This is a genomic window from Burkholderia sp. AU31652 (assembly GCF_002223155.1).
In the GTDB taxonomy this organism is placed as follows: Bacteria; Pseudomonadota; Gammaproteobacteria; order Burkholderiales; family Burkholderiaceae; genus Burkholderia.
Map to the genome: position 1 here is coordinate 1 of NZ_NKFG01000004.1, position 55873 is coordinate 55873.

At 64.8% G+C, this 55873-nt stretch carries 58 protein-coding genes and 1 tRNA gene (1 of these 59 cut by a window edge); 22 read left to right on the forward strand and 37 right to left on the reverse strand.

The genetic code is table 11. The features are described 5' to 3' along the window. Positions 1–285: 285 nt before the first annotated feature. The 4 genes from CFB40_RS12300 to CFB40_RS12315 all read left to right on the forward strand — a co-directional run bounded on the left by CFB40_RS12300 (position 286) and on the right by CFB40_RS12315 (position 4095). Complete coding sequence (locus CFB40_RS12300) at positions 286–1503, forward strand: DUF2863 family protein (RefSeq protein ID WP_089431468.1); 1218 nt, start codon at positions 286–288, stop codon at positions 1501–1503. A 212-nt stretch (positions 1504–1715) separates the two neighbouring features. Continuing rightward, positions 1716–2552 carry a response regulator transcription factor gene (locus CFB40_RS12305; RefSeq protein ID WP_089431470.1) on the forward strand — a complete coding sequence of 279 codons (837 nt, stop codon included), beginning with the start codon at positions 1716–1718 and terminating at the stop codon, positions 2550–2552. A gap of 75 nt (positions 2553–2627) precedes the next feature. Beyond that, complete coding sequence (locus tag CFB40_RS12310) at positions 2628–3302, forward strand: energy-coupling factor ABC transporter permease (protein ID WP_072440675.1); 675 nt, start codon at positions 2628–2630, stop codon at positions 3300–3302. 139 nt (positions 3303–3441) lie between these two features. Then, on the forward strand, positions 3442–4095 hold the full coding sequence (locus tag CFB40_RS12315) for a BspC domain-containing protein (RefSeq protein WP_089425964.1): 654 nt from the start codon (positions 3442–3444) through the stop codon (positions 4093–4095). Between the two features lie 81 nt (positions 4096–4176). On the opposite strand, the gene CFB40_RS12320 is transcribed toward CFB40_RS12315, so the two are convergent. Both CFB40_RS12320 and yaaA read right to left on the reverse strand, forming a co-directional pair. Continuing rightward, on the reverse strand, positions 4177–5331 hold the full coding sequence (locus CFB40_RS12320; protein ID WP_089431472.1) for a M14 family metallopeptidase: 1155 nt from the start codon (positions 5329–5331) through the stop codon (positions 4177–4179). An 88-nt stretch (positions 5332–5419) separates the two neighbouring features. After that, positions 5420–6202: a peroxide stress protein YaaA gene (yaaA, locus tag CFB40_RS12325; RefSeq protein ID WP_089425966.1), complete on the reverse strand. Its 783-nt coding sequence runs from the start codon at positions 6200–6202 to the stop codon at positions 5420–5422. A gap of 57 nt (positions 6203–6259) precedes the next feature. Between yaaA and CFB40_RS12330 the strand changes: the two genes are divergently transcribed. Next, a complete protein-coding gene (locus CFB40_RS12330; protein ID WP_089431474.1) occupies positions 6260–6757 on the forward strand; it encodes a putative toxin-antitoxin system toxin component, PIN family in 498 nt (165 codons plus the stop codon). 33 nt (positions 6758–6790) lie between these two features. Next, on the forward strand, positions 6791–7963 hold the full coding sequence (locus CFB40_RS12335) for a pyridoxal phosphate-dependent aminotransferase (RefSeq protein ID WP_089431476.1): 1173 nt from the start codon (positions 6791–6793) through the stop codon (positions 7961–7963). Between the two features lie 42 nt (positions 7964–8005). Here the strand turns inward: CFB40_RS12335 and CFB40_RS12340 are convergent, their stop codons facing one another. Next, positions 8006–8662: a glutathione S-transferase family protein gene (locus CFB40_RS12340; RefSeq protein ID WP_089431477.1), complete on the reverse strand. Its 657-nt coding sequence runs from the start codon at positions 8660–8662 to the stop codon at positions 8006–8008. A gap of 202 nt (positions 8663–8864) precedes the next feature. Between CFB40_RS12340 and CFB40_RS12345 the strand changes: the two genes are divergently transcribed. Next, on the forward strand, positions 8865–9656 hold the full coding sequence (locus CFB40_RS12345; protein ID WP_089425970.1) for an oxepin-CoA hydrolase, alternative type: 792 nt from the start codon (positions 8865–8867) through the stop codon (positions 9654–9656). A gap of 255 nt (positions 9657–9911) precedes the next feature. Further along, positions 9912–10604, forward strand: a complete 693-nt coding sequence (locus CFB40_RS12350) for a glutathione binding-like protein (RefSeq protein WP_089431872.1) — start codon at positions 9912–9914, stop codon at positions 10602–10604. Between the two features lie 47 nt (positions 10605–10651). On the opposite strand, the gene CFB40_RS12355 is transcribed toward CFB40_RS12350, so the two are convergent. From CFB40_RS12355 to CFB40_RS12495, 28 genes are all read right to left on the reverse strand, one after another. Then, positions 10652–11128 (reverse strand): MaoC family dehydratase, encoded by a 477-nt coding sequence (locus tag CFB40_RS12355; protein WP_089425971.1) that lies wholly within the window; start codon positions 11126–11128, stop codon positions 10652–10654. Further along, the gene (locus tag CFB40_RS12360; protein WP_089425972.1) at positions 11125–11586 is read right to left on the reverse strand and encodes a MaoC family dehydratase; all 462 of its coding nucleotides are present in this window, start codon (positions 11584–11586) and stop codon (positions 11125–11127) included. The genes CFB40_RS12355 and CFB40_RS12360 overlap by 4 nt, the downstream gene beginning before the upstream one ends. 37 nt (positions 11587–11623) lie before the next feature. Beyond that, on the reverse strand, positions 11624–12757 hold the full coding sequence (locus tag CFB40_RS12365; protein ID WP_089425973.1) for an acyl-CoA dehydrogenase family protein: 1134 nt from the start codon (positions 12755–12757) through the stop codon (positions 11624–11626). 19 nt (positions 12758–12776) lie between these two features. Beyond that, positions 12777–13973, reverse strand: coding sequence for an acyl-CoA dehydrogenase family protein (locus CFB40_RS12370; RefSeq protein ID WP_089431479.1), 1197 nt, complete (start codon positions 13971–13973; stop codon positions 12777–12779). Between the two features lie 104 nt (positions 13974–14077). Next, a complete protein-coding gene (locus tag CFB40_RS12375; RefSeq protein ID WP_089431481.1) occupies positions 14078–14500 on the reverse strand; it encodes a DUF1178 family protein in 423 nt (140 codons plus the stop codon). 136 nt (positions 14501–14636) lie between these two features. Beyond that, positions 14637–15227, reverse strand: coding sequence for an NUDIX domain-containing protein (locus tag CFB40_RS12380; protein ID WP_089425976.1), 591 nt, complete (start codon positions 15225–15227; stop codon positions 14637–14639). Positions 15228–15263: 36 nt separating this feature from the next. Continuing rightward, the gene (locus tag CFB40_RS12385) at positions 15264–15560 is read right to left on the reverse strand and encodes a DUF2818 family protein (RefSeq protein WP_046544751.1); all 297 of its coding nucleotides are present in this window, start codon (positions 15558–15560) and stop codon (positions 15264–15266) included. Then, positions 15560–17014, reverse strand: coding sequence for an NADH-quinone oxidoreductase subunit NuoN (gene nuoN, locus CFB40_RS12390; protein ID WP_174976206.1), 1455 nt, complete (start codon positions 17012–17014; stop codon positions 15560–15562). Before nuoN ends, CFB40_RS12385 begins: the two co-directional genes overlap by 1 nt. A 39-nt stretch (positions 17015–17053) precedes the next feature. Then, positions 17054–18544, reverse strand: a complete 1491-nt coding sequence (locus tag CFB40_RS12395) for an NADH-quinone oxidoreductase subunit M (protein WP_021162817.1) — start codon at positions 18542–18544, stop codon at positions 17054–17056. 16 nt (positions 18545–18560) lie between these two features. Continuing rightward, the gene (gene nuoL, locus CFB40_RS12400) at positions 18561–20615 is read right to left on the reverse strand and encodes an NADH-quinone oxidoreductase subunit L (protein ID WP_039370608.1); all 2055 of its coding nucleotides are present in this window, start codon (positions 20613–20615) and stop codon (positions 18561–18563) included. 17 nt (positions 20616–20632) lie between these two features. Continuing rightward, positions 20633–20938, reverse strand: a complete 306-nt coding sequence (gene nuoK / locus CFB40_RS12405) for an NADH-quinone oxidoreductase subunit NuoK (protein WP_006478272.1) — start codon at positions 20936–20938, stop codon at positions 20633–20635. 17 nt (positions 20939–20955) lie between these two features. Continuing rightward, a complete protein-coding gene (locus CFB40_RS12410; RefSeq protein ID WP_089425978.1) occupies positions 20956–21606 on the reverse strand; it encodes an NADH-quinone oxidoreductase subunit J in 651 nt (216 codons plus the stop codon). Between the two features lie 112 nt (positions 21607–21718). Then, the gene (nuoI, locus tag CFB40_RS12415) at positions 21719–22207 is read right to left on the reverse strand and encodes an NADH-quinone oxidoreductase subunit NuoI (RefSeq protein ID WP_011352695.1); all 489 of its coding nucleotides are present in this window, start codon (positions 22205–22207) and stop codon (positions 21719–21721) included. 12 nt (positions 22208–22219) lie between these two features. Continuing rightward, positions 22220–23287: an NADH-quinone oxidoreductase subunit NuoH gene (gene nuoH / locus CFB40_RS12420; protein ID WP_011352696.1), complete on the reverse strand. Its 1068-nt coding sequence runs from the start codon at positions 23285–23287 to the stop codon at positions 22220–22222. Continuing rightward, positions 23288–25618 (reverse strand): NADH-quinone oxidoreductase subunit NuoG, encoded by a 2331-nt coding sequence (gene nuoG / locus CFB40_RS12425; protein WP_089431483.1) that lies wholly within the window; start codon positions 25616–25618, stop codon positions 23288–23290. An 82-nt stretch (positions 25619–25700) separates the two neighbouring features. Beyond that, positions 25701–27011, reverse strand: a complete 1311-nt coding sequence (gene nuoF / locus CFB40_RS12430) for an NADH-quinone oxidoreductase subunit NuoF (RefSeq protein WP_006478267.1) — start codon at positions 27009–27011, stop codon at positions 25701–25703. Further along, positions 27008–27493, reverse strand: a complete 486-nt coding sequence (gene nuoE / locus CFB40_RS12435; RefSeq protein WP_006750460.1) for an NADH-quinone oxidoreductase subunit NuoE — start codon at positions 27491–27493, stop codon at positions 27008–27010. Before nuoE ends, nuoF begins: the two co-directional genes overlap by 4 nt. Positions 27494–27666: 173 nt before the next feature. Continuing rightward, complete coding sequence (locus CFB40_RS12440; protein ID WP_034184888.1) at positions 27667–28920, reverse strand: NADH-quinone oxidoreductase subunit D; 1254 nt, start codon at positions 28918–28920, stop codon at positions 27667–27669. A 9-nt stretch (positions 28921–28929) separates the two neighbouring features. After that, entirely contained in the window at positions 28930–29532 is a 603-nt protein-coding gene (locus CFB40_RS12445) for an NADH-quinone oxidoreductase subunit C (RefSeq protein WP_043188849.1), read from the reverse strand. A 21-nt stretch (positions 29533–29553) separates the two neighbouring features. Continuing rightward, on the reverse strand, positions 29554–30033 hold the full coding sequence (locus tag CFB40_RS12450; protein ID WP_006398799.1) for a NuoB/complex I 20 kDa subunit family protein: 480 nt from the start codon (positions 30031–30033) through the stop codon (positions 29554–29556). A 62-nt stretch (positions 30034–30095) separates the two neighbouring features. Further along, a complete protein-coding gene (locus tag CFB40_RS12455; RefSeq protein ID WP_006398798.1) occupies positions 30096–30455 on the reverse strand; it encodes an NADH-quinone oxidoreductase subunit A in 360 nt (119 codons plus the stop codon). A 153-nt stretch (positions 30456–30608) separates the two neighbouring features. Beyond that, a tRNA-Leu gene (locus tag CFB40_RS12460) sits at positions 30609–30693 on the reverse strand. Positions 30694–30805: 112 nt separating this feature from the next. After that, positions 30806–31183, reverse strand: coding sequence for a preprotein translocase subunit SecG (gene secG, locus CFB40_RS12465; protein ID WP_011352700.1), 378 nt, complete (start codon positions 31181–31183; stop codon positions 30806–30808). 72 nt (positions 31184–31255) lie between these two features. Beyond that, positions 31256–32011 (reverse strand): triose-phosphate isomerase, encoded by a 756-nt coding sequence (tpiA, locus tag CFB40_RS12470; RefSeq protein ID WP_034184885.1) that lies wholly within the window; start codon positions 32009–32011, stop codon positions 31256–31258. A 140-nt stretch (positions 32012–32151) separates the two neighbouring features. Beyond that, the gene (locus CFB40_RS12475; protein ID WP_089431485.1) at positions 32152–33171 is read right to left on the reverse strand and encodes an NAD(P)H-quinone oxidoreductase; all 1020 of its coding nucleotides are present in this window, start codon (positions 33169–33171) and stop codon (positions 32152–32154) included. 153 nt (positions 33172–33324) lie between these two features. Further along, a complete protein-coding gene (gene pnp / locus CFB40_RS12480; RefSeq protein ID WP_069249336.1) occupies positions 33325–35472 on the reverse strand; it encodes a polyribonucleotide nucleotidyltransferase in 2148 nt (715 codons plus the stop codon). Between the two features lie 290 nt (positions 35473–35762). Continuing rightward, positions 35763–36032: a 30S ribosomal protein S15 gene (rpsO, locus tag CFB40_RS12490; RefSeq protein ID WP_006398792.1), complete on the reverse strand. Its 270-nt coding sequence runs from the start codon at positions 36030–36032 to the stop codon at positions 35763–35765. Positions 36033–36139: 107 nt separating this feature from the next. Next, positions 36140–37399 carry a branched-chain amino acid ABC transporter substrate-binding protein gene (locus tag CFB40_RS12495; RefSeq protein ID WP_089431487.1) on the reverse strand — a complete coding sequence of 420 codons (1260 nt, stop codon included), beginning with the start codon at positions 37397–37399 and terminating at the stop codon, positions 36140–36142. 169 nt (positions 37400–37568) lie between these two features. On the opposite strand from CFB40_RS12495, the gene CFB40_RS12500 reads away from it, so the two are divergent. The 3 genes from CFB40_RS12500 to CFB40_RS12510 all read left to right on the forward strand — a co-directional run bounded on the left by CFB40_RS12500 (position 37569) and on the right by CFB40_RS12510 (position 40693). Further along, a complete protein-coding gene (locus CFB40_RS12500; RefSeq protein WP_089431489.1) occupies positions 37569–38081 on the forward strand; it encodes a hypothetical protein in 513 nt (170 codons plus the stop codon). A 382-nt stretch (positions 38082–38463) separates the two neighbouring features. Continuing rightward, complete coding sequence (locus tag CFB40_RS12505) at positions 38464–39105, forward strand: carbonic anhydrase (protein ID WP_089431491.1); 642 nt, start codon at positions 38464–38466, stop codon at positions 39103–39105. 37 nt (positions 39106–39142) lie between these two features. After that, positions 39143–40693: a SulP family inorganic anion transporter gene (locus tag CFB40_RS12510; RefSeq protein ID WP_089425983.1), complete on the forward strand. Its 1551-nt coding sequence runs from the start codon at positions 39143–39145 to the stop codon at positions 40691–40693. Between the two features lie 116 nt (positions 40694–40809). Here CFB40_RS12510 and CFB40_RS12515 read toward each other — a convergent pair whose 3' ends face one another. The 6 genes from CFB40_RS12515 to CFB40_RS12545 form a co-directional block, all read right to left on the reverse strand. Beyond that, positions 40810–42354, reverse strand: a complete 1545-nt coding sequence (locus tag CFB40_RS12515; protein WP_089431493.1) for a 2-isopropylmalate synthase — start codon at positions 42352–42354, stop codon at positions 40810–40812. A gap of 319 nt (positions 42355–42673) precedes the next feature. Continuing rightward, on the reverse strand, positions 42674–43546 hold the full coding sequence (gene pssA, locus CFB40_RS12525; protein WP_069248477.1) for a CDP-diacylglycerol--serine O-phosphatidyltransferase: 873 nt from the start codon (positions 43544–43546) through the stop codon (positions 42674–42676). 15 nt (positions 43547–43561) lie between these two features. After that, on the reverse strand, positions 43562–44206 hold the full coding sequence (locus CFB40_RS12530; RefSeq protein WP_039370565.1) for a phosphatidylserine decarboxylase: 645 nt from the start codon (positions 44204–44206) through the stop codon (positions 43562–43564). A 127-nt stretch (positions 44207–44333) separates the two neighbouring features. Further along, the gene (gene ilvC / locus CFB40_RS12535) at positions 44334–45350 is read right to left on the reverse strand and encodes a ketol-acid reductoisomerase (protein ID WP_039370562.1); all 1017 of its coding nucleotides are present in this window, start codon (positions 45348–45350) and stop codon (positions 44334–44336) included. 95 nt (positions 45351–45445) lie between these two features. Then, positions 45446–45937, reverse strand: coding sequence for an acetolactate synthase small subunit (ilvN, locus tag CFB40_RS12540; protein WP_011352712.1), 492 nt, complete (start codon positions 45935–45937; stop codon positions 45446–45448). A gap of 112 nt (positions 45938–46049) precedes the next feature. After that, a complete protein-coding gene (locus CFB40_RS12545) occupies positions 46050–47813 on the reverse strand; it encodes an acetolactate synthase 3 catalytic subunit (protein WP_046544741.1) in 1764 nt (587 codons plus the stop codon). 355 nt (positions 47814–48168) lie between these two features. Here CFB40_RS12545 and CFB40_RS12550 point away from each other — a divergent pair, with 355 nt between their 5' ends. The 11 genes from CFB40_RS12550 to CFB40_RS12600 form a co-directional block, all read left to right on the forward strand. Beyond that, on the forward strand, positions 48169–48732 hold the full coding sequence (locus CFB40_RS12550; RefSeq protein ID WP_089425985.1) for an RNA polymerase sigma factor: 564 nt from the start codon (positions 48169–48171) through the stop codon (positions 48730–48732). After that, positions 48729–49154 (forward strand): DUF3619 family protein, encoded by a 426-nt coding sequence (locus CFB40_RS12555; protein WP_089425986.1) that lies wholly within the window; start codon positions 48729–48731, stop codon positions 49152–49154. Before CFB40_RS12550 ends, CFB40_RS12555 begins: the two co-directional genes overlap by 4 nt. Positions 49155–49180: 26 nt before the next feature. After that, a complete protein-coding gene (locus tag CFB40_RS12560) occupies positions 49181–49939 on the forward strand; it encodes a DUF3106 domain-containing protein (RefSeq protein WP_089431494.1) in 759 nt (252 codons plus the stop codon). Between the two features lie 6 nt (positions 49940–49945). Then, positions 49946–50452, forward strand: coding sequence for an RDD family protein (locus CFB40_RS12565; protein WP_089426625.1), 507 nt, complete (start codon positions 49946–49948; stop codon positions 50450–50452). Positions 50453–50677: 225 nt separating this feature from the next. After that, on the forward strand, positions 50678–51616 hold the full coding sequence (locus CFB40_RS12570; RefSeq protein ID WP_069248481.1) for a UDP-2,3-diacylglucosamine diphosphatase: 939 nt from the start codon (positions 50678–50680) through the stop codon (positions 51614–51616). Positions 51617–51645: 29 nt separating this feature from the next. Continuing rightward, positions 51646–52680: a glycosyltransferase family 4 protein gene (locus CFB40_RS12575; RefSeq protein ID WP_059531147.1), complete on the forward strand. Its 1035-nt coding sequence runs from the start codon at positions 51646–51648 to the stop codon at positions 52678–52680. Continuing rightward, the gene (locus CFB40_RS12580; protein ID WP_039370536.1) at positions 52677–53213 is read left to right on the forward strand and encodes a diacylglycerol kinase; all 537 of its coding nucleotides are present in this window, start codon (positions 52677–52679) and stop codon (positions 53211–53213) included. The genes CFB40_RS12575 and CFB40_RS12580 overlap by 4 nt, the downstream gene beginning before the upstream one ends. 205 nt (positions 53214–53418) lie before the next feature. Further along, positions 53419–54177, forward strand: coding sequence for a TetR/AcrR family transcriptional regulator (locus tag CFB40_RS12585; protein WP_021161119.1), 759 nt, complete (start codon positions 53419–53421; stop codon positions 54175–54177). Continuing rightward, entirely contained in the window at positions 54174–54755 is a 582-nt protein-coding gene (locus tag CFB40_RS12590) for a TIGR00730 family Rossman fold protein (protein ID WP_048020480.1), read from the forward strand. The genes CFB40_RS12585 and CFB40_RS12590 overlap by 4 nt, the downstream gene beginning before the upstream one ends. Positions 54756–54777: 22 nt before the next feature. After that, positions 54778–55539, forward strand: a complete 762-nt coding sequence (locus CFB40_RS12595) for an SDR family oxidoreductase (RefSeq protein ID WP_089431496.1) — start codon at positions 54778–54780, stop codon at positions 55537–55539. Between the two features lie 229 nt (positions 55540–55768). Next, positions 55769–55873: the start of an ArnT family glycosyltransferase gene (locus CFB40_RS12600; RefSeq protein ID WP_089431498.1), read on the forward strand. It continues 1788 nt past the right edge of the window; 105 of the gene's 1893 nt are visible here — the first part of the coding sequence; it begins with the start codon at positions 55769–55771; its stop codon lies beyond the right edge, outside the window.

Consider the following 55873-nt stretch of genomic DNA (forward strand, 5'->3'; position numbering starts at 1 on the left):
ACACTACATCGTTGCGACTGCGGGGTTCAACTTCCAGGCCAGTGGCGCGCTCCAGACTCCAGCACACCACCCGCCTTGCTTCCCTTCTCCCGCGCCGCGTTTCCGTTAGCGCGAAAGAGGCGTGATTGTAGGTAGCTCGCGACATTCGCGCAAGGGGTTTGAAGCAACTTTTTTACAAAAGCTGCAATTCGGCCAGCCGGCCATGTGTCGGCACGAGACCGCTTATGGTGCAAAGAACGGACTAGAATGTGAGGCTCTTCGCCTCTTTCTATATACGTCTTTAATATGCGCCAGCGAATCGCCAAACGCCTCCCCCCCGATGCCGACAAACTGGTCGGCCTGTCGCTTGCGCTCTTCGCCTCGGGCAGCCGCATCGAGGACCGCTTCTGGGAAGCGAAGCTCGATGCGCTGCTCTCCAAGATTGTCCGCAACGGCAACCAGACCACGCTCGACGCAGCGCTCGACCATCTGCAGCAGAATCATCCCGACGCCTATGGCGCGCTCGCCGACATGGCCGAGACGCACAGCGAGTCGATGGTGATCGAGCACGACGGCCAACCGTTCGATGCGCTGCTGGTCGCCGTCCCGGTTCTCGCATGGACGCGCTACATGATTCCGTCGGGCCCGCTCAAGGGCGACGTTGCCGACGCACTTCGAACGCACCTGCAGGCGCACGTCCTTGCGAACGGTACCCTCGTCGGGCTTGCCCCGTTCCTCTACAGCATCGACCAGTTGCCGCGACACCACGTCGAGACCTACCGGCTCGCCCAGCAGCTCGCGCATGGGGCGATCAGCCAGCACACGCCCAAGCTCAGCTTCGGCGACCTGCCCGAAACCTCGCCGATCCTCGCCGACCCGCGCTTCCTGCTCGCCGTCGTTGCGGCCCCCGCCGGCGCACCGCTGTTCCGCTGGCAGGAAGAAGAAAACGGCAGCCGGATCGAACGCGGCCAGTGCCTCGAGCAATGGACGGCCCAAGGTGGCCCGAACCTGTCGATCGCGCTGCCCGGCTGCGAATTCGAATGCCTGCTTCCGGACGCGTACTACTCGGCCTGCCGGGATGCGGACGAACGGATACGTCCACATACGGTCCGAACGGCCATTCGTTATCTATTCGACACACTTGGTGCAGCGCCGCAAGAGCTCCGCGCGGTGGTCGCCGGCTTCGGCGAACGCCGTATCGACGAGTACCGTGTCGGCTTCACGCGGCGTGCCAGCAACGACGTAATCTACGGCGTCGTATGGCCGCTTTACGGCCGTGAAAACGGCGACATGTCGATCGACAGTGCGACGCTCGAAGGCGAAGCGCCGATCGAAGGCCCGGTCGAGGAAATCGTGAGTCTGCTGAAGGAATGCGGCGTAACCGACGTCCGGCGGCACGCGGGCCGCTTCGAACCTGAATATTGCGATGACTGCGGCGTGCCGCTCTACGCAGATCCGCTCGGCGAAATCGTCCACGCTGAAATGCCGGAAGACGCGTCACCCGCCCAGCCGCACTTCCACTAATCCGCAGCACAGCAGGCCCGACGGCCTGCCCACCTGAAGCCGCTCACGGTTCCCGCCGGAGCGGCTTTTTACTTGTCTGTCCTCCCGTCGCCCGAAATTTCATACTTTTCCTAAGCCTTTCAGCCAAGCAGACATCGTGTAAGGTCTTTGTCATTATCAGACCCAAGGCATGCCAGACGGCAGATCAATGGCTCACATTACGGAGGTTGAATATGCGGTTCCTGATGCTCAATTCAGACGCCGAGCGGCGTGACGGACTGAAGGCCCTGTTGCGACAGATCGACCGTCACGCCGGCATCAACGATGTGCCCGACAGTTTTCAGGCGCGCAGGCTGCTGCGCAACCAGCGTTTCGACCTGGTCGCGATCGACTGGCTCGACGTCGGCCGGCTCAGCGAGCTTCAGGCGCTCTGCAGCGCGTGCTCGCCGACACCCGTCGCCGTCCTGGTCGACGAAACTTCGCCCGAAGCAATCCAGCGCTTCTTCAACTACGGTGTCGCCGGCGTGATCCCGCATTCCACGCGGCCACACCTGATCGTGCGTGCGCTCGAGATCGTGCTGCTGGGCGGACACTACATTCCGCCGATCGCGCTGCGCCTGCTGCCTTCCGCTGCTGCGGCGCGCTACGATGCCCATTTCCAGACGCTCGCCGGGTCGCTTCCCCGGCGGCCGCCGAGCGGCCTCCTGTCGCCGCGGCAAGCGCAGATCATGCGCTTCGTCCACATGGGCAGCACCAACAAGATGATCGCTCGCACACTCGGCATCAGCGAAGGCACTGTCAAGATCCACCTCGCCAGCATCTTCCAGCAGCTCGGTGCCGCCAACCGGGCCGCCGCGGTCGCAATCTACAACGGCTGGCTGTCGCCCCATCTCGAGGTGCTGTTGGCGAACCGCAGTCGTGCGCGCAAGCCGCCCATCGGCGAACAGAGCCCGGTTCCGCTGCGTACGCAACGGAGTAACCGCCCGTACCCGTTGCCGGCCTCGATCGATAGCGCGCAGGACCTGCCGATCGCCGCCGAGCCGCCAGCGCGGTTCCGGCGCGAACGCTAGTTAAACAGTCTCGATATTGCGACGGTCGGTGTGTGCGGATTCCCACCTTTGATGCTCAACGAGTAATATGGACGCATGGGTTTTCTTTTCACACCGCTTCCGCTCTGGGTTGGCATCGGTGGCTGGATCGCCGCCGTGGCCCTGCTCGCGCTCGCGATCTGGAATCGTCCCTTCGTGCGCCTGCAGGACGCCACGCTCCAGCACGTGTGGCTCGCGCTCGTCACCGCCATTGCGGTCCTCTGGGCCTCGAATGCGTGGCTCGACGATGGCATCGTCATGCATCTGCTTGGCGCGACGCTGCTCGTCACGCTGTTCGACTGGACACTCGCACTGATCGCGATGGGCGCCGTCACGGCGGTCGCCGCGATCATCTTCGATGCGCCCTGGCAGGGCATTGGCCTGACCTATCTGATCTACGGCGCGCTGCCGGTCGCCGTGTCGGCATTGCTGCAGCGCGCCGCACTCGCATGGTTGCCGCACAATCTCGCGTCGTTCATTACCGGCCAGGGATTCCTGTCGCCCGCCATCGCGATCATCGCGGTTGCCGCTGCCGCTGCCGGGGTCCAGCTCGCGCTCGCGGATGGCGTTCCCGTCGTGATTCCGGCCGGCTATCTGCTGAACACCGCGCTGCTCGCACTCGGCGAAGCGTGGTTCACCGGCATGGCGACCGCACTCATCGCTGTCTATCGTCCCGCGTGGGTCACGACCTTCGACGTCCGGCGCTATCGTCTCGGCGGCCCGCGCGCCTGAATTGCCCTCCGGCGGCGGCGCCGTCATCACGCGCCGGCCTCCCCTCCCTCAGTACGGCAGAATGCGACATCTACTGCCGCACAACTTTTTTACGCTAAGATTGAACTCCGGTTCTTCATCGGGCATCTATACGTGCCCGATGTCTCATTCGCTCCTCACCAATAACCAGATGGACAGCTCTCCTGCGTCGCTCCGGATTTTCCGGGCGCTCGGCAAGCTGGCAGCCTGTATTGCGGGCCTGTCGCTTGCGCTTCCGACACCGGCATTCGCCGATCTGCTCGACCAGCGCTCCGAACTGATCAACAAATTCGTCAACGAAATGCATGCCGATCCGCTCGCCGCCGATTGTGCAGCGCACGGCAGCTTCATCGCCAGCACGTCGTCGGCCTTCGACCGCGTCGACTTCGCGCCGAACGCATTCGACAGCGGCAACGCGACGATCACGCCATGGAACGACTCGTTCGACCAGGGCAAGCAGCGCGTGAAGGTCGACAATATCGTCACGGTCGACGGCCTCGGCATCCACAGCGACGGCAGCGACGCGACGCCGCTGAAATTCCGATGCGGCTATGTCGGTCAGCAGATGCTCGCGTTCAGCTGGAACGACCCGGTTCCGCCGCTTAAGCCGCGCGTCGAGCGCTCCTCGTCCTCGACGAAGAAATTCAAGGGCAAGTCGCACCGAGGCAAGGGCAAGGCAAAGGCATCGGGCCGTACCGGCAGCAAGAAGGCCGTCGCAACGAAAAAGTCGAGCGGCCAGAAGAAGGTCGTGAAGAAGACCGCGAAGAAGTCCTGATCCGCCGAAGCGGCATCCACAGAAATAAAAAAGCCGGGGCATCCTGAGATGCCCCGGCTTTTTCATACGGCGACGCTACGCTTACGCGAACGTGTCGACGTGCACCAGGATCGCCGCCAGCATCGCTGCGCCGAGCGCCGCGCTTCGCTCGCCGTTCCAGCCGACGCGTTCGTCGGGCAGGTTCGCGTTGTCCTTGAACGGCATCTCGAGCGTCAGCGACAGACAGCCGAACTGATGGCCGATGTACTTCGACGCGAGCTTGAGCGCGTCCTCCTTGTACTTGCTCGCGGCATAGCCGTGCTCAGTCTGGAAGTCCGGGCTCGCGACCTTGAACGCTTCGATGAACGCGGTCTGCTCCTTGCCCTGCTGCTCGGTGAAGCTCGGCAGCATCTCGGACCCGGCAACGAACACATACGGCAGATCCTCGTCGCCGTGGATGTCGAAAAACATGTCGCAGCCGATCGCATGGATTGCATCGCGCACGGCCAGCACCTCGGGACTGCGCTCGGCATCGGGCGCCATCCACTCGCGGTTCAGGTTCGCGCCTGCGGCATTGGTGCGCAGGTTGCCATGCACGCTCCCGTCCGGGTTCATGTTCGGGACGATATAGAACGTCGCACGATCGTACAGCTTGCGCGCGACCGGATCGCCGGCCCAGTCGCCCCATCCGGCCAGCCGCTTGACGAGACCTTCGACGAACCATTCGGCCATCGACTCGCCGGGATGCTGGCGCGCGATGATCCACACCTTCTTCTTCGGCACGCCATCCGTTTCCGGCGTACCGAGCGTCAGCAGCGACATCGGGCGACCTTCAACCGTGCGGCCGAGTTCGACGACGCTCGCCTGCGGCAACTGCTGAACCGCGCCGAGAAACGCCGCGTGACGCTCTTCCGAGTACGGCTCGAAATACGCGTAGTAGATGCTGTCGAATTCCGGCGTATGGTCGATGGTCATCGTCTTGCCGTCGAACGTCGTCGGCACGCGGAACCAGTCGACCCGGTCATAGCTCGCCACCGCGCTGTAATTGCGCCAGCCCGACGGATACGCGCATTCGGCAGCATTCTCGAACGTCATCACGCAGCGCTCGCCGCGCACGCCTGTCAAGCGGTAGTAAAACCATTGCGCGAATTCCGAGTGGGTGTCGCCGCGCACGCGCAGCCGAATCGCATCGGGACTGTCGCACGACACGACGTCGATTGCGCCTGCGTCGAAATTGCTGGTGATCGAAAGGGCCATCTGTCTCTCCTGGGGCGACCGGAACAGGCGGTGTAGCGCTTGCCCGGCCTCATGCATGCGCCGGCCGTCTCGTGAACGGCCGGCAGGGTCACTCGCCGACTCGCCGGCGATATACGTAAGTCGAATCGTTCGACGCCGCCGCATCGAACGCATAGCCTTCCGTCGCGAAATCCTTCAGCGCCTTCGGGTCGGCAATACGGTTCTCGACGATAAAGCGCGCCATCAGACCGCGCGCACGCTTCGCATGGAAGCTGATGATCTTGTAGCGGCCGCCCTTCCAGTCCTCGAACACCGGTGTGATGACCGGTGCGGCCAGCAGTTTCGGCTTGACCGACTTGAAGTATTCGGTCGACGCGCAGTTGACCAGCACGCGCGCCGCACCGCTGCGCGTTTCGAGCTGTTCGTTCAGCGCCCGCGTGATGCGGTCGCCCCAGAACGCGTAAAGATCCTTGCCGCGCGCGTTCGCGAAGCGCGTACCCATCTCAAGCCGGTACGGCTGCAGCAGGTCGAGCGGACGCAGCAGTCCGTACAGGCCCGACAGCACGCGCACGTGCTGCTGCGCATAGTCGAGATCGGCGGACGACAGCGATTTCGCGTCGAAACCTTCATAGACGTCGCCGTTGAACGCGAGCACGGCCTGCTTCGCATTGGCGGGCGTAAAGGTCGACGACCAGTCGGCGTAGCGCTGGAAATTCAGGCGCGCGAGTGGATCGGAGATATCCATCAGCGTTGCGATGTCCTGCGGCGACAGCTTGCGCAGGCCGTCGATCAGCTCGGACGCGTCGTCGACGAATGCAGGCTTCGTGTAAGACTGGACGTGCGCGGGCGTATCGTAGTCGAGGGATTTGGCTGGAGAGAGAACGATTATCATAGAGGCTCGCTGGCACGCCGTGCCTTGCGGTCAGACGAAAACCACCGATTGTAACGAATGACCCGCTCTCTCGCCCCGCACGCCGCGCACCGCGTCGTGCTCGACTCGAACGTCTGGATCGACATCCTCGTATTCGACGACCCCGCTACGCGCCCGATCCGGGCTGCGCTGGAAAGCGGCGCGCTTGCCGCCGTGATCGACGGCCGCTGCCTGACCGAGCTCGAATACGTGCTCGACTATCCGCAGTTCCAGTCGCGCGCCATCGACAAGGCGGCCGCACTCGCGACCGTCGCCCGGCTGGCGAGCCTCGTCGAGCCGCCGCCCGTCGACGCCGGCGCGCCGCCGCTGCCGAAGTGCAAGGACCGCGACGACCAGAAGTTTCTCGAACTCGCCCGCGCCGCGCAGGCCGAGTGGCTCGTGTCGAAAGACCGCGCGCTGCTGAAGCTCGCGAAGCGCACCGCACGCGACTTCGGCTTCCGGATCGCGCAGCCCGCGCCATTTACCGAGGCCTGCTCGCTCGACGCCGCGCCGGACACGACGACCACGCCGGCCTGACCTACGCCGCACCACCCGATTTCGACCGTATCGATGAACGCTCCTTCAGACATGCCAACGACTCCCGTTTTCCCCTCGCGCCTGCCGAACGTCGGCACGACGATCTTCACGGTCATGAGCGCGCTTGCCGCAGAAAAAGGCGCGGTGAACCTCGGCCAGGGCTTTCCGGATTTCGACTGCGATCCGCGCATCGTCGATGCGGTTGCCGCCGCGATGCGCAACGGGCACAACCAGTATCCGCCGATGGCCGGTGTCGCGCCGCTGCGCGACGCGATCGCGGACAAGATCGAGCAGGTCTATGGCCGGCGTTACGATCCGGCGACCGAAATCACCGTCACGGCCGGCGCGACGCAGGCGTTGCTGACCGCGATCATGTGCACGGTGCACCCGGGTGATGAAGTGATCGTCGTCGAACCGACCTACGACAGCTACCTGCCGTCGATCGAACTCGCGGGCGGCAAGCCCGTGTTCGTCACGCTGGAAGCGCCCGACTACGCGATCCCGTTCGACCGCCTGGCGGCCGCGATCACGCCGAAAACGCGCATGATCCTGATCAACACGCCGCACAACCCAACGGGTACCGTGTGGCGCGAGTCGGACATGCGCAAGCTCGAGGAGATCGTGCGCGGCACCAACGTGCTGATCCTGTCCGACGAGGTCTACGAGCACATGGTCTATGACGGCGCGCGCCACGAGAGCGTCGCGCGCTATCCGGAACTCGCCGCGCGCAGCTTCATCGTGTCGAGCTTCGGCAAGACCTATCACGTGACGGGCTGGAAGGTCGGCTATGTCGCAGCGCCTGCCGCGCTGACCGCGGAATTCCGCAAGGTCCACCAGTTCAATGTGTTCACGGTGAACACGCCGATGCAGATCGGGCTCGCCGACTACCTGCGCGACCCGGCGCCGTACCTGACGCTTGCCGACTTCTACCAGAAGAAGCGCGACTTCTTCCGGGCCGGACTCGAGCGCACGCGCTTCAAGCTGCTGCCCTGCACGGGCACGTACTTCCAGTGCGTCGATTATTCGGCGATCAGCGACCTGCCGGAAGCGGAATTCTCGAAGTGGCTCACGTCGGAGATCGGCGTGGCCGCCATTCCGGTGTCGGCGTTCTATCACGAGCCGCACGAATCGGGCGTCGTCCGATTCTGCTTCGCGAAGCAGGAAAGCACGCTCGCGTCCGCGCTCGAACGGCTCGCCCGCCTGTAAGACCCACACGGGCGGTCGCACACCGCCCTGCGGGAACCGCGCTTACGAGCGCGCGACGCTCGTCGCGTCGATATACGCCTTGCGCTCGGCCGCCACGCGCTGCGCGGCAGGGCGCTCGCCCACCTTCTTCGCATGCGCCTTCCAGTCGATGCCTGCATCGAGCAGGAAATCGCGCCCGAATACGGCTTTCGTCGCCATGCCGATGACCGGCAGATGGACCCACGCGGCGATGTCCGCGAGACCGAACGACTCGCCGAGCACATACGGCGAAAACTGCGTCATCTGCTTGAATCCGTCGATCGCGCGCGGCAGGCGCTTCTCGACGTGCGCCTTCATCCCGTCGCTGACCTTGCCGCCGAAAAACGCTTCGGTGTAAACCTCGCGCGCCACCCATTCGAGATAAAGTTCAAGCGTCTCGATCAGTTCGCGCACCTTCGCGGCCGCGAACGGGCTCGCCGGGAAAATGCCTTTTTCGGGATAGCGCGCCGCCAGGTACTCGATGATCACCTGCGACTCGAACAGCGCCCCTTCTTCGGTCTTCAGAAAGGGAATCTTGCCGAGCGGCGAATCGGCGAGCTGCGCCGGATCGCTGACCGGCAATCCGCATACCGACTCCTCGAACGGAATGTCGTGCTCGAGCAGGACGAACTTCACCTTGTTGTAATAGTTGGACAACGGAATACCGCACAGCTGTAGCATCGGAGTCTCCTTCCTTGCTGAAGCGCGGCCGCATCGATGCCGGCCGCACCGGGATTCATCGCGCTGAAAAGCACGTTCGTGCTAGTCTAAAGCAAGTTTTGCGTCTGCCGCGACAACAATACCTCTGCTGCGACATCGTCCGCATCAGCACGCGCCATGTGTCCGCTGCCGCAGCCCTGCTATCCGATGGAGACACGCTCGCATGAGTGCTGAACTGCTGGCCTCGCGTCCGCCCGAGAGCGAATCGACGCTCGTCCTCACGCTATCCAACCCCGGCGCGCGCAATGCGCTGCATCCCGACATGTACGCGGCCGGCATCGAAGCGCTCGCCACCGCCGAACGGGATCCCGGGATTCGCGCGGTCGTACTCACCGGCGCCGATCGCTTCTTCTGCGCGGGCGGCAATTTGAACCGGCTGCTCGACAACCGCTCGAAGGATCCGTCCTACCAGGCCGACAGCATCGATCAGCTCGCCGCCTGGGTCACGGCGATCCACGCTTCGACGAAGCCGGTGATCGCAGCGGTGGAAGGCGCCGCGGCCGGCGCGGGCTTCTCGCTCGCGCTCGCGTGCGACCTGATCGTCGCCGCGCACGACGCGAAGTTCGTGATGTCATACGCGCGTGTCGGCCTGACGCCCGATGGAGGCGGTTCGTGGTTCATCGCCCGCGCGCTGCCGCGTGCGATCGCGGCCGAGATCCTGTTCGAAGGCAAGCCTGTTGCAGCCGAACGTCTGCACACGCTCGGCGTCGTCAACCGGCTCGCCGTGCCCGGCGCGGCACTGACCGATGCACTGGCATGGGCCGATGCGCTCGCCGGCATCTCGCCGAACGCACTCACGCGCATCAAGTCGCTGCTCGACGACGCGACGACGCAACCGCTCGACGCGCATCTCGCCACGGAGCGCGATCATTTCGTCGCATCGCTGCATCATGCGGACGGGCTCGAAGGCATCACCGCATTTCTCGAGAAACGCCAACCCCGCTACAAACGCTGAACCGTCGCGCCCGCTTTCGGATGGACGCGTCGCCACCGCATCGACCCGATGTTGCACGGCGACGCCCCCAATCTCGACGACTCGGAACGACAAGCGATCGCCCCCGACACCATGCAGCTCGACGCGCGCACGACTGCGCATACGCATCGGCGCGCACGGTTCCGTCGCCAGCAGCCCGCATCGATCCATGCTCTAATGACCGCCTGTCGCGGCGCTGCCGGCGCCGTTTTCGCGCATGCAACAAAGGAGTTCACGATGATCGACGTCTATAGCTGGGCGACCCCGAACGGCCACAAGGTGCACATCATGCTCGAGGAGACGGGCCTCGCTTATCGCGCCCATCCGGTCGATATCGGCGCGGGCGACCAGTTCAAGCCGGACTTCCTGAAGATCAGCCCGAACAACAAGATCCCCGCGATCGTCGATCCGGACGGCCCCGGCGGCCAGCCGATCTCGCTGTTCGAATCGGGCGCGATCCTGATCTACCTCGCCGAGAAGACCGGCAAGTTCCTGCCGACCGATCCGGCCGCACGCTATGCGACGCTCGAATGGCTGATGTTCCAGATGGGCGGTGTCGGCCCGATGCTCGGGCAGGCGCACCACTTCCGCCTGTATGCGCCGGAGAAGATCGAGTATGCGGTCAACCGCTACACGAACGAGGCGAAGCGGCTGTACAACGTGATGGACAAGCGGCTCGGCGAATCCGAATATCTCGCGGGCGACGCGTACACGATCGCGGACATTGCGACGTTCCCGTGGACGCGCTCGTGGCAGAACCAGGGCATCGTGCTCGACGAATTGCCGAACGTGAAGCGCTGGCACGACGCGATCGCCGCGCGACCGGCCGTGCAACGCGGTGTCGAAGTGCTCGCGTCGATGCGCAAGGCGCTGCAGGACGACAAGGCACGCGAGGTGCTGTTCGGTGCGACGCAATACGCGAAGCACTGACACGCATGTGACGGGCGGAGCGGCATCCGTACATGCCGCTCCCCGCTTCAGAAGTAATGCAGCGTGATGAATTCGGCCGCGCAGACGGGCAGCGGCACATCGGGACGCTCGACCTGCATCGTCACCGACCACGTTACCTGCACACCGTCCCGCGCAGCCTCGGCGGCTTCCTTTACCGCAAACAGCGCACGCACACGCGCACCGACCGGCACCGGCTTCAGGAACCGCACGCGGTTCAGTCCGTAGTTCACCCCCATCTTCTGCTCGAAACGCATCGCATCGGCCATCAACGCCGGAATCAGCGACAGCGTCAGGAACCCGTGCGCGATCGGGCCGCCGAATGGCGACTCGCGCCGCGCGCGGTCGGGATCGACGTGAATCCATTGATGATCGCCGGTCGCATCGGCAAAGCCATCGACACGACGCTGGTCGATCGCGATCCAGCCGCTCGCGAGCGGCTCCGCGCCGACTCGCGCCTGCAGCGCCTGCGCCGATGCGATCAGCGGCAAGGTCACGTCGGTCATGCCTGCGTGCCTCCCGGATGGCGCAGCCCGAAGATCACCTTGGTATGCACGGTGATCACCGTCTCGCCGGCGCCGTTCACGCCGACCCATTCCGTCGACACGATGCCGCGATCGGGCTTGCTCTCCGATACGCGTTTGTCGTGGACCTTCTGATACATCGTGATCGTGTCGCCCGCGCGCACCGGCTTGAGCCAGCGGATCGAATCGATGCCCGGCGAGCCCATGCTCGTCGAGTCCGACCCGAGCTTCTTGATGAGCAGGCTCATGAACACCGAACACGTATGCCAGCCGCTCGCGACGAGCCCGCCGAAATGCGATGCTTTTCCCGCTTCTTCGTCAAGGTGGAACGGCTGCGGGTCATAGCGTTGTGCGAACGCCTTGATGTCGTCCGGTTCGAACGTGTAGCGGCCCACTTCGGTGGTACTGCCGACCACCAGGTCTTCGTAACTGATGCCCACTCGGTGTCTCCTTGTCTGGTGCGCTCGCGCGTCGCCGTCATGCTGCGTCGGTCTGCGCGAAATCGGGCAGCGCCGCGATGCGGGCAAGATGATGATCGGTGTCGCCGAGCGTCGTCTCGATGATCGTCAGCCGCTTGAACAAGTGTGCGGCGGCGACCTCGTTGGTCACGCCCATGCCGCCGTGCAGCTGGACGGCCTGCTGGCCGACGAAGCGCGCGGCGGCGCCGACACGCGCCTTCGCGGCCGACACGGCCTTGCGCCGCGCATCGGCATCGCCGCTCGCGTAGCGTACGGCTGCCAGATAGGTCAGCGAACGCGCCTGCTCGGCATGGATCAGCATGTCGACCATCCGGTGCTGCAGCGCCTGGAAACGCGCGATCGGCACGCCGAACTGTTCGCGCGTCTTCGTGTATTCGACCGTCGCGCGATTCAGTTCGTCGAGCACGCCGACCGCTTCCGCGCACAGCAGGAACGTCGCGTAGTCGGCAACCTGCTCGAGGGCCGCAGCGTCGCGCGCACCGCCCGTCAGCAGTCGCGCCGGCGTTTCATTGAACCCGATCGTCGCGGCACGCTGGCCGTCGATCGTCCGGTAGTCGACCACCTTCACGGTCGCGGCATCCCGCTCGACGACGAAGAGGCCGATGCCGCCACCGTCGACGCGTGCGGGCACGATCCACGCATCCGACTGTGCGCCATGCTGAACGACCGACTTCGTGCCGGTCAGCCGGTACGTGCCGCCCTGCTCGCGCGCATGCGTGTCGAGTTCGAACAGGTCGTAGCGCGCATGCGGTTCGTGGAATGCGACTGCCACACGCTTTTGCCCCTGCGCGACGGCTTCCAGCAGCGCCGCATCCTCACCCGCGCCGGAACCGGCAATGCGCAAGGCCTCGACGCCCACCGCCGTTGCCCAGTACGGCTCGATCACGAGCGCACGGCCGAGTTCCTGCATCACGACCAGCATGTCGACCGGGCCGCCGCCGAAGCCACCCTGCGCGTCCGGCACGGGCAGCGCGGTCAACCCCAGTTCGGCGAACGCGCTCCATTGCGTGTCCGACACACCCGCATCGCTGCGCACGATTGCCTGGCGCGCTTCGAAGCCGTATTGCTCGCCGAGATAACGGCGCAGCGCGTCGGCAAACTGCTGCTGCTCATCGGTAAAGCTGAAATCCATGGTTGTCTCCGTTCCCTGATCACAGCCCCAGAATCATCTGCGCGATGATGTTCTTCTGGATCTCGTTCGAGCCGCCGTAGATCGACGTCTTCCGATAATTGAAGTAGTACGCGGCAAGCGGTGCCGCATCGTCGTCGCCCGCGATGCTGTGCTCGCGCTGGCCGTCGAGGAACGGTACGTCGAACGGTGCGGCGAGCGGGCCGATCGCGTCGACCATCAGCTCGGTGAGCGCCTGCTGCACTTCCGTGCCCTTGATCTTCAGCATCGACGCCTCGGGGCCGGGCCCCTTGCCGCTCGTCTCGCGGCTGACGACGCGCAGCACCGTCACCTCCAGCGCCATCAGCTCGACCTCGAGCGCAGCGACCTTCGCGGCGAACACGGGATCGGCGAGCAACGGCTTGCCGTTCTTGCGCTGGTTCGACGCCACACGCTTCAGGAACGCGAGCTCGCGCTTCGACCCGCCGACGCGCGCGATGCCGGTGCGCTCATGGCCAAGCAGGTATTTCGCGTAGGTCCAGCCGCGGTTCTCGTCGCCGACGAGATTCTCGACCGGCACCTTCACGTCCTCGAAGAACACCTCGTTGACCTCGTGGTCCTCGTCGAGCATGACGATCGGGCGCACCGTGATGCCGGGCGTCTTCATGTCGATCAGCAGGAACGAGATGCCCTCCTGCTTCTTCGCGGCCGGATCGGTACGCACGAGGCAGAACATCATGTCGGCGTACTGGCCGAGCGTCGTCCAGGTCTTCTGGCCATTGACGACGTAGTGGTCGCCCTGGCGCTCCGCGCGCGTGCGCAACGATGCGAGGTCGGACCCCGACCCCGGCTCCGAATAGCCCTGGCACCACCAGTCCGAGCCGTCGAGAATGCGCGGCAGATAATGACGTTTCTGCGCTTCGCTGCCGTATTTCATCAGCACTGGCGCGACCATCGATACGCCGAACGGCAGCACGGTCGGCGCACCGATCCGCGCGCACTCCTCGTCCCAGATGTGTCGTTGCGTCGAGTTCCAGCCCGGGCCGCCGTATTCGACGGGCCATGCGGGCGCAGACCAGCCGCGCTGACCGAGAATCCGGTGCCAGCTCGCGAAATCCTCGCGATCGAGTCGTTTGTGATCGAGTACCTTGGCGCGCAGTGCGTGAGGCAGGTTGGCCTCGAGCCAGGCGCGGACGTCGACGCGGAACGCGTCGTCCGAGGGGGAATAATCCAGATCCATGCGCAGTGTCTCCTGTCGACCGGAGTTAGCGCTTCAGCGGTTAGTCCGGTCCCATGCAAGGCTGTCCGCAGCCGTCCGGCCCGGCAAGGACCCACTGCATATGTCTATTGCAGCGGTTCTTTGAGCGCGACAGGAATCGGCAGCGGCATCACGTCGATGCCTTCTTCGGCCAAGGATTGCGCATCTTCGGGCGTCGTGACGCCACGAATGCTGCGTGCCGGCGCCTCGTTGTAATGGATGCGCCGCGCTTCCTCAGCGAAGCGCTCGCCCACATTCTCGGTTTTCTCCAGCACCTCGCGCAGCGCACGCATCACCTGCGCCTGCAGTGCACGCGAATCGACCGGCTGGGCCTGCGTCGCGCCCGACAGGTTCAGGCGCGGCGCCGACGGCAGACGGTTGACCTCGGTCGTTCCGCACACCGGACATTCGACCAGCTTGCGGGACAACTGCGCTTCGAATTCATCGGCGGAAGCGAACCAGCCTTCGAACCGATGACCGTGCGGGCACTGTAAATCGAGGACCTTCATGCTGAATCAGGGCGTGTGGCGAGTGTAGCGCAAAAAGCGGTTTTGTGAACGGTCGTGCTAAATATCGATCGCGCGACGGCGTGGCGCCGCGTCACCGGATTGTAACGCGGCGCCCCACCCGCCGCTGACCCCGCGCTCAGGGCGTCAGGACCGGCCCGAGCGGCCACGTGCCGGACAGCACCTTGTCGAGCCACATCGTGCCGATGATCGTCTTCACGTCGGAGATCTGGCCCGTGCGCACCCATTCCTGCAGGTCGGCCTGCGTCGCAATGAAGGTCTCGAGGAATTCGCCTTCATCGAGCTTGCGCTCGCCGGCCGTCAGCCCGCGCGCCAGGTACAGGTCGATGAATTCGGTCGAATAGGAAATGATCGGGTGAATCCGGGCAAGGAACACGTACTCGCGTGCGGTGTAGCCGGTTTCCTCGCGCAGTTCGCGCACCGCGCATGCAAGCGCGCCTTCGTTCGGATCGAGCTTGCCGGCCGGGAATTCGGCCATCACCTTGCCGATCGGGTAGCGATACTGGCTTTCCATCAGCACGCGGCCGTCGTCGAACAGCGGGATCACCATCACCGCGCCCGGATGCTGGACGTATTCGCGCGTGGCTTTCTTGCCATCCGGCAGACGGACGGTATCGCGCTTGAGCTTGAGGAACGCGCCTTCGAAGATCGCCTCGCTTTCGAGGCAGGTTTCGGTCAGTGCGGCGTCGTGATTGGGTAGTTCGGCCATCGGCGGCTCCAAAATTGAGCGCGACGGCCGAAGCCGTCAGCGTCGTTTGACGAGATACTGGAACGTGAAGCCGGGAAACGCGAACACGACGAAAAGACTGAACGTGATCGCGTAGAACTGCCAGCCCTGTTCGAAGCGGTTGCCGGCGCGCGACTCGAGCCAGAAGCCGAGCGCGCCAACGATGAAGTACAGCACGATCAGCTCGCCGATCCGCACCCACCCGCTCTTCTTCGCCGTGCCGAACGGCACGACGGCGAAGAGGCGTTGGTTCAGGAACGGCAGGTTGGCGCAGACGAGCGCCAACAGCACGATAAACCAGCCGGCTGCCGACATTACAGCGGCAGCGTGTGACGAATTGCCTGCAGGCAGGCCGTCAGCAGCGGGCTCGGGATCAGGCCGAGCGCGACGACCGCGAGGCCGTTCAGCACGAGGATCGTGCGCTTGCAGAAATCGCCCGAAATCGGCGTCGTATCCTGCGGTGCATCGAAGTACATCAGCTTCACGATGCGCAGGTAGTAGAACGCGCCGAACAGCGACGTGATCACGGCCAGCACGGCCAGCCACGTGAGGCCCGCGTTGACGGTTGCCTCGAGCACGGCGAGCTTCGCGTAGAAGCCGACGGTCGGCGGAATGCCTGCCAGCGAGAACATCATGACCATCATCACGAACGCGAACACCGGGCTGCGCTTGTTGAGGCCCTTGAAGTCGTCGATCGTTTCGGCTTCGAAATCGCGGCGTGCGAGCAGCATCACCACGCCGAACGAGCCGAGCGTCGTGATCAGATAGACGATCGCGTAGAACATCGCCGAGCTGTATGCGTTCGCCGGTGCCGTCGCGTCGCCCTTCACGATGCCCGCGAGCAGGCCGAGCAGCACGAAGCCCATGTTCGAGATCGCCGAGTACGCAAGCATCCGCTTGATGTTGCGCTGGACGATACCCGTGATGTTGCCGACGATCAGCGACAGTGCGGCCAGGATCACGAGCGCGGTCTGCCAGTTCTGTGCGAGCGGCAGCAGGCCCATCACCAGGAAGCGCAGGCCCCACGCGAACGCGGCAACCTTCGGGCCGCCGCCGACGAACAGCGTCATCGCGGTCGGTGCGCCCTGGTAGACGTCCGGCACCCACATGTGGAACGGCACGGCGCCGAGCTTGAACGCGATACCGGCGACGATGAAGACCACGCCGAACATCAGCACGGCCGCGTCGGTGTTGCCGCCGACCGCCTTGTACACCTCGGCCAGCTCGAGCGAGCCGGTCGCACCGTACAGCATCGAGATGCCGTACAGCACGAAGCCCGATGCGAGCGCGCCCAGCACGTAGTACTTCATCGCGGCTTCGCTCGACTGTGCGGCATCGCGGCGCAGCGCGATGACGGCGTACAGCGACAGCGACATCAATTCGAGACCGAGGTACAGCGTCAGGAAGTTGTTGCCCGACACCATGACCAGCTGACCGAGCAGCGAGAACATGCCGAGCAGGAACACGTCACCGCGGAACATGTCGCGATCTTCGAGGTACTTGCGCGAATAGACGAGCGAGACCGCGAAACCGAACGACACGACAGCCTTCATCATGCTCGCGAACGAGTCGACGACGACCATCTTCGAAAAGAAGTAGTACTGCTGCGGGTCGAGTGCCTGCACCGCGAACCACACGCCGGCCACGACCGACGAGACGACCGCGATCAGATAAGTCAGGCGGCGGCCGGAAGCACCGGTAAAGGTGTCGTTCAGCCATGCGACGACGATGGCGGCCAGCACCAGCGCGTCAGGCAACAGGACATTCATAGGGGCGTTTTGCATGATCTTGAGTTCCTCCGCTCGCGATTACTGGGCCAGCGGCAGCTTCGACTGCGCGACGTGGGAGAGGAGGTTTTCCACGGAAACGTGCATCACGTCGGTGAAAGGCTTCGGATACAGGCCCATCAGCAGCGTGAACGCGGCGAGCACGGCCAGCATCAGGAATTCGCGACGGCCGATGTCCTTCAGCTTGGCAACGTGATCGTTCGCCACCGCGCCGAAGTACACGCGCTTGTACATCCACAGCGTGTAGGCAGCACCGAGGATCAGCGTGAATGCCGCGCCGAATGCGATCCAGAAGTTGTACTGGACGGCCGCGAGAATCACCATGAACTCGCCGACGAAACCCGACGTGCCCGGCAGGCCGCAGTTGGCCATCGAGAACAGCATCGCGAAGGCCGCGAACTTCGGCATCACGTTGACGACGCCGCCGTAGTCGGCGATCTGGCGCGAGTGCACGCGGTCGTACAGTACGCCGATGCAAAGGAACATCGCGCCCGACACGAAGCCGTGCGAGATCATCTGGATGATCGCGCCTTCGACGCCGAGCTGGTTGAAGATGAAGAAACCGAGCGTGACGAAGCCCATGTGCGCGATCGACGAATACGCGACCAGCTTCTTCATGTCGGCCTGCACCATCGCGACGAGGCCGATGTAGATCACCGCGATCAGCGACAGCGTGATCACGACGGGTGCCAGGAAGTGGCTCGCGTCAGGCGTGATCGGCAGCGAGAAACGCAGGAAACCGTATGCGCCGAGTTTCAGCATGATCGCAGCCAGCACGACCGAGCCGCCCGTCGGCGCTTCCACGTGCGCGTCCGGCAGCCAGGTGTGGACCGGCCACATCGGCACCTTCACCGCGAACGCGAGGAAGAACGCAATGAACAACAGTATCTGCGGCGTCATCGCGATCTTGGCGTTCTGCCACGTCGCGAGGTCGAACGAATGCGTTTCCGTGTACAGGTAGATCAGCGCGACCAGCATCAGCAGCGAGCCGGCCAGCGTGTACAGGAAGAACTTGAATGCCGCATACACGCGGTTCGGGCCACCCCACACGCCGATGATGATGTACATCGGGATCAGGGTCGCTTCGAAGAACACGTAGAACAGCAGGCCGTCGGCCGCCGAGAATACGCCGATCATGATCCCGGACAGGATCAGGAACGCCGCGAGGTACTGCGCGACGTTCTCGGTGATCACTTCCCATGCGGCGATCACGACGATCACCGTGATCAGCGCGGTCAGCACGACGAACCACATCGAGATGCCGTCGACGCCGAGGTGATACGCGATGTCGAAGCGTTCGATCCAGGTCGACTTCTCGACGAACTGCAGCGCAGCCGTGCTCGAGTCGAAGCCCGTGATCAGCGGGATCGTAACCGCCAGGCCGAGCAGCGAACCGATCAGCGCGATCCAGCGGGCCGTCCCCGGATTTTTGTCGTTACCCACCGCAAGCACGAGGAGGCCGAAAACGATCGGCAGCCAGATCGCGGTACTGAGAATCGGAAAAGCGTGCATTAAGTTGTCCCCCGCCTTATTTGCCGCCGAGCGTTACAAACAGGGTCAGGAGCCCCAGCATGCCGATGATCATGGCGAACGCGTAGTGATAGATGTAACCGGATTGGAGGAAGCGGATCACGCCGGCGAACCAGCCGATGAACCGCGCGCTGCCGTTGACGAGGCCGTCGATCACCACGACGTCACCTTCCTTCCACAGGCCGCGGCCGATCGCCACCGAACCACGGGCGAACACCACTTCGTTGATCTTGTCCATGTAGTACTTGTTGTCCAGCAGCGTGTAGATCGGGCCGAACGCGCGGCGGATCGACGCCGGCAGTTCCGGACGCTTCAGGTACAGGAACCACGCGACAACGACACCGGCGAGCGCGAGCCAGACCGGCAGGCCCGACACCGAGTGCAGGCCCATGCCCACCCAGCCGTGGAACTCCTCGGCCATCTCGGCCAGGGCCGGATGGTTTTCGCCGATGAAGATCACCTTGTCGAATGCAACGCCGTGCTGGAAGAAGTCGCCGAACAGCATCGGGCTGATCGCGATCGCGCCGATGATGACCGACGGGATCGCCAGCAGGACCAGCGGCACCCACACGACCCACGGGGTCTCGTGCGGTTCGTGCGCGTGGTCGTCATGACCGTGGCCATGGCCGTGGTCGTCGTGGCCGTGCGCAGCCGCCATGCCCATCGGCGATTCCGGATGCTTCGGCTTGCGGAAGCGCTCTTCGCCGTGGAACACCAGGAAGTACATGCGGAACGAGTACAGCGCCGTGACGAACACGCTCGCGACGACCGCGAAGTACGCGAAACCCGAACCCGGCAGGTGCGACAGCTTCACCGCGTCGATGATCGAGTCCTTCGAGTAGAAGCCCGAGAAGAACGGCGTACCGATCAGCGCGAGCGAACCGACGAGCGACGTGATCCACGTGATCGGCATGTACTTGCGCAGGCCGCCCATGTTGCGCATGTCCTGGTCGTGGTGCATGCCCATGATCACCGAGCCGGCGCCGAGGAACAGCAGCGCCTTGAAGAACGCGTGCGTCATCAGGTGGAACACGGCGACCGGGTAAGCGGACACGCCGAGCGCGACGGTCATGTAGCCGAGCTGCGACAGCGTCGAGTACGCGACCACGCGCTTGATGTCGTTCTGGACGATGCCGAGGAAGCCCATGAAGAGCGCCGTGATCGCGCCGATCACCGTGATGAACGACAGCGCGGTATCCGACAGCTCGAACAGCGGCGACATGCGCGACACCATGAAGATGCCGGCGGTCACCATCGTCGCCGCGTGAATCAGCGCGGAGATCGGCGTCGGGCCTTCCATCGAGTCCGGCAGCCACACGTGCAGCGGGAACTGTGCCGACTTGCCCATCGCGCCGATGAACAGGCAGATACAGGCGACGGTCAGCAGGCCCCAGTCGGTGCCCGGGAAGTGCAGGCTCGCGAGTTCAGCGCGCTTCGCGAACACTTCGCCGTAGTTCATCGAGCCGGCGAATGCGAGCAGCAGGCCGATGCCGAGCAGGAAGCCGAAGTCGCCCACGCGGTTCACGAGGAACGCCTTCATGTTCGCGTAGATCGCGCTCTCACGCGTGAAGTAGAAGCCGATCAGCAGGTACGACACCAGACCCACCGCTTCCCAGCCGAAGAACAGCTGCAGGAAGTTGTTGCTCATCACGAGCATCAGCATCGAGAACGTGAACAGCGAGATGTACGAGAAGAAGCGCTGGTAGCCGTCTTCTTCCGCCATGTAGCCGATCGTGTACACGTGCACCATCAGCGAGACGAAGGTCACGACGACCATCATCATCGCGGTCAGCGAATCGACGAGGAAGCCGACTTCGAGCTTCAGCGAGCCGACGTTCATCCATTCATAGACGGTCGCGTTGAAGCTTGCGCCGCCCATCACGTCGAAGAAGACTTTCGCCGACAGGAGGAACGCGATCATTACGCCGAGGATCGTGATCCGGTGTGCGCCCTTGCGCCCGACTGCGTTCCCGAACAGCCCCGCAATCAGCGAGCCGGCCAGCGGAGCGAGCGGAATCGCCAGCAGCAGGTTTTCATTGAGTGTCGTTGACATAACAGCGTTGCCTGAAATTAACCTTTGAGCTGATCGAGATCCTCGACATTGATCGTGTCGAGCTTACGGAACAGGGTCACCAGAATCGCAAGACCGATCGCGGCTTCCGCTGCGGCGACGGTCAGCACGAAGAACACGAAGATCTGGCCGTGCACGTCGCCGAGGTAATGCGAAAACGCGACGAAGTTGGTGTTCACCGCCAGCAGCATCAGTTCGATCGACATCAGGATGATGATGACGTTGCGGCGGTTCAGGAAAATCCCGACGATCGCGATCGCAAAGAGGATCGCGCCGAGCACGAGGTAATGAGCAAGAGTCAGCATGTTTTCTTTTCCTCCGCTTAGCCGTTGGTGCCCGAACCGGCTTCGCTCTGCGCCGTTTCCGGCTGCGGCTTTTCCGCGTCCATCTTCACGAGGCGCACGCGATCGTTGCGGCGCACCTTGACCTGATCCGACACGCGCTGGCGCTTGCTGTCCTTGCCCTTGCGCTCGGTCAGCCCGATCGCGGCAATGATCGCGACCAGCAGCACGAGGCCGGCGATTTCAAACGCGAAGATGTAGTCGGTGTAGATCACCTTGCCGATCAGGCGCGTGTTCGACCAGTTGGCCATCTCGCCCGTCGCCATCGCGTGCACCGTCTGCGTGTCGCCGTAGCCGCGCCACAGGATCAGCGCGGTTTCGATCACGATGATCGCGCCGACCACGGTCGCCATCGGGACGAAGCGCTTGAAGTCGCGGCGCAGGTAGTCGATGTTGATGTCGAGCATCATCACGACGAACAGGAACAGCACCATCACCGCGCCCACGTAGACCAGCACCAGCAGGATCGCGAGGAACTCCGCTTCCAGCAGCATCCAGATCGCGGCGGCGTTGAAGAACGCCAGCACAAGGAAAAGCGCAGACGCCACCGGGTTGCGCGAAGTGATCACCTTCAGCCCTGATACCACCAGGAGCAGCGCGAAGATGTAGAACAGTACGGTCGTGAATTCCATGATTACCGGTTCATCGTTAGGCCATAGTCAGGCGCGGCTTGCGGGACGCTCTCGCGTGCCGCACCCGTCGCGGCGGCTCGGCCCTGGCTTCGGGCCGGCACTGCAAACACAATCAACGATACGGCGCGTCGGCAGCCTTCGCCGCGGCGATGTCCTTCTCGTAGCGATCGCCCACCGCGAGCAGCATTTCCTTCGTGAAATACAGGTCGCCGCGCTTTTCGCCGTGGTACTCGAGAATCTGCGTCTCGACGATCGAATCGACCGGGCAGCTCTCTTCGCAGAAACCGCAGAAGATGCACTTCGTCAGGTCGATGTCGTAGCGCGTCGTGCGGCGCGTGTTGTCCGCGCGCGTTTCCGATTCGATCGTGATCGCCATCGCGGGGCACACGGCCTCGCACAGCTTGCACGCGATGCAGCGCTCTTCGCCGTTTTCGTAGCGGCGCAGTGCGTGCAGCCCGCGGAAACGCGGCGAAATCGGCGTCTTTTCTTCCGGGAACTGCACGGTGACCTTGCGCTTGAACGTGTAACGGCCGGTCAGCGCGAGCCCCTGCAGCAGCTCGGTCAGGAAGAAGGTCTTAAAGAAGTGTTGGATTGCGCTCATGATTTCGTCCGATTACTTCACCCAGATGTTGAGCGGCGACATCATCCAGAAGCCGACCACGACCACCCAGACCACCGTGACGGGCAGGAACACCTTCCAGCCCAAGCGCATGATCTGGTCGTAACGGAAACGCGGGAACGTCGCGCGAACCCAGATGAACACCGACAGCAGCGCGAATATCTTCAGCACCAGCCAGAAGATGCCCGGAATGAACGACAGGAATTCGAACGGTGCATCCCAGCCGCCGAGGAACAGCGTCGCGGTCAGCGCCGAGATCACGATCATGTTGATGTACTCGGCGAGGAAGAACAGCGCGAACGCCATACCCGAGTAATCGATCATGTGACCGGCAACGATTTCCGACTCCCCTTCCACCACGTCGAACGGGTGGCGGTTCGTTTCGGCGATGCCCGAGATGAAGTACACGACGAACGCCGGCAGCAGCGGCAGCCAGTTCCACGACAGGAAGTTCACGCCGTGGCCCGCGAAGAAGCCGTGCTGCTGCGAACCGACGATTTCCGACAGGTTCAGGCTGCCGGCCGTCATCAGCACCAGCACCAGCGCGAAGCCCATCGAGATTTCGTACGACACCATCTGTGCCGCGGCGCGCATCGCGCCGAGGAAAGCGTACTTCGAGTTCGATGCCCAGCCGGCGAGAATCACCGCGTACACGCCGATCGACGAGATCGCCATCGCGTACAGCAGGCCCGCGTTCACGTTCGCGAGGACCGCTTCGGCCTGGAACGGGATCACGGCCCACACGGCGAACGCCGGCACGACGGTCATCACCGGTGCGATCAGGTACAGCCAGCGGCTGGCGGCGCTCGGCTGAATGACTTCCTTCAGCAGCAGCTTCAGCACGTCGGCGATCGGCTGCAGCAAGCCGCCGGGGCCGACGCGGTTCGGGCCGAGACGCACGTGCATCCAGCCGATCAGCTTGCGTTCCCACAGAATCAGGTACGCGACGCACAGCAGGATGACGACGGAGACGACGAGGATGCGCACGATTGCCCACACCGTCGGCCATGCGAAGCCGAGAAGCTGGGACCCGCCCGCGTTGATCGTATCGAACAAGCTCATTTACGCCTTCTCCACCACCAGTTCACCGGACAGGCTGCCGAGCGCTGCGCCGGCAGGCGTCGCCGCCGACACGCGAACGACGGTCTCTGCAAGATTCGCGTCGCGCACGGCCGGCAACTGCACCGCACGCTCGCCCTGGCGCACGCGCACCGCGTCGCCTTCCTTCAAGCCCAGCTTGTCGAACAGCGCGGCCGGCAGCGCCGCGGCATTCGCCGCCTTCGCGGCGGCCGTCAGGTGCAGCGCACCTGCGCGGCGCACGAGTGCGTCGGCGTGATAGATCGGCACATCGGCCAGGCGCTCGAAGCCGCCGTTCGCGGCACTCGCCGCGACGCGCACCGGCGCGACCGACGTCTGGTTCGACAGGCGGCTCGCGACGCCGGCGTCGCCAAGCGCGGCGAGACGCACTTCTTCCGCGGTCTCGTATTCGAAGTTCGGCAGGCCGAGCAGGCTGCCGAGCACGCGCAGCACCTTCCAGCCCGGACGCGTGTCGCCGAGCGGGCGCACGACGCCGTTGAAGCTCTGCACGGTGCCTTCCGCATTCACGTACGTACCGGCCGTTTCCGTGAACGGTGCAACCGGCAGCAGCACGTCGGCGTAGTCGAGGCCGTGCTTGAACGGCGACATCACGACGACCATCTCGGCCTGGTTCAGCGCGGCAAGCGCCTGCGCCGGATCGGCGGTGTCGAATTCCGGCTCGACGTTCAGCAGCACGTAACCCTTGCGCGGCTGCTCGAACGCTTCGCGCGCGTTCAGGCCGCCTTCGCCGGGCAGTGCGCCGACGACGTGCGCGCCGACCGTGTTCGCTGCTTCCGTCAGGAAGCCGAACGTGGCGCCGGTGTTGTCGGCGATCCACTTGGCAACGGCGTGCAGCTTCGCGAATTCCGGATGGCGGACCGCGACGTTGCCGAGCAGCACCGCGCGGCGTTCGCCGTTCGCGAGCGACTGGGCGACAGCCTGCGCGGCCGGCGATGCCGTGACGCCCGCGAGCGTGTCGGGCAGTGCGACGCCGCGCAGTTGCGCGACGGCCGCTGCGATGCCGGCCAGCTGGTCGAGCCATGCCGACGGTGCGGCAACGATGCGCTGCGCGGTCGGGATCAGGGCGTCGTCACCGGTCGCGTGCAGGAAATGCAGCTTCGCGCCGTTCTTCGCGGCCTGACGCAGGCGGGCGGCGAACAGCGGGTGGTCGCGGCGCAGGAACGAACCGACGACGAACGCGGCGTCCACGTTCGACAGGTCGGCGATCGGCATGCCGAGCCACGGTGCGCCCTGAACCGGCGCCGAGAAATCCTGCTGACGCAGACGGAAGTCGACGTTCGGCGTCTTCAGTTCGTTGGCGAGCTGCTTCACGAGGAACAGCTCTTCGGCCGTGCTGTGCGCGCTCGCGAGCATCGCCAGCGCGTTCGCGCCGTGATCCGCGGCGATGCCCTTCAGGCCCTTCGCGACGTATTCGAGTGCGGTCTGCCAGTCGGTCTCGATCCACTGGCCGCCCTGCTTCAGCATCGGCTTCGTCAGGCGCTCTTCGCTGTTGAGGCCTTCATACGAGAAGCGATCCTTGTCCGAGATCCAGCATTCGTTGATGGCTTCGTTCTCGAACGGCAGCACGCGCATCACGCGATTGTTCTTCACCTGCACGACGAGGTTCGCGCCGACGGAATCGTGCGGGCTCACCGACTTGCGGCGCGACAGTTCCCACGTACGGGCGCTGTAGCGGAACGGCTTGCTGGTCAGCGCGCCGACCGGGCACAGGTCGATCATGTTGCCCGACATTTCGGAATCGACCGTCTTGCCGACGAACGTCGTGATTTCCGAGTGCTCGCCGCGGCCCAGCATGCCGAACTCCATCACGCCGGCGATTTCCTGGCCGAAGCGGACGCAGCGCGTGCAGTGGATGCAACGCGACATTTCTTCCATCGAGATCAGCGGGCCCACGTTCTTGTGGAACACCACGCGCTTCTCTTCCGCGTAACGCGACGACGACTTGCCGTAACCGACCGCCAGATCCTGCAGCTGGCATTCGCCGCCCTGATCGCAGATCGGGCAGTCGAGCGGGTGGTTGATGAGGAGGAATTCCATCACCGACTGCTGCGCCTTCACGGCCTTGTCGGATTGCGTATGGACGATCATGCCGGCCGACACGGGGGTGGCGCAGGCAGGCACGGCCTTCGGCATCTTCTCGACTTCGACGAGACACATCCGGCAGTTGGCCGCAACCGACAGTTTCTTGTGATAGCAGAAGTGAGGAATGTACTTGTCCGCCTTGTGCGCAGCCTGGATCACCATGCTGCCTTCGGGCACCTCGACCTTCTTGCCGTCTATTTCAAGTTCAACCATGATGGTGAATGGTCCTTAACCTATTTCCGCCCGTTCGCGCCTTCGCCCGACCGTGCGCTCAAATTCCGCAACCGGGTTCGCTTCAGGCTGCCGCCGCGTGCGCGTGGCCGCCGACCATGCAGTGCTTGTGCTCGACGTGGTACGCGAATTCGTCCCAGTAGTGCTTGAGCATCCCGCGTACCGGCATCGCCGCCGCATCGCCGAGTGCACAGATCGTGCGGCCCATGATGTTCTCGGCCACCGAGTTCAGCAGGTCCAGATCTTCCTGGCGGCCTTCGCCGTGCTCGATACGGTTCACGACGCGATACAGCCAGCCGGTGCCTTCACGGCACGGCGTGCACTGGCCGCACGATTCCTCGTAGTAGAAGTACGACAGGCGCAGCAGCGAGCGCACCATGCAGCGCGTCTCGTCCATCACGATCACCGCGCCGGAACCGAGCATCGAGCCCGCCTTCGCGATCGAATCGTAGTCGAGATCCGTCTGCATCATGATGTCGCCCGGGATCACCGGCGCCGACGAACCGCCCGGAATCACGGCCTTGATCTTCTTGCCGCCGCGCATCCCGCCGGCGAGCTCCATCAGCGTCGCGAACGGCGTGCCGAGCGGCACTTCGTAGTTGCCCGGACGCTCGACGTCGCCCGACACCGAGAAAATCTTCGTGCCGCCGTTGTTCGGCTTGCCGATCTCGAGGTAATTCTGCGGCCCGATGGACAGCAGGAACGGCACCGCGGCGAACGTCTCGGTGTTGTTGATCGTGGTGGGCTTGCCGTACACGCCGAAGCTCGCCGGGAACGGCGGCTTGAAGCGCGGCTGGCCCTTCTTGCCTTCGAGCGACTCGAGCAGTGCCGTTTCCTCGCCGCAGATGTACGCGCCGTAACCGTGGTGCGCGTGCAGCTGGAACGAGAATTCCGAGCCCATGATGTTGTCGCCGAGGAACCCCGCGGCGCGCGCTTCATCGAGCGCGGCTTCGAAGCGTCGATACACTTCGAAGATTTCGCCGTGGATGTAGTTGTAGCCGACGGTGATGCCCATCGCGTACGCGCCGATGGCCATGCCTTCGATCAGCGCGTGCGGGTTCCAGCGCAGGATGTCGCGATCCTTGAACGTGCCCGGCTCGCCTTCGTCCGAGTTGCAGACGAGGTACTTCTGCCCCGGGAACTGGCGCGGCATGAAGCTCCACTTCAGGCCGGTCGGGAAGCCCGCACCGCCACGGCCACGCAGGCCCGACGCCTTCACGTCGGCGATCACCTGCTCGGGCGGAATCTTTTCTTCGAGAATGCGGCGCAGCTGCTTGTAGCCGCCGCGCGCGACGTAATCTTCGAGATGCCAGTTCTCGCCGTTCAGACCAGCGAGGATCAGCGGTTTGATGTGACGGTCGTGGAGGGACGTCATTTCGAGAGCTCCTCAAGCAGCTGGTCGATCTTCTCGCGGCTCATGAAGCTGCACATTCTGTGATTGTTCACCAGCAGCACCGGCGCATCGCCGCACGAGCCCATGCATTCGCCTTCCTTCAGCGTGAACTTGCCGTCGGGCGTGGTCTCGCCGAAGCCGATGCCCAGCTTCTGTTTCAGGTAGTCGGCAGTCGCTTCCGCGCCACCGTCCGGGCCGAGCTGGCACGGCAGGTTCGTGCAGAGCGTGATCTTGTGCTTGCCGACCGGGTTGAGCTCGTACATCGTGTAGAACGTCGCGACTTCCTGCACGGCAACGGCCGGCATGCCGAGATAGTCCGCGACGAACTGCATCAGTTCGGGCGACAGCCAGCCGTGCTCTTCTTGAGCCACGGCCAACGCCGACATCACGGCGGACTGTTTCTGATCGGCGGGATACTTCGTCAACGCTCGATCGATTTCCTTCAGGCCTTCAGCTGAGATCATTTTCAGACACGACTCTTTCAATTCCTACCGAACGAACAACCTGCCGCACACTGGGGTGCATGGACGGCAGACCTGGCGCTCACTCTGTTGACAGCTTGCGAAGCCGCGCCGGTTCAGCGCGCATCGCGTGTGACTTGCTGCTCGCCGCCCGCTCGCGCGGGCGGCGCTAACCATTAGCGATCGATTTCGCCGAACACGATGTCCTGCGTACCGATGATCGTGACGGCGTCGGCGATCATGTGACCGCGTGCCATTTCGTCGAGCGACGCCAGGTGCGCGAAACCCGGTGCGCGAATCTTGAGGCGATACGGCTTGTTGGCACCATCCGACACGAGGTAGATGCCGAACTCACCCTTCGGATGCTCGACCGCCGCGTACGCTTCGCCTTCCGGCACATGGAAACCTTCGGTGAAGAGCTTGAAGTGGTGAATCAAGTCTTCCATGTTGGTCTTCATGCCGACGCGCGACGGCGGTGCAACCTTGTGATTGTCCGTCATCACGGGGCCCGGATTCTTGCGGAGCCACTCAATACACTGTTTCGCGATGCGGATCGACTGGCGCATTTCTTCGACGCGCACCAGATAGCGGTCGTAGCAATCGCCGTTCACGCCGACCGGCACGTCGAAATCCATGCGATCGTACACTTCGTACGGCTGCTTCTTGCGCAGATCCCAGGCGATGCCCGAGCCGCGCAGCATCGGGCCCGTCAGGCCCATCTGCAGCGCACGCTCCGGGCTGACCACGCCGATCCCGACCAGACGCTGTTTCCAGATCCGGTTGTCGGTGAGCAGCGTTTCGTATTCGTCGACGCACTTCGGGAAGCGCGTGAAGAAATCGTCGATGAAGTCGAGCACCGAGCCGCTGCGCGCTTCGTTCATCTTCGCGAGCGCCTTCTCGTTGCGAATCTTCGACGCCTTGTATTGCGGCATTGCGTCAGGCAGATCGCGATAGACGCCGCCCGGACGATAGTACGCCGCGTGCATCCGGGCGCCGGACACCGCTTCGTACACGTCCATCAGGTCTTCCCGCTCACGGAACGCGTACAGGAACACGGCCATCGCGCCGACGTCGAGCGCGTGCGCGCCGATCCACATCAGGTGGTTCAGCACGCGCGTGATTTCGTCGAACAGCACGCGGATGTACTGCGCGCGCTCCGGCACGTCGATGCCGAGCAGCTTTTCGATCGCGAGCACGTAGCCGTGCTCGTTGACCATCATCGACACGTAGTCGAGACGGTCCATGTACGGCACGGACTGGATGAACGTCTTGGATTCCGCGAGCTTTTCCGTCGCGCGGTGCAGCAGGCCGATGTGCGGATCGGCACGCTGGATGACTTCGCCGTCGAGCTCGAGCACGAGGCGCAGCACGCCGTGCGCTGCCGGGTGCTGCGGGCCGAAGTTGAGCGTGTAGTTCTTGATTTCTGCCATGACGCCCCCTTAATGTTTCAGACCGCCATAGCGATCCTCGCGGATCACGCGCGGCGTGATTTCGCGCGGCTCGATCGTCACCGGCTGGTACACGACCCGCTTTTCTTCCGGGTCGTAACGCATTTCGACATAGCCCGACACCGGGAAGTCCTTGCGGAACGGGTGGCCGATGAAGCCGTAGTCGGTGAGGATGCGGCGCAGGTCGGGGTGGCCTTCGAACACGATGCCGTACAGGTCGAACGCTTCGCGCTCGTACCAGTTCGCGGAGGTCCAGATGTCGACCAGCGATGCCACGATCGGCAGGTCGTCGTCCGGTGCGAATGCACGCAGGCGCAGGCGCCAGTTGTTCGTGACCGACAGCAGGTGCGACACGGCCGCGAAACGCGGGCCGTCGTAGGCGCCGTCGCCGAAGGTCTGGTAGTCGACGCCGCACAGGTCGATCAGTTGCTCGAAACGGAGCTTCGGATCGTCGCGCAGCATCTTTGCGACTTCGAGGTAATCGCTCGCCTTCACGACGAGCGTCAGTTCACCGATCGCTTCGGTGAGGCTCACCACGCGCGCGCCGAGCGCGGCTTCGAGGTTTGCCTTGAGGGTCTCGATTTTGCTTGCCATATTGAGGGGACGCTCGGGGCTTTATTGACGGGCGATGGTATTGGTGCGGCGGATCTTCGCCTGAAGCTGGATCACGCCGTAGACCAGCGCCTCGGCCGTGGGCGGACAGCCCGGCACGTAGACGTCGACCGGCACGATCCGGTCGCAGCCGCGGACCACCGAGTACGAGTAGTGGTAGTAGCCACCGCCGTTCGCGCACGATCCCATCGAGATCACCCAGCGCGGCTCGGCCATCTGGTCGTACACGCGGCGCAGCGCGGGCGCCATCTTGTTGCAGAGCGTGCCGGCGACGATCATCACGTCCGACTGGCGCGGGCTCGGGCGGAACACGACGCCGAACCGGTCCAGGTCGTAACGGGCCGCGCCCGCATGCATCATTTCGACGGCGCAACACGCGAGCCCGAACGTCATCGGCCACAGCGAGCCGGTACGCGTCCAGTTGATCAGCTTGTCAGCCGTCGTGGTGACAAACCCTTCCTTCAAGACCCCTTCGATACTCATTTGCTTTCCACTCCAGACGAGCGACCGAGCGTGGCCGCCCATGCAAACCGGCGATTAACCCATCACTCCCAGTCGAGGCCGCCTTTCTTCCAGATATAGGCAAAGCCCAGCAGGAATTCGAGCAGAAAAATCATCATTGCGATGAAACCCGGCCAGCCGATATCCCGGAGCGCGACGCCCCACGGAAACAGGAATGCGGTTTCGAGATCGAAGATGATGAACAGGATGGCGACGAGGTAGTACCGGACGTCGAATTTCATCCGGGCGTCTTCAAAGGCTTCGAAGCCGCACTCGTACGGTGCGTTCTTCTCGACGTCCGGCTTGTTGGGACCAAGGAGCTTGCCGATGCTGACCAGCGCTATACCTAAACCAGTGCCCACGAGGAGGAACAACAAGACGGGGTAATAGGCTGCGAGGTTCAAGGCAATCCTCTATCGGTTGGTTCTGAGCGTCCGGAGAATACCACTTCCGGCGGAAGGAATCATTTCGGAGTGCAGGCGATCGCAAGACAACCGCAAGCACACCCCAGAAATGAAAAATGCCAGCCACTAGAAGCGGCTGGCATTGAGTAACTTTGGTGCCGACGGCGAGACTCGAACTCGCACAGCTTTCGCCACTACCCCCTCAAGATAGCGTGTCTACCAATTTCACCACGTCGGCACTGCATGCAACCGGGGTTGTAACTACTTGTTTCCCGCGAATCGCTTCAAGAATTAAATTCTAACCCGACTTCGAGATTTGTTCAACGCACAATCGCAAAAAATTTAACTTTTTATTTCGGGACGTCCTGGCCCGGCGCGCTTGCAGCCGAACCTGCTGCAGCGGACGCCGCGACGGCCGGCGCCGATGCTGCAGGCGCCGATGCAGGTGCGGTCGCGACCCCACCCAGCACGCCCGCCGACGGCGTCGACTTGTACGAACCGAGGTACGTCAGCGCGAGCGTCGCGACGAAGAAGATCGTCGCGAGAATGCCCGTCGTACGCGACAGGAAGTTCGCCGAGCCCGTTGCACCAAACAGGCTGCCCGATGCGCCGCTGCCGAACGCAGCGCCCATGTCGGCACCCTTGCCGTGCTGCAACAGCACGAGACCAATCACACCAAGTGCAGACAGCACCTGCACCACAATAATCAGCGTCTTGAATAACAGCATCACACCCACCCGAATGGATCAGGCGACCGGACCGACCGGCCGCCGTCATGGTTCAATTCGATCTCGGACCGCTCAGCGCGCGGCCCGGCAGATCGCCAGGAAATCTTCCGCCTTCAGCGACGCGCCGCCGATCAGGCCACCGTCGATGTCCGGCTGCGCAAACAGCTCTTCCGCGTTGTCCGGCTTCACGCTGCCGCCGTACAGCACGGACACGTCCGCCGCACCCTTTGCCGCGAGACGCGCACGCAGGAACGCGTGCACGTCCTGCGCCTGCGCCGACGTCGCGCTCTTGCCCGTGCCGATCGCCCAGACCGGCTCGTACGCGACGACGATGCGCGCGGCCTCGTCGGCCGTCAGCACGGCCAGCACTGCGTCGAGCTGCGCACCGACCACCTGCTCGGTCGCGCCCGACTCACGCTCGTCGAGCGTCTCGCCGACGCACACGACCGGCGTGAGCCCCGCCGCGAGCGCGCGCTGCGTCTTCGCCGCGACCGTCTCGTTGCGTTCGCCGTGATACGCGCGGCGCTCCGAGTGACCGACGATCGCATAGCGTGCGCCGAACTCCGCGACCATGGCTGCCGCCACTTCACCGGTGAACGCGCCCTGCTCGTGCGCCGACACGTCCTGCGCCCCCCAGGCGACACGGCCGCCGTCGAGCTGCGCCTGAACCTGCGCGAGATACGGGAACGGCACGCACACGCCGACCGACGTCTCGGCCGCCACCGCGCCCGCGCCCTGCACCACTTCGTTCAGCAATGCCTGGTTGCCGGCCAGCCGGCCGTGCATCTTCCAGTTGCCGATCACACGCTTAGTTCTCTGTTTCGACATCGTGTCTGTCTCGTCACCGCTTGGTCATTAACGCGCCGGAACCGGCCGTCAGGTTTGATCTGGCGAAGCAAACCGGCGATTTTACTGCGCGCGGCTTGAACCGGTCAAACCGCGCATGTCAAGCCCGGCCGCATGGGCCGTCAGGCGTTCGTACCCCAATCGAGCACGATCTTGCCGGTATGCTCGCTGCTTTCCATCAGCGCATGCGCCTGCGCGGCGTCCGCCGCCGGCAACACGCGATAGATCACCGGCTTGATGCGGCCGTCGGCAAGCAGCGGCCACACGCGCGCCTTCAATTGCGCGGCGATCTGCGCCTTGAATTCGACCGGACGCGGGCGCAGCGTCGAACCCGTGATGGTCAGCCGGCGACGCAGGATCTCGCCCAGGTTGACGTCGGCCTTCGCGCCGCCGAGCAGCGCGATCAGCACGAGGCGGCCGCCATCCGCGAGCGCGGACAGTTCGCGCGGCACGTACGAGCCCGCGACCATGTCGAGGATCACGTCGACGCCGCGATCGTGCGTCAGCGACTTCACGACCTCGACGAAGTCTTCCGTCTTGTAGTTGATCGCACGCTCCGCGCCGAGCGCCTCGCACGCACGGCACTTGTCGGCAGTACCGGCCGTCGCGAACACGCGAAAGCCGAGCGCATGCGCGATCTGGATCGCCGTCACGCCGATGCCGCTCGAGCCGCCCTGCACGAGCAGCGTTTCCTGCTCGCCGCCCTCGCCCGCGCCGAGCTGCGCGCGGTCGAACACGTTGCTCCACACCGTGAAAAACGTCTCGGGCAGCGATGCGGCCTCGATATCGGTGAGCCCGTCGGGCACCGGCAGGCATTGCAGCAGCGGCGCGACCGCATATTCCGCATAGCCGCCGCCCGCGAGCAGTGCACACACGCGATCGCCGAGCCTCAGGCCGAACGGGTTCTGAGCGGCGTCGGACAGGTCGCCGCCGACGATCTCGCCCGCGACCTCGAGGCCCGGCAGATCCGACGCACCCGGCGGCGGCGCATACGCCCCCTTGCGCTGGAACACGTCGGGCCGGTTCACGCCGGAAGCCGCCACCTTGATCAGCACTTCGCCGCGCTTCGGTTCGGGGCGCGGACGCTCCGCAAGCTTCAGCACGTCGGGGGCGCCGAACTCGGTGATTTCGATGGCTTTCATGGTGAGGGTCGCTCCAGGATCAGGATCGGAATCGGATGGCGCACCCGCACGCGGCACGGGGCGCCTTGCCGGCGCTGCTGCGCCGCACAACGATGCTACAGAAAAAACGGCCGGCACGCTTTCGCACTGCCGGCCGTTGATCCGCCTATCCGCTTACTGCTGCGGCGGCGTGTCCGACTGCGACGCTGCCGCTGCTTCGTTCAGCAGCGCCTTCGCCGACAAACGCACGCGACCCTTTTCGTCCGTCTGGATGACCTTGACCTTCACTTGCTGGCCTTCCTTCAGGTAGTCGTTGATGTCCTTCACACGCTCGTTGACGATTTCCGAGATGTGCAGCAGGCCATCCTTGCCCGGCAGCAGGTTCACGATCGCGCCGAAATCGAGCAGCTTCAGAACCGTGCCTTCGTACACCTGACCAACTTCGATCTCGGCCGTGATCTGCTCGATGCGCTTCTTCGCTTCGGCCATGCCGTCGCTGTTCGTGCTCGCGATCGTCACGACGCCGTCGTCGGAGATGTCGATGGTCGTGCCGGTTTCTTCCGTCAACGCGCGGATCACCGAACCGCCCTTGCCGATCACGTCGCGGATCTTTTCCGGGTTGATCTTGATCGTGATCATGCGCGGCGCGAATTCCGACAGTTGCGTGTTCGCACCCGAAACCGCCGACGTCATCTTGCCGAGGATGTGCATGCGGCCTTCCTTCGCCTGCGCGAGCGCGACCTGCATGATTTCCTTCGTGATGCCCTGGATCTTGATGTCCATCTGCAGCGCCGTCACGCCTTGTTCCGTGCCGGCCACCTTGAAGTCCATGTCGCCGAGGTGGTCTTCGTCGCCGAGGATGTCGGTCAGCACCGCGAACTTGTTGCCTTCGAGGATCAGGCCCATCGCGATACCCGCGACGTGTGCCTTCATCGGCACGCCGGCGTCCATCAGCGCGAGGCAGCCGCCGCACACCGACGCCATCGACGACGAACCGTTCGATTCGGTGATTTCCGACACGACGCGGATCGAGTAGCCGAATTCGTCGGCGCTCGGCAGGCACTTGACCAGTGCGCGCTTCGCGAGGCGGCCGTGGCCGATTTCGCGGCGCTTCGGCGAGCCGACGCGGCCCGTTTCGCCGGTCGCGAACGGGGGCATGTTGTAGTGGAGCATGAAGCGCTCGCGGTACTCGCCTTCGAGCGCGTCGATGATCTGCTCGTCACCCTTCGTGCCGAGCGTCGCGACGACCAGCGCCTGCGTCTCGCCGCGCGTGAACAGCGCCGAGCCGTGGGTACGCGGCAGCACACCGGTGCGGATTTCGATCGGGCGCACGGTGCGCGTGTCACGGCCGTCGATGCGCGGCTCGCCGTTCAGGATCTGCGAACGGACGATCTTCGCCTCGATGTCGAACAGCACGTTGCCGACCGTTGCCTTGTCGGCTGCGACCGTACCGGCTGCCAGCGCATCTTCCTCGAGCTTCGCCGAGGTTGCTGCGTAGACTTCCTTCAGCTTGGTCGAGCGTGCCTGCTTGTCGCGGAGCTGGTAAGCAGCGAGCAGGTCGTTCTGTGCCAGCTCGGTCACGCGAGCGATCAGCGCTTCGTTCTTCGGCGCCGGCTGCCAGTCCCACTCGGGCTTGCCGCCTTCGCGAACCAGTTCGTGGATCGCGTCGATCGCGACCTGCATTTGCTCGTGGCCGAACACCACGGCGCCCAGCATCACTTCTTCCGACAGCTGATCGGCTTCCGATTCGACCATCAGCACGGCACGCTCCGTACCTGCGACGACGAGGTCGAGGCTCGACGCCTTGATCTGGTCACGCGTCGGGTTCAGCACGTATGCGTTGTCGATGTACGCCACGCGCGCGGCACCGACCGGGCCGTTGAACGGCAGGCCCGACACGGCGAGCGCAGCCGATGCGCCGATCAGCGCGGGGATGTCCGCCGGGATTTCCGGGTTCACGGACAGCACGTGGATCACGACCTGGACTTCGTTGTAGAAGCCTTCCGGGAACAGCGGGCGCAGCGGACGGTCGATCAGGCGCGACGTCAGCGTCTCGTGCTCCGACGGACGGCCTTCGCGACGGAAGAAGCCGCCCGGGATCTTGCCGGCCGAGTAGGTCTTCTCGAGGTAGTCGACGGTCAGCGGGAAGAAATCCTGCCCCGGCTTCGCCGACTTCGCGCCGACGACGGTTGCCAGCACGACGGTGTCTTCGACGTCGACGATCACGGCGCCGCTTGCCTGGCGAGCGACTTCACCGGTTTCGAGGCGCACCTTGTGCTGGCCCCACTGGAATTCCTTCACGACCTTGTTGAACATGGACATGGTTGCTCCTTTGAATTCATGCATTTCATTCGCCGCGCCGGCCATCCCGCGCGGCGGCGTCCCGACCGAATCACCCGGAGCAAGGTGTGTTTTTTATGCCATTCCAGCGCGGCGCTCATGCAGCGACGCGCTGGAATGACACAAATCCTGCCCCGGTATCAGTCGTTGCGGCAGCCCGGCACAACCGTGCCGGACAGCCTGCGGTGCGTGTGACGCTACGCACCGCGCAAAAACAAAATGCCTGTATCAGCGGACTGACACAGGCATCTTGCTGGCGGCAATCGCCTCGATTACTTACGCAGACCCAGCTTCTCGATCAGTGCGCGGTAACGGTCGGCATCCTTGCCCTTGAGGTAGTCGAGCAGCTTGCGGCGGCGGCTCACCATGCGCAGCAGGCCGCGGCGGCTGTGGTGATCCTTCGCGTGGGTCTTGAAGTGACCCGTCAGTTCGACGATACGTGCGGTCAGCAGTGCGACCTGGACTTCGGGGCTCCCCGTGTCGTTGGTACCGCGGGCGAACTGAGCAACAACTTCCGACTTCTTGATATCTGCAACAGACATGTGATTTCCTTTCTAACTGAACAGGCGGACACGGAAGAATGGCCGTGCCGTGACTTACAACCGGCGCGCATTGTAGCACAACTCCGCGCCGTTCTTACCGCCTCCTGTCACGGGCGCGTCATCGAACAGGCGGACGGCATCTCCGTGCGCGGCGCCGGCACCGCGAGCACCGTGCGGAAGCCGTAGCCCGAACCCTCGTTGTCGAAGCGCACACCCGGCGTGCCGACCTTGTCCATCTCCATCACGTAAAGGGGCTGGATCAGCTGGTGATCCTGCGCGCGCATCTTCGACGCGTGGAAGCCGTCGTCGAACGACAAGCCTTCGAGCGCGCGTGCGACCGCGACGGGGTCGGCGGAACCCGCGCGGTTCATCGCGGCGGCCAGCATCTCGATCATCAGGCTCATCCGTCGCACCGGGTAGTCGTCCTGGGCGGCCGGAAAACGGCTCCGGAACGCGCGGTAGAACGCATCCGATTTCGCGCCGCCCGCGTTCGGATGCCAGTCCGCCACGGCCACGACCCGCCCGACACCGGCATCGCCGAGTGCCGCCGGCGCGCCGAGGCTGTTGCCGTAGAAGGTATAGAACTTCGCATTCAGCCCCTGCTCGCGCGCCGCCTTCACGAGCAGCGTGAGGTCGTTGCCCCAGTTGCCGGTCACGACGGCGTCGGCGCCGCTCGCGCGGATCTTCGCGATGTACGGCCAGAAATCCTTGATCCGGCCGATCGGGTGAAATTCGTCGCCGGCGATCGTCACGTCCGGGCGCCGCGCGACCAGCGCCTGCCGGGCGAGCGCGCTGACGTCGCGGCCGAAGCTGTAGTCCTGGTTCAGCAGGTAGACCTTGTGGAGCGCGCGGTCGCGCGCCATCACGTCCGCGAGCGCGGCCATCCGCATGCCCGCGTGCGCATCGAAGCGGAAATGCCAGAAACTGCAGCGTGCGCCGGTCAGCGCCGGATCGTCGGCCGAATAGTTGAGGAACAGCATCCGGTTGTCCGGATCGCGCGCGTTCAGCTTGTCGAGCGCCGCGACGAGCGCGGCGGCGACGGCCGAACTGTTGCCCTGCGTGACGAACCCGATATGGCGGTCCGCGGCCGCGCGCAACTGCACGAGCGCCTCCTCGGGGCTCCCTTTGCTGTCGAGCACCACGAGTTCGAGCGGATGCGTGCCATCGCGCAGCTTCACGCCGCCCGCCGCGTTGACCTGCTCGACGCCGAAGCGCAGGTTGCGCTCGACCGCCGCGCCCGCATTCGCGAACGGGCCCGACATCCCTTCGATCAGCGCGATCCGCACCGGCTCGCCGCCGGCAAACGCCGACGACACCAGCATCCATCCCGCGCTCAACGCGAGCGCACAACGCTTCCACCCCTGCATCGGCCACCTGCCCTTCAATCTGCCCGAGAAGCGCGGATCATAGGCCGGCGCCCCCGCCGCCCGCAAGCGCGACGCGCCCGGCGATCCGCACCGATTTTTTCCGCGCGATGCGCCGTCGCACGCCGTCCGTGATAAAACGAGACTTGTTTCCGTGTTCTGGAGAATCCCCATGCGCATTCGCATTTCCGCGCGCCTGCCGGTGCTGGTCGCCAGCGCCGCCGCGCTGCTGGCCGGTTGCGCGCAACCGTGGCAGCAATACCAGGCCGGCCAGGACGAGTCGGCGATCGTCGCACGCATGGGCCCGCCGCGCGAAATCTACGACCTGCCCGGCGGCGGCAAGCGCCTGATGTGGCCGACCCAGCCGATGGGCGAAATCACCATCGCGGCCGACGTTGACGCGGCCCACAAGATCGTCAACGTGCGCCAGGTCCTGCAGCCGAACGAGTTCTATCGCGCGGAGATCGGCAAGTGGACGAAGACCGACGTCCTCGTGAACTTCGGACGCCCCGTCGAGACGTCCTACTTCCCGCTGATGAAGCGCGAGGTGTGGACTTACCGGTATCTCGAGGACAACGTCTGGTACATGATGTACAGCTTCTGCTTCGATCCGCAGGGCATCCTGCGCATCACGCAGAAAACGCCCGACCCGCTGCACGACCCCGACCGCCGCAACCTGTTCTGACCGATTACGCATTTACGCGCAATATTCAGCATGGCCATTCACGAATCATTGCGTGAATGGCCATTTCCTTTTTTCCGCTTCCCGATTAATTCGGAAAATGCGACGGAAATCTTTTCCGATCGATGACATTCCGATGGCACCTCGCTGACATCCCCGTCATACGTGCCTTTGCGCGTAAACAGGCATGCGCGGTGCATGTCATGCGGCGAATTGGTGCACGCAATGCACTACGCCAAATCAATTTGAAACAAATTGTTTCATCACCCCCGAAGTGCTAGGGCATACCCCTAATATCAGTCGAAAAACAACCTTTCAATTTAGAAAGAATGCCATTGCGACATTTTTGCCGATATTCGTTTGCCTTTATCACAAAGGAGTCCTCATGAATCGCCCCAAGAGCATGCTGGTTGCCAACATCGCCTGGGCCCGCGAGACGCGTGAATACACGCCCGGCTTCTTCGACGCGCTCGCGCGCGGCCAGAATCCGCGCGTGCTGTGGATCGGCTGCGCCGACAGCCGCGTGCCGGCCGAGACCATCACGCACTGCGCGCCCGGCGAGTTGTTCGTCCATCGCAACATCGCGAACCTGTTTCATCCCGACGACGACAATTCCGCCAGCGTCCTCGAGTACGCGGTGCGCGTGCTGCAGGTCGACCACGTGATCGTGTGCGGGCACTACGGATGCGGCGGCGTACGCGCGTCGCTGCTGCCGCCGCCGTCCGACCTGCCGCACGTCGCGCGCCGCATCGCGCCGCTCTGCGCGCTCGCGCGGCGCCATCGCGACACGCTGGACGGGCTTGACGACGCGGCCGCCGCCGACCGCCTCGCCGAACTCAACGTGCTCGAACAGGTGAGGCTGCTGCGCGCGTCCCCGATCGTGCAGGGCCGCGAACGGCCGCCGCTCGTGCACGGCTGGATCTTTTCGCTCGCCGACGGCCGCCTGCAGGAACTCGATTCCGGCTACACCACGCCGTCCGCCGACGTCGAACCCGTGCAGGCCGCGACGGCCGGCGCGCTCGGCTGACCTACCCCGCCCCCAAGCCAATGAAATCGCCCCAACCATGAAACTGAACGAGCGCCTGTCCACCCTGCCGCGCGACGTTGTCGCAGGCGTCGTCGTTTTCCTCGTCGCGCTGCCGCTGTGTCTCGGCATCGCCAATGCATCCGGCGTCGAACCGTTCGCCGGGCTCGTGTCCGGGATCGTCGGCGGCATCGTCGTCGCGCTGCTGAGCGGCTCGTCGCTGTCCGTCAGCGGGCCGGCCGCCGGCCTCGTCGTGATCGTCGTCGAAGGCATCGCGCAACTCGGCAGCTTCTCCGCGTTCCTGCTCGCGGTGCTGCTGTCCGGCGTGCTGCAGTTCGGGTTCGGCATGCTGCGCGCCGGCCGCTTCGCCGCCTACGTGCCGTCGCCCGTCATCAAGGGCATGCTCGCCGCGATCGGCCTGCTGCTGATCGTTAAGCAGATTCCGTTTGCCTTCGGTATCGGCGGGTCAGCCGCGCAATCGTTTGCGAATTGGCCGGGCCTGCCGGTCGCGTGGGCCGCGACGGCCATCGCGCTCGCCTCGCTCGCGCTGCTGGTCGCGTGGGACACGCCCGCGCTGCGCCGCTTTGCGCTGGTGCGCGCGGTGCCGGCCCCGCTTGCAGTGGTCGTGCTGGGGATCGGCGCCACGCTCGTGCTGAGCGTCGTCGCGCCGTCAGTTGCGCCGGGCGCCGCCCATCGCGTGACGCTGCCCGAACTCGGATCGTTCGCGGCCTTCGCGGCGTCGCTCAAGCATGCGGAGCTCGGCCCGAACTTCGCGCAGCTCGTCAATCCTGACGTGTGGCGGGTCGCGATCACGCTTGCGGTCGTCGCGAGCCTCGAGACGCTGCTGAGCCTCGAAGCGGTCGAGCAGATCGACCCGAAGCGCCGGCCGACCCAGCCTGACCGCGAGCTCAAGGCCCAGGGCGTCGGCAATCTCGTCGCGGGCGCGGTCGGCGGGCTGCCGATCACGTCGGTGATCGTGCGCAGCTCGGTGAACGTCAATGCGGGCGCGCAAAGCCGGATGTCGGCGATCGTGCACGGGATGCTGCTGCTCGCGAGCGTGTTCGCGCTCACCGGCCTGATCAACCTGATCCCGCTCGCGAGCCTGGCCGCGATCCTGATCCACACCGGCTTCAAGCTCGCGAAACCGGCGCTGTTCCGCTCGGTGCTGAAACAGGGGCCGGCCGCATTCGTGCCGTTCGCCGCGACGATCGCCGGCGTGCTCGCGGTCGACCTGCTGTTCGGCATCGCGCTCGGCCTCGCCTGCAGCGTGCTGGCGGTCGCCGTCGCGAACCTGAAGAGTCCCGTCACGCTCGCGCAGCACGACGACCACTTCCTGCTGTCGTTCCGCAAGGACGTGTCGTTTCTCGGCAAGGTGCAGGTCAAGCATCACCTGCGGCACATTCCCGACCGCGCCGCGGTGATCATCGACGCGACGCGCGCCGACTACATCGATCACGACGTGCTCGAACTGCTCGACGCGTTCGTCGCCGATGCGCCGCGACGCGGGATCGCGGTCGAGTTCCGGCGGCGCAGCCCGGCGCCGCGCACGGCCGCGCGCCGCTGGCTGTTCCGTGCGCCGGCTGCCGAATGAGCCGTGGATGAGTGGGTACATGAAAAAACACCCCAAAGGTCGGATCAAAAATCCAACTTTTGGGGTGCAGTTCAGCGGCACAGGGCCGCACGGGGCGTTTCGGGGACGCGCTGCGCTTACGAGCGCTGCGGATTGACCTTGTCGTCCTTCGAATGCAGCTTGTTCAGTGCGGAGATGTAAGCCTTCGCGGATGCGGCGACGATGTCCGGATCGGTGCCGACGCCGTTGACGATCCGCCCGCTCTTCGACAGCCGGACGGTCACTTCGCCCTGCGCCTGCGTGCCGGTCGTGATCGCGTTCACCGAGTACAGCAGCAGTTCGGAACCGCTGCCGACTTCGCTCTCGATCGCATTGAACGTCGCGTCGACCGGGCCGTTGCCGCGCGCCTCACCGGTCACTTCCTTGCCTTCGACCGCGAACACGATTTTCGCCTGCGGTTGCTCGCCCGTCTCCGAACGCTGCGACAGCGACACGAACTTGAAGTGCTCCTGCTCGTGCGCGAGCGCCGATTCCTCGGACACGATCGCGATGATGTCTTCGTCGAAGATCTCGGCCTTGCGATCGGCCAGATCCTTGAAGCGCATGAACGCGGCATTGAGTTCGCTCTCGCTGTCGAGCGCCACGCCGAGCTCCTGCAGGCGCTGCTTGAACGCGTTGCGGCCCGACAGCTTGCCGAGCACGATCTTGTTGGCGGTCCAGCCCACGTCTTCCGCGCGCATGATCTCGTAGGTGTCGCGCGCCTTCAGCACGCCGTCCTGGTGAATGCCCGACGCATGCGCGAACGCGTTCGCGCCGACCACCGCCTTGTTCGGCTGCACGACGAAGCCGGTGATCTGCGACACGAGCTTCGACGTCGGCACGATCTGCGTCGTGTCGATGCCGACGTCGAGGCCGAAGTAGTCCTTGCGGGTCTTCACGGCCATCACGATTTCTTCGAGCGACGTGTTGCCCGCGCGCTCGCCGAGGCCGTTGATCGTGCACTCGATCTGGCGCGCACCGCCGATCTTCACGCCGGCGAGCGAGTTCGCCACCGCCATCCCGAGATCGTTGTGGCAATGCACCGAGAAGATCGCCTTGTCCGAGTTCGGAATGCGCTCCCGCAGCGTCTTCACGAGGTTGCCGTACAGCTCCGGCACGCCGTAGCCGACCGTATCGGCGATGTTGATCGTCGTCGCGCCTTCCGCGATCACGGCTTCCAGCACGCGGCACAGGAAGTCGAGATCCGAGCGGCTGCCGTCTTCCGGCGAGAATTCGACGTTGTCGGTGAACTTGCGCGCGAAGCGCACCGCGAGACGCGCCTGCTCGAACACCTGGTCCGGCGTCATCCGCAGCTTCTTCTCCATGTGCAGCGGCGACGTCGCGATGAACGTGTGGATCCGCGCGCTGTTGGCCGGCTTCAGCGCGTCGGCCGCACGCTGGATGTCCTTGTCGTTGGCGCGCGCCAGCGAGCAGATCGTGCTGTCCTTCACGAGACCGGCGATCGTGTGGATCGCGTCGAAATCGCCGTTCGAGCTGGCCGCGAAGCCGGCCTCGATCACGTCGACCTTCATCCGCTCGAGGTGCTTCGCGATGCGGATTTTCTCTTCCTTCGTCATCGACGCACCGGGCGATTGTTCGCCGTCACGCAACGTCGTATCGAAAATGATCAGCTTGTCTGTCATGGGGGGCTCCAGGGCTCTTTATACGGAAGTCAAACGTAACGAGATCGCGCCACCGCTGGCGACGCTCGACAACAGACGAAGCTTGACGGGGGGCGAGAACGGTCAGCGCGGCAGGCGCGCCGAAGCTAGCGCGCGTAGCGGCGCACCGGCTAGAAGGAGGGAGAGGCGGGAAAATGCAGTCATGCCAAAGACTATAGCGGCATTCCGTTGGGTGCGCAATCGGACGGCACCCGGGGTTTCCGGCCGCACGGGCCGATCCAGGGACAAATGAAAACGGCGACCCTGGGGCCGCCGTTTCCGGGCAAAGCATGCGCGTGCGTCAGTGATCGCGCTGCGACGAGCGCGCCGGATTCGCGCGCCCGCGGATGGCCATGTAGCCCCAGAACACGTAGCCGGACAGCCCGTACAGCACGAACAGGCAGAACAGCATCAGCGGCGGATCGGACGACACGAGCACGAACGCGACGACGACCAGCAGGATCGCCGCGAACGGCACGCGGTGCCGCACGTCGAGCGCCTTGCCGCTGTAGAACGGCGCGTTCGACACCATCGTCACGCCCGCGTAGATCGTCAGCACGAACGCAACCCACGGCAGCCAGCCGAGCTTCATCGGCACGCGGTTGTCGGTGGCGAGCCACACGAAGCCCGCGATCAGCGCGGCGGCGGCCGGGCTCGGCAGCCCCTGGAAGAAGCGCTTGTCGACGACGCCGATGTTCGTATTGAAGCGCGCGAGGCGCAGCGCGGCGCCCGAGCAGTACACGAACGCGGCGAGCCAGCCCCAGCGGCCGAGATCCTTCAGCACCCACTCGTACATCACGAGCGCGGGCGCGACGCCGAACGACACCATGTCCGACAGGCTGTCGAACTGCTCGCCGAACGCGCTCTGCGTATGCGTCATGCGTGCCACGCGCCCATCCATTCCGTCGAGCACCATCGCGACGAAAATCGCGATCGCGGCGATCTCGAAACGCACGTTCATCGCCTGCACGACCGCGAAGAAGCCGCAGAACAGCGCGGCGGTCGTGAACGCGTTCGGCAGCAGGTAGATGCCGCGCGTCTTCAGGAACCGCTGGCGCGCGGCGCGGCGGCTCTCGATGGGCACCGGATCCTGCGCCATCACCTTGTTGCGCCGGAACGGGCGTGGCGTCTGGCCGGCGCCGTTGCGCGGCCGACGCGGTTTGAATGCGGCCATCGTGCGCTCCGCCGCTTACTGTTCGAGTTCGGCGAGGATCGTCGACGACGCGTAGACCTTCTCGCCGATCGACACCTTCGCGCGGCTGCCGAGCGGCAGGTACACGTCGACGCGCGAACCGAAGCGGATGAAACCGTAGCGCTGGCCGCGCGACAGCGGTTCGCCCGCACGCACGTAGCAGAGGATCCGGCGTGCGACGAGGCCGGCGATCTGCACCGCGGTCACGGTCTTGCCGCTCGCCGTCTGGATCACGACCGCATTACGCTCGTTCTCGGTCGACGCCTTGTCGATCGCCGCGTTCAGGAACGCGCCCGGGAAGTATTCGACCTTGGAGATCGCGCCATCGACCGGCGAACGCTGCGAATGGACGTTGAAGACATTCATGAACACGCTGATCTTCAGCGCTTCGCGGTTCGCGTACGGGTCCTGCGTGGTCTCGACCGCGACGATGCGGCCGTCCGCCGGGCACAGCACCGCGTTCGGCTGCGCCGGGATCGGGCGCTGCGGGTCGCGGAAGAACTGGACGACGAAGACGAGCAGCAGCCAGAACGGCCACGCGAAGCCGAAGCCCCCGACAGCATGGATCAACAGCGCGATGACGGCTGCAATCGCGATGAACGGCCAGCCTTCGCGCGCGATGATCGGATGAGGATAGTTCATGGATTCGTTCTGTGTTCGGTGAATTGCAAAGCCCGTAGGATAGCAAAAGCCGCCCGGGGCACTGCTGCCTTCGGGCGGCTTTTTGGTACCGGCCCTCTATTCGAGGGGCCGGAACAGCACGCGGTGCTTAGTTCTTCGACTGGTCGACGAGCTTGTTCTTCGCGATCCACGGCATCATCGCGCGCAGCTTCGAGCCGACTTGCTCGATCTGGTGCTCGGCCGTCAGGCGGCGGCGCGACTGCAGCGTCGGCGCGCCTGCCTTGTTCTCGAGAATGAAGCTCTTCGCGTACTCGCCCGTCTGGATGTCGGTCAGGCACTGCTTCATCGCCTTCTTCGTCTCTTCCGTGACGATGCGCGGGCCCGTCACGTACTCGCCGTACTCGGCGTTGTTCGAGATCGAGTAGTTCATGTTCGCGATGCCGCCTTCGTAGATCAGGTCGACGATCAGCTTCAGCTCGTGCAGGCACTCGAAGTACGCCATTTCCGGCGCGTAGCCTGCTTCGACCAGCGTCTCGAAGCCGGCCTTGATCAGCTCGACCGTACCGCCGCACAGCACGGCCTGCTCGCCGAACAGGTCGGTTTCGGTCTCTTCACGGAAGTTGGTTTCGATGATGCCCGCACGGCCGCCGCCGTTCGCTGCCGCGTACGACAGCGCGATGTCGCGTGCCGCGCCCGACTTGTTCTGCGCAACCGCGATCAGGTGCGGCACGCCGCCACCTTGCGAGTACGTGCCGCGAACCGTGTGGCCCGGTGCCTTCGGCGCGATCATGATCACGTCGAGGTCGGCGCGCGGGATCACCGCGCCGTAGTGGACGTTGAAGCCGTGCGCGAATGCCAGCGCCGCGCCCTGCTTGATGTTCGCGTGGACTTCCTTCGCGTACACGTCGGCGATCTGCTCGTCCGGCAGCAGCATCATCACGACGTCGGCGCTCTTCACCGCTTCCGCGACTTCCTTGACCGACAGGCCTGCGTTTTCGGCCTTGCTCCACGACGCGCCGCCCTTGCGCAGGCCGACCGTCACGTTCACGCCGCTGTCCTTCAGGTTCAGCGCGTGTGCATGGCCTTGCGAGCCGTAGCCGATGATCGTGACTTGCTTGCCCTTGATGAGGGAGAGGTCAGCGTCTTTGTCGTAGAAAACGTTCATGATGGTTCCTTCGCTAATTCAAAAATTCAACAATTCGTTCGGATGGAGTACTGCGGGCCGGGACATGACGGCGCACCCGGCGTGCCTGTCTGGCATCACACCTTCAGGATGCGCTCGCCGCGTCCGATGCCGGAGCTGCCGGTGCGCACGGTCTCTAGGATCGCGCCCGCGTCCAGCCCCTGGATGAATGCGTCGAGCTTGTCGCTCGCGCCCGTCAATTCGATCGTGTAGGTCTTTTCGGTCACGTCGATGATGCGGCCGCGGAAAATGTCCGCCATCCGCTTCATTTCTTCGCGCTCCTTGCCCACTGCACGTACCTTGATCAGCATCAGCTCGCGTTCGATGTGTGCACCGTCGGTCAGGTCCACCACTTTCACCACCTCGATCAGGCGGTTCAGATGCTTCGTGATCTGTTCGATCACGTCGTCGGAGCCAATGGAAACGATGGTGAGCCGCGACAGCGATTGGTCTTCGGTCGGCGCCACCGTCAAGGTTTCGATGTTGTAGCCGCGTGCGGAAAACAGACCGACCACGCGCGACAGCGCGCCCGGTTCGTTCTCCAGCAGGACGGAAATGATGTGTCTCATGTTCGCTTCTTCCAGAATGTGTCCGTGTCGATTCACTCGCGCCGCGCGCTGCCGCGTGCCGCGCCGCCCTTCGTGAAGGCGGCCGCATCGGGCTCAGGCGCGCGTCGCGCCGTTACAGGTCTTCCGATCCGAGCAGCATCTCGGTGATGCCCTTGCCGGCCTGTACCATCGGCCAGACGTTTTCGGTCGGATCGGTCTGGAAGTCGAGAAACACGGTGCGGTCCTTCAGGCGCAGCGCTTCCTTCAGCGCCGGCTCCACATCCGAGGTCTTTTCGATCCGCATGCCGACATGGCCGTACGCTTCGGCGAGCTTCACGAAATCAGGCAGCGCATCCATGTACGAATGCGAATAGCGCTTGCTGTATTCGATCTGCTGCCACTGGCGAACCATGCCGAGATAGCGGTTGTTCAGCGAAATGATCTTCACGGGCGTGTCGTACTGCAGGCAGGTCGACAGTTCCTGGATGCACATCTGGATCGAGCCTTCGCCCGTGATGCACAGCACGTCGTCGTCCGGGTGCGCCATCTTGACGCCCATCGCTGCCGGCAGGCCGAAGCCCATCGTGCCGAGGCCGCCGGAGTTGATCCAGCGACGCGGCTTGTTGAAACGGTAGAACTGCGCCGCCCACATCTGGTGCTGGCCGACGTCCGAGCACACGAACGCATTGCCGTCCGTCAGCTCCCACGCCTTCTCGACCACGTACTGCGGCTTGATGATCTCGCTTTCGCGGTCGTACTTCAGGCAGTCCTTCGAGCGCCAGCCCTCGATGTCCTTCCACCATTGCGCGAGCGCCTCGGTGTCGGGGCCATGCTCGGCCGTCTGCAACTGCTCGATCAGTTCCTTCAGCACTTCCTTCACGTCGCCGACGATCGGGATGTCGACCTTCACACGCTTCGAGATCGACGACGGGTCGATGTCGATGTGGATGATCTTGCGCGGACGCGACGCGAAGTGCGCCGGGTCGCCGATCACGCGGTCGTCGAAGCGGGCACCGATCGCGATCAGCACGTCGCAGTGCTGCATCGCCATGTTCGCTTCGTAGGTGCCGTGCATGCCGAGCATGCCGAGGAATTTCTTGTCCGACGCGCGATAGCCGCCGAGGCCCATCAGCGTGTTCGTGACCGGGTAGCCGAGCAGGTCCGCGAACTGGTTCAGTTCACGCGACGCGTCGGCGAGGATGATGCCGCCCCCCGTGTAGATGTACGGGCGCTTGGCCGTCAGCAGCAGTGACACGGCCTTACGGATCTGGCCCGAATGGCCCTTCGTGACCGGATTGTACGAACGCAGCGACACGCTCTTGACGGGCTCGTATTCGCACGGCGTCTTCGAGATGTCCTTCGGGATGTCGATCAGCACCGGGCCCGGACGGCCGGTGCGGGCGATATAGAACGCCTTCTTGACGGTTTCCGCGAGGTCGCGCACATCCTTCACGAGGAAGTTGTGCTTCACGCACGGACGCGTGATGCCGACGGTGTCGCACTCCTGGAAGGCATCCTGGCCGATCGCGGCCGTGGGCACCTGGCCGCTGATCACGACCATCGGGATCGAATCCATGTACGCCGTGGCGATGCCGGTCACCGCGTTGGTGACACCGGGGCCCGACGTCACGAGACAGACGCCGACATTGCCGGTGGAACGCGCATACGCATCGGCTGCGTGCACGGCCGCCTGTTCGTGGCGCACCAGCACGTGCTGAATCTTGTCCTGCTTGTAAAGCTCGTCGTAGATGTAGAGTACCGAGCCGCCGGGGTAGCCCCAGATGAATTCGACGTTTTCATCGGCCAGTGCCTTCATGAGCACCGTACCGCCGATGGAGTCGCTATCGGGAGGGGAAAGGGGTTCCGACGTGGAGAATTCCGCGCTGGGCATGTTCATTTTGACCTTTCGAATTTTCGGCAAAAAATTGATCGGGTGCTCTCTGCCGGGCTTGTGGCTCGGGTTCAAGCGGCGCGTCCAGTTTGAAGGGCAGGCTTCTTGGGCCAGCCTCAAATGAGACCATCACTTCATGTTGCGAATCATTGACGATAGCGGGTCGCGATGGGGTCGTCAAGCAAAATATCCCGCAGCGCATCATGAGTGCCGCCCGGCACCCCGCCGCCGCGGCTCGCGCGCAACGTGCGGCGCCCAACCCGGTGCCAAGCGGCGCGAAAATTTGATAGCATCCGCGGGTTTTACGAAATTTTTCGACCTTTTACACCACGCAGCGGCCCGCAGCGCATACCTTCACGGAATGGCATCAGACAAGGAACTCGCCGACTTTCTGGCGGGCGTCGAAAGGCGCGCGTTCAAGCAGGCTGCGTACGCCGTGCGTGACGACGATGCGTCGCTCGACATCGTGCAGGACGCGATGATCAAGCTTGCGGAGAAGTACGGCGACCGGCCGGCGGCCGAGTTGCCGCTGCTTTTTCAGCGGATCCTGCAGAACGCGATCCACGACTGGTTCCGCCGGCAGAAAGTCCGCAACACGTGGGTCACGCTCTTTTCGTCGCTAAACAGCAGCGACGACGACGACTTCGACCCGCTCGAAACACTCGAATCCGCGGACGACAACGCGGGCGTCGAAAGCAGCGAGCACCGCCTCGAACGAGAGCAGGTTCTGGCCCTGATCGACGAAGAAATCCAGAAGCTTCCGGCGCGTCAACGGGAAGCGTTCCTGATGCGTTATTGGGAAGATATGGATGTCGCCGAGACTGCCGCCGCAATGGGGTGCTCCGAGGGCAGCGTGAAGACGCACTGCTCACGGGCCACCCACACGCTGGCGCACGCGCTCAAGGCCAAAGGAATCACGCTATGAGCTCCGCTCCCGCAAATCGAGAACACGAATTCGCGTTGAAGGTGCGCCGCGCGCTGGACGAGTGCGCGGCCGACCTGCCTGCCGCGACCACCGACCGTCTGGCCGTCGCCCGCCGGGCTGCGCTCGCGCGCAAGAAGCCCGAAGCCGCGACCGTGCCGGTGTTCGTGCCGGCCTTCGCCGGCGCGGCCGGTGCGTACGGCACGGCGCCCGCGAGCCGCCCGCCGGCGTCGTTCGCGCGCCGCCTGCTGCGCGCGTGGCCGCTGGCCCTGCTGCTCGCGGGGCTCGTCGGCATCGCCTACTGGGAAGACATGCAGCGCACCGCCGAACTCGCCGATATCGACGCGGCGATGCTCAGCGACGACCTGCCGCTCAACGCGTATCTCGACCACGGGTTCAACGCGTATCTGTCGCGCGCTCACTAACAGACAATAACGAGGGGATCGCACGGGTGAGTCAGAAGCGCGGCCTGGCCGTATTTTTCGGATGCGTAATCGCGATCGCCGTTTCCTACGTCGCCACTTACCCACGATTCCACCCGGCCCCCGCGACGACCACCGCCGCGGTCAGCAGCCCTGCCGCGCCCGCATCGGCCGCGACCGGGCTGAGCACCGAACTCCCCCCGCTGCCCCTGCCGCTGCCGGCCGCTACCGGCCCGTTGTCGTGGGCGCGCCTCACGCCGGCGCAGCACGCGGCGCTCGCGCCGTTCGCCGACCAGTGGGACGGCTTCAGCGATGCCCGCAAGCGCAAATGGCTGAAGATCGCGTCGCGTTTCGCGAAGTTGACGCCCGATGACCAAAAGCGCCTGCAGGACCGGATGACCGAATGGGCCAGGATGACGCCCGAGCAGCGCCGCGTCGCGCGCGAGAACTACCAGAGTGCGAAGGAGCTTTCCGCACAGGCGCGCGAGCGGGCGTGGAAGGCATACCAGCAACTCCCGGAGGAGCAGAAGGAACGGCTCGCGGCCGCCGAGCGCCGCCGCCGGCCGAGCGTCGTCAGTGCGCCGCCGACCGTCGCCGACCGGGACGTGCGCCGCCTCGTCAATTCGCACGAACACCCGGCCAGCGGCCCGGCCACCGCACCGGCGCCCGTCTCGGCCGCCGTCGCGCCGCCGGTGCCCGCATCGTCGACGGCCGGCACCGCATCCGCGCCGGCTGCCGTGGCGCCGGTGTCGCCCGCCGACGCGCCCTCGCTGTTCAAGGGCTCCTGAGTGCCCGTGGCGAACGCCCACGCACCTGAAACTCCGGCCGCCGCGCCGTCCGTGCGGCGGCGCCTCGCCGCGCTGCTCTACGAAGGCGTGCTGCTGTTCGGCGTCGTGTTCTTCGCCGGGCTCGCGTTCAGCCTCGCGACGCAGCAACGCAACGGCCTCGTCCATCACAACCTGCTCGCCGCCTGGATCGCGCTCGTGGTCGGCGCGTACTTCGTCTGGTTCTGGACCCACGGCGGGCAGACGCTGCCGATGAAGACCTGGCGGCTGCGGCTCGAATCGTCGAGCGGCCGGCCGCTGAGCGCGGGCCACGCGCTCGTCCGCTATGCGCTCGGCTGGCTGTGGTTCCTGCCGCCGCTCGCGCTGCATCCGCTCCTCGGCCTGTCGGTACCCGTCACGCTCGCGCTCACCGCCGCATGGATCGCCGCCTGGGCCGGCGCCGCGCGGCTGCATGCCGAGCGGCAGTTTCCGCACGACCGGATCGCCCGCACGCGCGTCGTCGCGATACCGCGCTGACACGCGGCATTCGCCTGACGAAAACACCTCGCCGAGGCGACTTCCGCCCGTCCCGGCAGCGCTGCCCGACAATGACCGTCCGTTCTGTACGGCACATTACGCAACGCCCCGCCATTCACTGCTAAACACCCTGCAGCGGTCGTAATAAGAACGTCTCGTGACTGTCATGGCACAGTCACGCCCGCATGGCGGAATGCCGGTAATGTCAACCGGCGCGAGTCATGCATGGGCCAGAAAACGTCCGCGACCTCCCTGTTCCGTCACCCCATCGGCGCCCGCGCCGCCACAGCGTTCCTGTCCGGTTCTGCCGCAACCGACGGGCTGGTCTCGCAAGACCCGCCTGCGGGGCACGCCACGCAGCATGACGACCCCGACTCGTCGGCCCACCGCTACCGCACCATCTGGCTGTCCGACATCCACCTCGGCTCGAGCGGCTGCCAGGCGCCGTACCTGCTCGACTTCCTGCGTCACAACGATTCGGAGTACCTGTACCTCGTCGGCGACATCATCGACGGCTGGCAGCTGAAGAAGGGCTGGTACTGGCCGCAGGCGCACAACGACGTCGTGCAGAAGATCCTGCGCAAGGCACGCAAGGGGACGCAGGTCGTCTACATCCCCGGCAACCACGACGAAGGCGCGCGGCAGTTCTGCGATCTCGCGTTCGGCGACATCCAGGTGCGCGGCGAGGCGTTCCACACGACGCTCGCAGGCAAACGTTTGTGGATCGTGCACGGCGACCTGTTCGACGGCGTGATCCAGCACGCGAAATGGCTCGCGTACCTCGGCGACACGCTCTACACGCTGATCCTCGTGCTGAACCGCTGGTTCAACCGGATCCGCAGCCGGCTCGGCTTCCAGTACTGGTCGCTGTCGCAGTACCTGAAGCACCAGGTCAAGAACGCCGTCAACTTCATCTCCCAGTTCGAGACCGTGATGACCGACGAGGCGCGCCGCCGCGGCTGCGACGGCGTCGTGTGCGGCCACATCCACAAGGCGGAGATCCGCGACATCGACGGCGTGCTGTACTGCAACGACGGCGACTGGGTCGAAAGCCTGTCCGCACTCGTCGAGACGATGGAAGGCGAACTGAAGATCGTCTACTGGACGGTGATGCGCACCGCACCGACGGAGACCACGTCGCGCAAGGCCAAGGCCACTGCCTGACACCCCCCTACTTACAGGACAAAGCCGCGATGAAGATCATGATCGTCACCGACGCGTGGGAACCGCAGGTCAACGGCGTCGTGCGCACGCTGAAGAGCACGTCGCGCGAACTCACCGCGCTCGGCCACCGCGTCGAACTGCTGACGCCGCTGGAATTCCGTACGGTGCCCTGCCCGACCTACCCGGAGATCCGCCTGTCGATCCTGCCGTACCGCAAGCTGCGCGCGCGGATCGATGCGTTCGCACCCGACGCGCTGCACATCGCGACCGAAGGCCCGCTCGGCCTCGCCGCGCGACGCTACGCGCGTTCGCGCAAGCTGCCGTACACGACCGCGTACCACACGCGCTTTCCGGAATACGTGCAGGCGCGCTTCGGCATCCCGCTCGCCGCGACCTACCGCTTCCTGCACTGGTTCCACGGCCCGTCGCTCGCGGTGATGGCGCCGACGCCGGTCGTCAAGCAGGATCTCGAGAAATTCGGCTTCACGAACGTCGTGCTGTGGACGCGCGGCGTCGATCTCGACGTGTTCCGGCCGATGGAATCGAAGGTGCTCAATACCGCGCGGCCGATCTTCCTGTACGTGGGCCGCGTCGCGATCGAGAAGAACGTCGAGGCATTCCTGCGCCTCGACCTGCCCGGCTCGAAGTGGGTCGCGGGCGAAGGCCCCGCGCTCGCGGAGCTGAAGTCGCGCTATCCGGAAGCAAACTATCTCGGCGTGCTGTCACAGGCCGAGCTCGCCAAGGTGTATGCTGCGGCCGACGTGTTCGTGTTCCCGAGTCGCACCGACACGTTCGGCCTCGTGCTGCTCGAGGCGCTCGCCTGCGGCACGCCGGTAGCCGCGTATCCCGTGACGGGCCCGATCGACGTGCTCGGCGAAGGCGACGCCGGCGCAATGCACGAAGACCTGCAGGAAGCCTGCCTCGAGGCGCTGAAGATCGAACGCACCACTGCGCGCGCGTGGGCCGAACGCTTCTCGTGGCGCGCGGCATCCGAGCAGTTCGCGTCGCATCTGAAGCCGCTGCCGAAGACCGCGTACTCGCCAGCAGAAGGTGCCGCCGTTTGAAACGAGACCTGAACGACAAAATCCCGCCCCCCGACGCAACGCCGCAACGGCACCGCCCGTTCGACGAGGAAGAGCCGCACGCCGACGCGGACGTGCACGCGCACGAGCCGCTCGGCCCCGACGATCGGCTCGCGCCGCTGCCGCCGAACCCGTACAAGCGCCATCGCGGCATCACGCGCGCCTGGTACGCCCTCAAGCATTCGCTGAACGGCTTTCGCGTGGCGATCCGCGAGGAGAGCGCGTTTCGCCAGGAACTCACGCTCGCCGCGCTGATGCTCCCGATCGGCGCGTTCGCACCGGTGCCGGCGGCATCGCGTGCGCTGCTGATCGCGTCGGTGCTGCTCGTGCTGATCGTCGAGCTGCTGAACTCGAGCGTCGAGGCCGCGATCGACCGCATCTCGCTCGAGCGTCATGAACTCTCGAAGCGCGCGAAGGACCTCGGCAGCGCAGCCGTGACCGTCGCGCTGTTCGCGTGCGTGACGACGTGGGGCTTCGTGCTCGGCCCCGTCGTCGCACGCTGGCTCGGCTTCTAGACGGCTGCCCCGCGGGTATCTGGCGCACCGCCCGCGTGCGGCGCTGCACCATACGCCGCGCGGCGCGGCGATCACGAAATGCCCCGATGTGGCGAAACCCCGGTTTATAATCGTCCGCTAGACATAGAACAGCAACCCGCGCCGGACGAATCACGCAGCATCGATTGCAGCGCCCGCCAGTCCGGCACACACAGGGCCGGACGACATGGAAGCGAAACCTCCCCGCCGCACCCGCGAACGGATTCTCGAGTTGTCGTTGAAACTCTTCAACGAGATCGGCGAGCCGAACGTCACGACCACGACGATCGCCGAGGAAATGGAAATCAGTCCAGGCAACCTGTACTACCATTTCCGCAACAAGGACGACATCATCAACAGCATCTTCGCGCAGTTCGAGCAGCAGATCGAACGGCGGCTGCGCTTTCCCGAAGATCACCGTCCGACGATCGACGAAACCTGGTCGTACCTGCAGTACATGGCCGATTTCATGTGGACCTACCGGTTCCTGTATCGCGACCTCAACGACCTGCTCGCCCGCAACCGCACGCTCGAGACGCACTTCAAGCAGATCATCAGCCACAAGGTGCGCTTCGCGCGCGACATGTGCGAGCTGCTCGTGTCCGACGCCGAGATGGTCGCGACGCCCGCCGAGATCGAAGTCATCGCCACCAACATGGCCGTCATTTCGACGTACTGGCTGTCGTATCAGTACGTGATGCATCCGCGCAAATACAACGACCAGGACGCGATCCGCGAGGAACTGCACCAGGTCAGCATGCACGTGATCTCCGTGATGGCACCGTACCTGCGCGGCCGTTCGCGCCAGCTGTTCGACGACCTGGTCTCGGGCAAGCTGCCGAAGCGCCAGTTCACCGACTACCTGCCGCCGCGCGACGGCTCGCCGCGCCCCGCCGACAGCCCCGTCGTCACCGGGCAGGCACCCGCCAAGGACTCCAAGCAATGAAGGCTGTTTGTGTTTACTGCGGCTCGTCGTCCGGCGTGCGGCCCGTCTATGCCGATGCCGCGCGCGCATTCGGTCGCGCGCTCGTCGATGCGGGCCTCACGCTCGTCTACGGTGGCGGCCGGGTCGGCCTGATGGGCGTGATCGCCGACGAAGTGATGGCGGCCGGCGGCCGTGCGGTCGGCGTGATCCCCGAACTGCTCGTCGACAAGGAAGTCGGCCATACGGGGCTGTCGGAACTGCACGTCGTGCCCGACATGCACCACCGCAAGAAAATGATGGCCGATCTCTCCGACGCGTTCGTCGCGATGCCCGGCGGCGCCGGCACGCTCGAAGAGCTCTTCGAAGTCTACACGTGGGCGCAGCTCGGCTATCACCGCAAGCCCGTCGCGGTCTACAACATCGATTCGTTCTACGATCCGCTGATCGCGCTGTTGCGTCATACGGTCGACGAGGGCTTCATGCGTCCGGCCTATTTCGACGCACTGTGCGTCGAGTCGGAACCCGTCGAGCTGATCGAGCGACTGCGTCGCTACCAGCCGCCCGCCCGCGACAAGTGGGCGCCCGACGCGGCCAAGTAACCGTCACCGGAACCCGCACGCGATGACCGCACCGTCCGACCGCAAGGCCGTCCTCATCACCGGCGCGAGCCGTGGCATCGGCCGCGCAACCGCCGTGCTCGCGGCCGAGCGCGGCTGGGACGTCGGCATCAACTACGCGCGCGACGCGGCGGCGGCCGAACTCACCGCGCAGGCCGTCCGCGACGCGGGCGGCCGGGCGTGCGTCGTCGCGGGCGACGTCGCGAACGAAGCCGATGTCGTCGCGATGTTCGACACCGTCACGGCCGCATTCGGCCGCCTCGACGCGCTCGTCAACAACGCGGGCATCGTCGCGCCGTCGATGCCGCTCGCCGACATGCCGGCCGACCGGCTGCGGCGGATGTTCGACACCAACGTACTCGGCGCGTATCTGTGCGCGCGCGAGGCCGCGCGCCGGCTCTCCACCGACCGCGGCGGCCGCGGCGGCGCGATCGTCAACGTATCGTCGATCGCCTCCCGGCTCGGCTCGCCGAACGAATACGTCGACTATGCGGGGTCGAAAGGCGCGGTCGACTCGCTGACGATCGGTCTCGCGAAGGAACTCGGCCCGCACGGCGTGCGCGTCAACGCGGTCCGACCCGGCCTGATCGAGACCGACATTCACGCGAGTGGCGGCCAGCCGGGCCGTGCGGCCCGCCTCGGCGCCACGACGCCGCTCGGCCGCGCGGGCGAAGCGCAGGAGATCGCCGAAGCAATCGTCTGGCTGCTCGGCGACGCGGCGTCCTACACGACGGGCGCCCTGCTCGACGTCGGCGGCGGCCGGTAATTCCGCACTGCCGCACATCAAAAACCGCCGTCCAAAGCAATCCGTCGTCACGACACCACAAATCTCCACAATTTCGTGACACGAACGGTAATCCACCGTAACAATTCCGTGGTCTACTAGCGGACATTCAGACAGGTGTCATAAACATCCGTCCGTTGGCCTTTGATATGGCCCCAATCGGTCCTGCCCACGTCGCCGGACCGGCTCGACTCGACCCGAGATTCCTTCCATGCCTGGAACCGCAGCGCCCAGCCGGCGACGCACGTCTGTGCCCGCTCCGGCCCCGCACACCCACTCGACCGCCGACGCCGATCTCACCGCAACGCTCGACGCC

Excerpts from the sequence above, each read along its gene's own strand:
- CFB40_RS12300 (WP_089431468.1), top strand. The coding sequence starts at position 286 with ATGCGCCAGCGAATCGCCAAACGCCTCCCCCCCGATGCCGACAAACTG.
- CFB40_RS12305 (WP_089431470.1), top strand. The coding sequence starts at position 1,716 with ATGCGGTTCCTGATGCTCAATTCAGACGCCGAGCGGCGTGACGGACTG.
- CFB40_RS12310 (WP_072440675.1), top strand. The coding sequence starts at position 2,628 with ATGGGTTTTCTTTTCACACCGCTTCCGCTCTGGGTTGGCATCGGTGGC.
- CFB40_RS12315 (WP_089425964.1), top strand. The coding sequence starts at position 3,442 with ATGTCTCATTCGCTCCTCACCAATAACCAGATGGACAGCTCTCCTGCG.
- CFB40_RS12320 (WP_089431472.1), bottom strand. The coding sequence starts at position 5,331 with ATGGCCCTTTCGATCACCAGCAATTTCGACGCAGGCGCAATCGACGTC.
- yaaA (WP_089425966.1), bottom strand. The coding sequence starts at position 6,202 with ATGATAATCGTTCTCTCTCCAGCCAAATCCCTCGACTACGATACGCCC.
- CFB40_RS12330 (WP_089431474.1), top strand. The coding sequence starts at position 6,260 with ATGACCCGCTCTCTCGCCCCGCACGCCGCGCACCGCGTCGTGCTCGAC.
- CFB40_RS12335 (WP_089431476.1), top strand. The coding sequence starts at position 6,791 with ATGAACGCTCCTTCAGACATGCCAACGACTCCCGTTTTCCCCTCGCGC.
- CFB40_RS12340 (WP_089431477.1), bottom strand. The coding sequence starts at position 8,662 with ATGCTACAGCTGTGCGGTATTCCGTTGTCCAACTATTACAACAAGGTG.
- CFB40_RS12345 (WP_089425970.1), top strand. The coding sequence starts at position 8,865 with ATGAGTGCTGAACTGCTGGCCTCGCGTCCGCCCGAGAGCGAATCGACG.
- CFB40_RS12350 (WP_089431872.1), top strand. The coding sequence starts at position 9,912 with ATGATCGACGTCTATAGCTGGGCGACCCCGAACGGCCACAAGGTGCAC.
- CFB40_RS12355 (WP_089425971.1), bottom strand. The coding sequence starts at position 11,128 with ATGACCGACGTGACCTTGCCGCTGATCGCATCGGCGCAGGCGCTGCAG.
- CFB40_RS12365 (WP_089425973.1), bottom strand. The coding sequence starts at position 12,757 with ATGGATTTCAGCTTTACCGATGAGCAGCAGCAGTTTGCCGACGCGCTG.
- CFB40_RS12370 (WP_089431479.1), bottom strand. The coding sequence starts at position 13,973 with ATGGATCTGGATTATTCCCCCTCGGACGACGCGTTCCGCGTCGACGTC.
- CFB40_RS12375 (WP_089431481.1), bottom strand. The coding sequence starts at position 14,500 with ATGAAGGTCCTCGATTTACAGTGCCCGCACGGTCATCGGTTCGAAGGC.
- CFB40_RS12380 (WP_089425976.1), bottom strand. The coding sequence starts at position 15,227 with ATGGCCGAACTACCCAATCACGACGCCGCACTGACCGAAACCTGCCTC.
- CFB40_RS12385 (WP_046544751.1), bottom strand. The coding sequence starts at position 15,560 with ATGTCGGCAGCCGGCTGGTTTATCGTGCTGTTGGCGCTCGTCTGCGCC.
- nuoN (WP_174976206.1), bottom strand. The coding sequence starts at position 17,014 with ATGAATGTCCTGTTGCCTGACGCGCTGGTGCTGGCCGCCATCGTCGTC.
- CFB40_RS12395 (WP_021162817.1), bottom strand. The coding sequence starts at position 18,544 with ATGCACGCTTTTCCGATTCTCAGTACCGCGATCTGGCTGCCGATCGTT.
- nuoL (WP_039370608.1), bottom strand. The coding sequence starts at position 20,615 with ATGTCAACGACACTCAATGAAAACCTGCTGCTGGCGATTCCGCTCGCT.
- nuoK (WP_006478272.1), bottom strand. The coding sequence starts at position 20,938 with ATGCTGACTCTTGCTCATTACCTCGTGCTCGGCGCGATCCTCTTTGCG.
- CFB40_RS12410 (WP_089425978.1), bottom strand. The coding sequence starts at position 21,606 with ATGGAATTCACGACCGTACTGTTCTACATCTTCGCGCTGCTCCTGGTG.
- nuoI (WP_011352695.1), bottom strand. The coding sequence starts at position 22,207 with ATGAGCGCAATCCAACACTTCTTTAAGACCTTCTTCCTGACCGAGCTG.
- nuoH (WP_011352696.1), bottom strand. The coding sequence starts at position 23,287 with ATGAGCTTGTTCGATACGATCAACGCGGGCGGGTCCCAGCTTCTCGGC.
- nuoG (WP_089431483.1), bottom strand. The coding sequence starts at position 25,618 with ATGGTTGAACTTGAAATAGACGGCAAGAAGGTCGAGGTGCCCGAAGGC.
- nuoF (WP_006478267.1), bottom strand. The coding sequence starts at position 27,011 with ATGACGTCCCTCCACGACCGTCACATCAAACCGCTGATCCTCGCTGGT.
- nuoE (WP_006750460.1), bottom strand. The coding sequence starts at position 27,493 with ATGATCTCAGCTGAAGGCCTGAAGGAAATCGATCGAGCGTTGACGAAG.
- CFB40_RS12440 (WP_034184888.1), bottom strand. The coding sequence starts at position 28,920 with ATGGCAGAAATCAAGAACTACACGCTCAACTTCGGCCCGCAGCACCCG.
- CFB40_RS12445 (WP_043188849.1), bottom strand. The coding sequence starts at position 29,532 with ATGGCAAGCAAAATCGAGACCCTCAAGGCAAACCTCGAAGCCGCGCTC.
- CFB40_RS12450 (WP_006398799.1), bottom strand. The coding sequence starts at position 30,033 with ATGAGTATCGAAGGGGTCTTGAAGGAAGGGTTTGTCACCACGACGGCT.
- secG (WP_011352700.1), bottom strand. The coding sequence starts at position 31,183 with ATGCTGTTATTCAAGACGCTGATTATTGTGGTGCAGGTGCTGTCTGCA.
- tpiA (WP_034184885.1), bottom strand. The coding sequence starts at position 32,011 with ATGTCGAAACAGAGAACTAAGCGTGTGATCGGCAACTGGAAGATGCAC.
- CFB40_RS12475 (WP_089431485.1), bottom strand. The coding sequence starts at position 33,171 with ATGAAAGCCATCGAAATCACCGAGTTCGGCGCCCCCGACGTGCTGAAG.
- pnp (WP_069249336.1), bottom strand. The coding sequence starts at position 35,472 with ATGTCCATGTTCAACAAGGTCGTGAAGGAATTCCAGTGGGGCCAGCAC.
- rpsO (WP_006398792.1), bottom strand. The coding sequence starts at position 36,032 with ATGTCTGTTGCAGATATCAAGAAGTCGGAAGTTGTTGCTCAGTTCGCC.
- CFB40_RS12495 (WP_089431487.1), bottom strand. The coding sequence starts at position 37,399 with ATGCAGGGGTGGAAGCGTTGTGCGCTCGCGTTGAGCGCGGGATGGATG.
- CFB40_RS12500 (WP_089431489.1), top strand. The coding sequence starts at position 37,569 with ATGCGCATTCGCATTTCCGCGCGCCTGCCGGTGCTGGTCGCCAGCGCC.
- CFB40_RS12505 (WP_089431491.1), top strand. The coding sequence starts at position 38,464 with ATGAATCGCCCCAAGAGCATGCTGGTTGCCAACATCGCCTGGGCCCGC.
- CFB40_RS12510 (WP_089425983.1), top strand. The coding sequence starts at position 39,143 with ATGAAACTGAACGAGCGCCTGTCCACCCTGCCGCGCGACGTTGTCGCA.
- CFB40_RS12515 (WP_089431493.1), bottom strand. The coding sequence starts at position 42,354 with ATGACAGACAAGCTGATCATTTTCGATACGACGTTGCGTGACGGCGAA.
- pssA (WP_069248477.1), bottom strand. The coding sequence starts at position 43,546 with ATGGCCGCATTCAAACCGCGTCGGCCGCGCAACGGCGCCGGCCAGACG.
- CFB40_RS12530 (WP_039370565.1), bottom strand. The coding sequence starts at position 44,206 with ATGAACTATCCTCATCCGATCATCGCGCGCGAAGGCTGGCCGTTCATC.
- ilvC (WP_039370562.1), bottom strand. The coding sequence starts at position 45,350 with ATGAACGTTTTCTACGACAAAGACGCTGACCTCTCCCTCATCAAGGGC.
- ilvN (WP_011352712.1), bottom strand. The coding sequence starts at position 45,937 with ATGAGACACATCATTTCCGTCCTGCTGGAGAACGAACCGGGCGCGCTG.
- CFB40_RS12545 (WP_046544741.1), bottom strand. The coding sequence starts at position 47,813 with ATGAACATGCCCAGCGCGGAATTCTCCACGTCGGAACCCCTTTCCCCT.
- CFB40_RS12550 (WP_089425985.1), top strand. The coding sequence starts at position 48,169 with ATGGCATCAGACAAGGAACTCGCCGACTTTCTGGCGGGCGTCGAAAGG.
- CFB40_RS12555 (WP_089425986.1), top strand. The coding sequence starts at position 48,729 with ATGAGCTCCGCTCCCGCAAATCGAGAACACGAATTCGCGTTGAAGGTG.
- CFB40_RS12570 (WP_069248481.1), top strand. The coding sequence starts at position 50,678 with ATGGGCCAGAAAACGTCCGCGACCTCCCTGTTCCGTCACCCCATCGGC.
- CFB40_RS12575 (WP_059531147.1), top strand. The coding sequence starts at position 51,646 with ATGAAGATCATGATCGTCACCGACGCGTGGGAACCGCAGGTCAACGGC.
- CFB40_RS12585 (WP_021161119.1), top strand. The coding sequence starts at position 53,419 with ATGGAAGCGAAACCTCCCCGCCGCACCCGCGAACGGATTCTCGAGTTG.
- CFB40_RS12590 (WP_048020480.1), top strand. The coding sequence starts at position 54,174 with ATGAAGGCTGTTTGTGTTTACTGCGGCTCGTCGTCCGGCGTGCGGCCC.
- CFB40_RS12595 (WP_089431496.1), top strand. The coding sequence starts at position 54,778 with ATGACCGCACCGTCCGACCGCAAGGCCGTCCTCATCACCGGCGCGAGC.